At 68.8% G+C, this 56593-nt stretch carries 53 protein-coding genes and 3 pseudogenes (1 of these 56 cut by a window edge); 25 read left to right on the plus strand and 31 right to left on the minus strand.

Features of this window, described 5'->3' with window-relative positions; translation table 11 throughout:
• A protein-coding gene (locus CRP49_RS36925; protein WP_097257805.1) for a phosphotransferase family protein crosses the window boundary here: on the minus strand, positions 1 to 115 show its 5' end (the start). It extends 632 nt beyond the left edge of the window; the window shows 115 of its 747 coding nt (coding positions 1–115); its start codon is at positions 113 to 115; the stop codon falls past the left edge of the window.
• A gap of 809 nt (positions 116 to 924) precedes the next feature.
• Here CRP49_RS36925 and CRP49_RS36930 point away from each other — a divergent pair.
• The gene (locus CRP49_RS36930) at positions 925 to 1365 is read left to right on the plus strand and encodes a hypothetical protein (protein WP_097254047.1); all 441 of its coding nucleotides are present in this window, start codon (positions 925 to 927) and stop codon (positions 1363 to 1365) included.
• Here CRP49_RS36930 and CRP49_RS36935 read toward each other — a convergent pair.
• The 3 genes from CRP49_RS36935 to CRP49_RS48495 form a co-directional block, all read right to left on the minus strand.
• Positions 1362 to 1916 (minus strand): transposase, encoded by a 555-nt coding sequence (locus CRP49_RS36935; RefSeq protein ID WP_373560392.1) that lies wholly within the window; start codon positions 1914 to 1916, stop codon positions 1362 to 1364. The two genes, CRP49_RS36930 and CRP49_RS36935, sit on opposite strands and share 4 nt — an antisense overlap.
• Entirely contained in the window at positions 1913 to 2455 is a 543-nt protein-coding gene (locus CRP49_RS36940; protein WP_097254046.1) for a winged helix-turn-helix domain-containing protein, read from the minus strand. The genes CRP49_RS36935 and CRP49_RS36940 overlap by 4 nt, the downstream gene beginning before the upstream one ends.
• 322 nt (positions 2456 to 2777) lie before the next feature.
• Entirely contained in the window at positions 2778 to 2969 is a 192-nt protein-coding gene (locus tag CRP49_RS48495) for a hypothetical protein (RefSeq protein ID WP_257033887.1), read from the minus strand.
• On the opposite strand from CRP49_RS48495, the gene CRP49_RS36945 reads away from it, so the two are divergent.
• The 4 genes from CRP49_RS36945 (at position 2877) to CRP49_RS36960 (ending at position 8842) form a co-directional block, all read left to right on the plus strand.
• Positions 2877 to 3572 carry a cytidylyltransferase domain-containing protein gene (locus CRP49_RS36945; RefSeq protein ID WP_257033745.1) on the plus strand — a complete coding sequence of 232 codons (696 nt, stop codon included), beginning with the start codon at positions 2877 to 2879 and terminating at the stop codon, positions 3570 to 3572. The two genes, CRP49_RS48495 and CRP49_RS36945, sit on opposite strands and share 93 nt — an antisense overlap.
• A 221-nt stretch (positions 3573 to 3793) precedes the next feature.
• Positions 3794 to 5626, plus strand: coding sequence for an ABC transporter ATP-binding protein (locus tag CRP49_RS36950; protein ID WP_097257806.1), 1833 nt, complete (start codon positions 3794 to 3796; stop codon positions 5624 to 5626).
• Between the two features lie 20 nt (positions 5627 to 5646).
• Positions 5647 to 7575 (plus strand): methyltransferase, FxLD system, encoded by a 1929-nt coding sequence (gene fxlM / locus CRP49_RS36955; RefSeq protein WP_179851957.1) that lies wholly within the window; start codon positions 5647 to 5649, stop codon positions 7573 to 7575.
• 97 nt (positions 7576 to 7672) lie between these two features.
• Positions 7673 to 8842, plus strand: coding sequence for a bifunctional class I SAM-dependent methyltransferase/NUDIX hydrolase (locus CRP49_RS36960; protein ID WP_257033862.1), 1170 nt, complete (start codon positions 7673 to 7675; stop codon positions 8840 to 8842).
• Here the strand turns inward: CRP49_RS36960 and CRP49_RS36965 are convergent.
• Positions 8800 to 9420 (minus strand): TetR/AcrR family transcriptional regulator, encoded by a 621-nt coding sequence (locus CRP49_RS36965; protein ID WP_097257809.1) that lies wholly within the window; start codon positions 9418 to 9420, stop codon positions 8800 to 8802. The two genes, CRP49_RS36960 and CRP49_RS36965, sit on opposite strands and share 43 nt — an antisense overlap.
• A 36-nt stretch (positions 9421 to 9456) precedes the next feature.
• On the opposite strand from CRP49_RS36965, the gene CRP49_RS36970 reads away from it, so the two are divergent.
• The 3 genes and pseudogenes from CRP49_RS36970 (at position 9457) to CRP49_RS36980 (ending at position 13032) form a co-directional block, all read left to right on the plus strand.
• Entirely contained in the window at positions 9457 to 10254 is a 798-nt protein-coding gene (locus CRP49_RS36970; RefSeq protein ID WP_097257810.1) for an alpha/beta fold hydrolase, read from the plus strand.
• Positions 10254 to 10451: pseudogene (locus tag CRP49_RS36975) on the plus strand (helix-turn-helix domain-containing protein); the annotation flags it as partial. The gene CRP49_RS36970 and the pseudogene CRP49_RS36975, both read left to right, overlap by 1 nt.
• A gap of 856 nt (positions 10452 to 11307) precedes the next feature.
• Complete coding sequence (locus CRP49_RS36980) at positions 11308 to 13032, plus strand: RICIN domain-containing protein (protein ID WP_257033746.1); 1725 nt, start codon at positions 11308 to 11310, stop codon at positions 13030 to 13032.
• 107 nt (positions 13033 to 13139) lie between these two features.
• Here the strand turns inward: CRP49_RS36980 and CRP49_RS36985 are convergent, their stop codons facing one another.
• The 4 genes and pseudogenes from CRP49_RS36985 to CRP49_RS37000 form a co-directional block, all read right to left on the minus strand.
• Positions 13140 to 15587, minus strand: a complete 2448-nt coding sequence (locus CRP49_RS36985) for a non-reducing end alpha-L-arabinofuranosidase family hydrolase (RefSeq protein WP_257033747.1) — start codon at positions 15585 to 15587, stop codon at positions 13140 to 13142.
• A 128-nt stretch (positions 15588 to 15715) separates the two neighbouring features.
• Positions 15716 to 16501, minus strand: coding sequence for a hypothetical protein (locus CRP49_RS36990; RefSeq protein WP_097257813.1), 786 nt, complete (start codon positions 16499 to 16501; stop codon positions 15716 to 15718).
• Positions 16498 to 17031 carry a SigE family RNA polymerase sigma factor gene (locus tag CRP49_RS36995; RefSeq protein ID WP_097257814.1) on the minus strand — a complete coding sequence of 178 codons (534 nt, stop codon included), beginning with the start codon at positions 17029 to 17031 and terminating at the stop codon, positions 16498 to 16500. The genes CRP49_RS36990 and CRP49_RS36995 overlap by 4 nt, the downstream gene beginning before the upstream one ends.
• Positions 17032 to 18072: 1041 nt before the next feature.
• A pseudogene (locus CRP49_RS37000) lies at positions 18073 to 18299 on the minus strand (hypothetical protein); the annotation flags it as partial.
• A 327-nt stretch (positions 18300 to 18626) separates the two neighbouring features.
• Here CRP49_RS37000 and CRP49_RS37005 point away from each other — a divergent pair.
• The gene (locus CRP49_RS37005; protein WP_097257815.1) at positions 18627 to 18848 is read left to right on the plus strand and encodes a nuclear transport factor 2 family protein; all 222 of its coding nucleotides are present in this window, start codon (positions 18627 to 18629) and stop codon (positions 18846 to 18848) included.
• A 183-nt stretch (positions 18849 to 19031) separates the two neighbouring features.
• Here CRP49_RS37005 and CRP49_RS37010 read toward each other — a convergent pair whose 3' ends face one another.
• Positions 19032 to 20456, minus strand: coding sequence for a family 43 glycosylhydrolase (locus tag CRP49_RS37010; protein ID WP_097257816.1), 1425 nt, complete (start codon positions 20454 to 20456; stop codon positions 19032 to 19034).
• A 645-nt stretch (positions 20457 to 21101) separates the two neighbouring features.
• Here CRP49_RS37010 and CRP49_RS37015 point away from each other — a divergent pair.
• The 3 genes from CRP49_RS37015 to CRP49_RS37025 all read left to right on the plus strand — a co-directional run bounded on the left by CRP49_RS37015 (position 21102) and on the right by CRP49_RS37025 (position 25835).
• Positions 21102 to 22529 (plus strand): glycoside hydrolase family 43 protein, encoded by a 1428-nt coding sequence (locus tag CRP49_RS37015; RefSeq protein WP_097257817.1) that lies wholly within the window; start codon positions 21102 to 21104, stop codon positions 22527 to 22529.
• A gap of 272 nt (positions 22530 to 22801) precedes the next feature.
• Entirely contained in the window at positions 22802 to 24370 is a 1569-nt protein-coding gene (locus CRP49_RS37020) for an alpha-L-arabinofuranosidase B (RefSeq protein ID WP_097257818.1), read from the plus strand.
• Positions 24371 to 24458: 88 nt separating this feature from the next.
• Positions 24459 to 25835, plus strand: a complete 1377-nt coding sequence (locus CRP49_RS37025) for a glycoside hydrolase family 43 protein (RefSeq protein WP_097257819.1) — start codon at positions 24459 to 24461, stop codon at positions 25833 to 25835.
• 218 nt (positions 25836 to 26053) lie between these two features.
• Here CRP49_RS37025 and CRP49_RS37030 read toward each other — a convergent pair whose 3' ends face one another.
• Positions 26054 to 26869, minus strand: a complete 816-nt coding sequence (locus tag CRP49_RS37030; RefSeq protein WP_179852073.1) for a class I SAM-dependent methyltransferase — start codon at positions 26867 to 26869, stop codon at positions 26054 to 26056.
• Positions 26870 to 27038: 169 nt separating this feature from the next.
• On the opposite strand from CRP49_RS37030, the gene CRP49_RS37035 reads away from it, so the two are divergent.
• The gene (locus CRP49_RS37035) at positions 27039 to 28154 is read left to right on the plus strand and encodes an IS630 family transposase (protein ID WP_179851959.1); all 1116 of its coding nucleotides are present in this window, start codon (positions 27039 to 27041) and stop codon (positions 28152 to 28154) included.
• Between the two features lie 93 nt (positions 28155 to 28247).
• Here the strand turns inward: CRP49_RS37035 and CRP49_RS37040 are convergent, their stop codons facing one another.
• From CRP49_RS37040 to CRP49_RS47205, 7 genes are all read right to left on the minus strand, one after another.
• Positions 28248 to 28823 carry a hypothetical protein gene (locus tag CRP49_RS37040; RefSeq protein ID WP_143670083.1) on the minus strand — a complete coding sequence of 192 codons (576 nt, stop codon included), beginning with the start codon at positions 28821 to 28823 and terminating at the stop codon, positions 28248 to 28250.
• A 373-nt stretch (positions 28824 to 29196) separates the two neighbouring features.
• Positions 29197 to 30105 carry an SDR family oxidoreductase gene (locus tag CRP49_RS37045; protein WP_097257823.1) on the minus strand — a complete coding sequence of 303 codons (909 nt, stop codon included), beginning with the start codon at positions 30103 to 30105 and terminating at the stop codon, positions 29197 to 29199.
• A 503-nt stretch (positions 30106 to 30608) separates the two neighbouring features.
• Positions 30609 to 31088: a MarR family winged helix-turn-helix transcriptional regulator gene (locus tag CRP49_RS37055; RefSeq protein ID WP_097257825.1), complete on the minus strand. Its 480-nt coding sequence runs from the start codon at positions 31086 to 31088 to the stop codon at positions 30609 to 30611.
• A gap of 11 nt (positions 31089 to 31099) precedes the next feature.
• The gene (locus CRP49_RS37060; RefSeq protein WP_097257826.1) at positions 31100 to 32161 is read right to left on the minus strand and encodes an alkene reductase; all 1062 of its coding nucleotides are present in this window, start codon (positions 32159 to 32161) and stop codon (positions 31100 to 31102) included.
• A gap of 74 nt (positions 32162 to 32235) precedes the next feature.
• The gene (locus CRP49_RS37065) at positions 32236 to 33141 is read right to left on the minus strand and encodes an NADP-dependent oxidoreductase (RefSeq protein ID WP_097257827.1); all 906 of its coding nucleotides are present in this window, start codon (positions 33139 to 33141) and stop codon (positions 32236 to 32238) included.
• Between the two features lie 221 nt (positions 33142 to 33362).
• On the minus strand, positions 33363 to 33899 hold the full coding sequence (locus CRP49_RS37070) for a DUF6262 family protein (protein WP_257033749.1): 537 nt from the start codon (positions 33897 to 33899) through the stop codon (positions 33363 to 33365).
• The gene (locus CRP49_RS47205) at positions 33896 to 34066 is read right to left on the minus strand and encodes a hypothetical protein (protein ID WP_179851960.1); all 171 of its coding nucleotides are present in this window, start codon (positions 34064 to 34066) and stop codon (positions 33896 to 33898) included. The genes CRP49_RS37070 and CRP49_RS47205 overlap by 4 nt, the downstream gene beginning before the upstream one ends.
• Positions 34067 to 34243: 177 nt before the next feature.
• Between CRP49_RS47205 and CRP49_RS48500 the strand changes: the two are divergent.
• Positions 34244 to 34666: pseudogene (locus CRP49_RS48500) on the plus strand (ABC transporter ATP-binding protein); the annotation flags it as partial.
• A 36-nt stretch (positions 34667 to 34702) separates the two neighbouring features.
• A complete protein-coding gene (locus tag CRP49_RS37080; protein WP_257033863.1) occupies positions 34703 to 35197 on the plus strand; it encodes a hypothetical protein in 495 nt (164 codons plus the stop codon).
• 91 nt (positions 35198 to 35288) lie between these two features.
• On the opposite strand, the gene CRP49_RS37085 is transcribed toward CRP49_RS37080, so the two are convergent.
• A complete protein-coding gene (locus CRP49_RS37085; protein ID WP_097257829.1) occupies positions 35289 to 35948 on the minus strand; it encodes a type III effector protein in 660 nt (219 codons plus the stop codon).
• A gap of 128 nt (positions 35949 to 36076) precedes the next feature.
• Here CRP49_RS37085 and CRP49_RS37090 point away from each other — a divergent pair, with 128 nt between their 5' ends.
• The 3 genes from CRP49_RS37090 (at position 36077) to CRP49_RS37100 (ending at position 37509) form a co-directional block, all read left to right on the plus strand.
• Positions 36077 to 36508, plus strand: coding sequence for an Hsp20/alpha crystallin family protein (locus CRP49_RS37090; RefSeq protein WP_097257830.1), 432 nt, complete (start codon positions 36077 to 36079; stop codon positions 36506 to 36508).
• A 102-nt stretch (positions 36509 to 36610) separates the two neighbouring features.
• A complete protein-coding gene (locus tag CRP49_RS37095; protein WP_097257831.1) occupies positions 36611 to 37006 on the plus strand; it encodes a DUF2267 domain-containing protein in 396 nt (131 codons plus the stop codon).
• Positions 37007 to 37128: 122 nt separating this feature from the next.
• Positions 37129 to 37509: a DUF2267 domain-containing protein gene (locus CRP49_RS37100; RefSeq protein ID WP_097257832.1), complete on the plus strand. Its 381-nt coding sequence runs from the start codon at positions 37129 to 37131 to the stop codon at positions 37507 to 37509.
• A 582-nt stretch (positions 37510 to 38091) separates the two neighbouring features.
• Here the strand turns inward: CRP49_RS37100 and CRP49_RS37110 are convergent.
• The 5 genes from CRP49_RS37110 to CRP49_RS37130 form a co-directional block, all read right to left on the minus strand.
• On the minus strand, positions 38092 to 38790 hold the full coding sequence (locus CRP49_RS37110) for a bifunctional 2-polyprenyl-6-hydroxyphenol methylase/3-demethylubiquinol 3-O-methyltransferase UbiG (RefSeq protein ID WP_097257834.1): 699 nt from the start codon (positions 38788 to 38790) through the stop codon (positions 38092 to 38094).
• A complete protein-coding gene (locus tag CRP49_RS37115; protein ID WP_097257835.1) occupies positions 38787 to 39290 on the minus strand; it encodes a hypothetical protein in 504 nt (167 codons plus the stop codon). The genes CRP49_RS37110 and CRP49_RS37115 overlap by 4 nt, the downstream gene beginning before the upstream one ends.
• 2 nt (positions 39291 to 39292) lie before the next feature.
• On the minus strand, positions 39293 to 40486 hold the full coding sequence (locus tag CRP49_RS37120; protein WP_097257836.1) for a molybdopterin-dependent oxidoreductase: 1194 nt from the start codon (positions 40484 to 40486) through the stop codon (positions 39293 to 39295).
• Positions 40487 to 40914: 428 nt separating this feature from the next.
• Positions 40915 to 42045 carry a sulfite oxidase gene (locus tag CRP49_RS37125; RefSeq protein ID WP_097257837.1) on the minus strand — a complete coding sequence of 377 codons (1131 nt, stop codon included), beginning with the start codon at positions 42043 to 42045 and terminating at the stop codon, positions 40915 to 40917.
• 251 nt (positions 42046 to 42296) lie between these two features.
• Positions 42297 to 43034, minus strand: coding sequence for a flavodoxin family protein (locus CRP49_RS37130; RefSeq protein WP_097257838.1), 738 nt, complete (start codon positions 43032 to 43034; stop codon positions 42297 to 42299).
• Positions 43035 to 43233: 199 nt separating this feature from the next.
• Between CRP49_RS37130 and CRP49_RS37135 the strand changes: the two genes are divergently transcribed.
• Positions 43234 to 44925: an acetolactate synthase large subunit gene (locus CRP49_RS37135; protein ID WP_097257839.1), complete on the plus strand. Its 1692-nt coding sequence runs from the start codon at positions 43234 to 43236 to the stop codon at positions 44923 to 44925.
• Between the two features lie 106 nt (positions 44926 to 45031).
• Here the strand turns inward: CRP49_RS37135 and CRP49_RS37140 are convergent, their stop codons facing one another.
• Genes CRP49_RS37140 through CRP49_RS37150 form a run of 3 tightly spaced genes read right to left on the minus strand, consistent with a single transcriptional unit; the run spans position 45032 to position 46778 of the window.
• Positions 45032 to 45487: a hypothetical protein gene (locus tag CRP49_RS37140; protein ID WP_097257840.1), complete on the minus strand. Its 456-nt coding sequence runs from the start codon at positions 45485 to 45487 to the stop codon at positions 45032 to 45034.
• The gene (locus CRP49_RS37145; RefSeq protein ID WP_097257841.1) at positions 45484 to 46485 is read right to left on the minus strand and encodes a metallophosphoesterase; all 1002 of its coding nucleotides are present in this window, start codon (positions 46483 to 46485) and stop codon (positions 45484 to 45486) included. The genes CRP49_RS37140 and CRP49_RS37145 overlap by 4 nt, the downstream gene beginning before the upstream one ends.
• On the minus strand, positions 46485 to 46778 hold the full coding sequence (locus CRP49_RS37150) for a plastocyanin/azurin family copper-binding protein (protein ID WP_097257842.1): 294 nt from the start codon (positions 46776 to 46778) through the stop codon (positions 46485 to 46487). Before CRP49_RS37150 ends, CRP49_RS37145 begins: the two co-directional genes overlap by 1 nt.
• Positions 46779 to 47814: 1036 nt before the next feature.
• Between CRP49_RS37150 and CRP49_RS37155 the strand changes: the two genes are divergently transcribed.
• The 4 genes from CRP49_RS37155 (at position 47815) to CRP49_RS37170 (ending at position 51404) form a co-directional block, all read left to right on the plus strand.
• Entirely contained in the window at positions 47815 to 48417 is a 603-nt protein-coding gene (locus CRP49_RS37155; RefSeq protein WP_097257843.1) for a sigma-70 family RNA polymerase sigma factor, read from the plus strand.
• A gap of 25 nt (positions 48418 to 48442) precedes the next feature.
• A complete protein-coding gene (locus CRP49_RS37160) occupies positions 48443 to 49231 on the plus strand; it encodes a zf-HC2 domain-containing protein (protein ID WP_097257844.1) in 789 nt (262 codons plus the stop codon).
• A gap of 1044 nt (positions 49232 to 50275) precedes the next feature.
• Positions 50276 to 50698 carry an ATP-binding protein gene (locus CRP49_RS37165; protein WP_373560417.1) on the plus strand — a complete coding sequence of 141 codons (423 nt, stop codon included), beginning with the start codon at positions 50276 to 50278 and terminating at the stop codon, positions 50696 to 50698.
• Positions 50699 to 50987: 289 nt separating this feature from the next.
• Positions 50988 to 51404, plus strand: coding sequence for a hypothetical protein (locus CRP49_RS37170; protein WP_097259221.1), 417 nt, complete (start codon positions 50988 to 50990; stop codon positions 51402 to 51404).
• Here CRP49_RS37170 and CRP49_RS49385 read toward each other — a convergent pair.
• From CRP49_RS49385 to CRP49_RS37190, 4 genes are all read right to left on the minus strand, one after another.
• Positions 51325 to 51660: a winged helix-turn-helix domain-containing protein gene (locus tag CRP49_RS49385; RefSeq protein ID WP_373560418.1), complete on the minus strand. Its 336-nt coding sequence runs from the start codon at positions 51658 to 51660 to the stop codon at positions 51325 to 51327. The two genes, CRP49_RS37170 and CRP49_RS49385, sit on opposite strands and share 80 nt — an antisense overlap.
• On the minus strand, positions 51570 to 52163 hold the full coding sequence (locus CRP49_RS49390; protein WP_373560419.1) for an NAD(P)-dependent oxidoreductase: 594 nt from the start codon (positions 52161 to 52163) through the stop codon (positions 51570 to 51572). Before CRP49_RS49390 ends, CRP49_RS49385 begins: the two co-directional genes overlap by 91 nt.
• A gap of 8 nt (positions 52164 to 52171) precedes the next feature.
• A complete protein-coding gene (locus CRP49_RS37185) occupies positions 52172 to 53281 on the minus strand; it encodes an alkene reductase (RefSeq protein WP_097257846.1) in 1110 nt (369 codons plus the stop codon).
• A gap of 210 nt (positions 53282 to 53491) precedes the next feature.
• Complete coding sequence (locus CRP49_RS37190; protein ID WP_097259222.1) at positions 53492 to 54028, minus strand: TetR/AcrR family transcriptional regulator; 537 nt, start codon at positions 54026 to 54028, stop codon at positions 53492 to 53494.
• 138 nt (positions 54029 to 54166) lie between these two features.
• Here CRP49_RS37190 and CRP49_RS37195 point away from each other — a divergent pair, with 138 nt between their 5' ends.
• Positions 54167 to 55372, plus strand: coding sequence for an MFS transporter (locus tag CRP49_RS37195; RefSeq protein ID WP_257033750.1), 1206 nt, complete (start codon positions 54167 to 54169; stop codon positions 55370 to 55372).
• Between the two features lie 90 nt (positions 55373 to 55462).
• On the plus strand, positions 55463 to 56341 hold the full coding sequence (locus tag CRP49_RS37200) for an aldo/keto reductase (RefSeq protein WP_097257848.1): 879 nt from the start codon (positions 55463 to 55465) through the stop codon (positions 56339 to 56341).
• Positions 56342 to 56593 lie beyond the last annotated feature (252 nt).

Raw genomic sequence — 56593 nt, forward strand, 5'->3', positions numbered from 1 at the left:
TCGCCTCGACCTCGACGTCGATGCGCGCCTGATCGGCGTCCACCTTCAAGAACACGTCACCGACACGCAGAGTCGCGCGCTCGGAATGGGCGACAACGACTTTGACCTCATCCATGGGCGACCAGTATCCCGGGGATGATCGCCGACGTCGCCAGGTTTATCGCGTGCGATTACGCGGCTGACCGCGTCCCGCTACGAGGAAAGCGGTGGGAGCGGAGGCTAGCGGGGGCGAGGCGCGGCTCGTCGCTTGGATCGGCATCGCTACCGGAGTCATTGCGATCCTCGCTTGGTTCGGGATCTCCAGTTGGCGCGATCTCACCAGCAAGGTGTCATCCGGCAGCCATACGGAACCCGACAACTCCCCGACCCCGACGCGCACCACCGTGTCCCTGTACGGCCTGCGTGATCCATGCGCGGCTGTGCCTGCAGCGATGATCACCCAGCTCGACTTGGGATCCGGTCGTGAGCAATCCAGCCCTTCTTCCAGAAGATGTGTCTGGCGTCGCTCGGATGGCGGCGTCTCGTTGATGGTCAATGTGCGCCTCGACACCCTCACCAAGGGCGCTAGAGATCTTTAATAGCTGGGGTTACGAAGCATCCCCTTGGACGGGCCGTGGGTGCCGCGCCAAACCATCGATCTGGCAAGGTCGATCGCCAAGTCGGCGGCAGGCTGCTGATCGCTGCGACCGTCGCCTACGACGTCTACGATGTGGCGGCCGCACCGAGCGGACCCAGACGGCCATCCACGACGGTGTCAGCCTGGCGGGCGGCCTCGCGGGCGCAGGTTACGGCGCCAGGTTCGGGGCGGACCTCGGGTCTGTCGGCGGCCCTGTCGGGCCCGTGGTCGACGGGAACTTGGGAGGTGGCGTGGTCGGCAGCGGCATCGGCGAGGGCATTGTGGACGGGATCGGGGATCTGTTGTAGATGAGGACTTGGCTGGAGGGGCTGTTCAGAAAGGGACGGCCACGCACCGCGGATGAGACCTCGCTGGAGAGCCGGGCGGTGTCCTCGCCCGAGGATGCGGCGGTGGGCCGGGCGGAGATCTCGCCCGAGGAGCGGGCGGTTCTGCTCGTCGGAATCCTCGACGACCCTGCGGCACGCGAGGATGAAAAGGACGACGCGGCGGGGTATCTGGAGGACTTCTCCGGCCCGCTTGTCGAGTCGGGTCTGATCCGGACCATTCGCGCCGAGGACTTCACCAGCGTGCTGGCCCAGATGTGCGCGGAGTCCCTCGGCGGAATCTGGGCCAGGACGGGCCGCGTGGACCCCGCCTTCATGGCGGAACTGCGGGGGCCGGCGAAGGACGAGGTCTTCGGCATCCTCGGCGTCCGTGCCCCGCACCTGCTGCCCCCTAACGCCCTCTAGAAGATCTTTAACGGCTGAGGTTGCGGAAGTTGGAAGTCAAGCCCGGTTTTGGCGATGAGGCCCTCGATGAGGCGGGGTCGGTACTGCATCCGTTTCAGCCGTGTCTTCACCAGCGCGGTGAGCTGGTCGAGGCTGTGTTTTGTGAGGTTGGCCAGCGATCTCTTCAGGTGCGACCACACGCCCTCTACGGGGTTGAGTTCGGGGGCGTACGGCGGCAGCTGGTAGACGGTCAGCCATAATCGGGCGGCGATCAGCTCGCGCATGGTGCGGCTGACGTGCGTGTTCAGATTGTCCCAGACAAGGACGACGGGGCCGCCGAGCTGCTGGTGCGCGGCATCCAGCAGGCGGGCGTAGTCGGTCTCGGTGAAGCCTTTGCGACGGCCCTTGGCGGGACCGCGGTCGAGGTGGATGCGGTAGATCAGCCGAGGCCGGTGGCCGGCTTTGGTGCAGATCAGCGCCGCCATGGAGACACGTTTGGTGCCGGCGGCGGTGACCCGCACCGTCGGGGTGTGGCCTCGACGGCCCCAGGTGCGGCCCTTGGGCGGCCTCAGGCCCTGGCCGGCTTCGTCCTCGAAGCAGACCCAGGCGCCCAAGTCCGCCGCCCTCTTTTTATGACGGGCCACTGCTCGTCCTTCCAGGCGGCGATCTTCGCCTCGTCCCGCTCGGTGGCCTTGCGGGAGGGGACCTGCACGCTCCAGCCGATGCGGTGCAGCAGCAGGTCCAGCCCCGCCAGGGTGTACTCGACACCGAACCGGCGGCGCACGACCTCGGCGATCCTCGCCAGCGTCCAGCACTGGTCACTCCAGCCGGAGGCGGCAGGACCGGCATCCAACACCGTCTCCAGAAGGAGCAGTTGTTCAGCATCGAGCTTGCAGCGGGCACCGCCGGGGCCCTTGGAGGCCAGGGCCCGCCGACCACCCGAAGCCAACGCCCGCCGCCAGCGGTTCGCCGACATCCGGGTCACCCTGAACCGCCGGGCCACCTCCCGGTCACTGGCCCCGGCCTCGATCAGGTCAGCGGCTGCGAGCCGGACTTGCTCACGCCGAGCCCGTTCCCCGGCCGTTAATCCACCGCCATCGGGATACCTCATCCTCCCGGCATAGCGCCGCCCACGACAGCCGTCACGACCAGACGTAACCCGCGCCGTTAAAGATCTCTAGCGACAGAGCGTTCAACGGCATCCCAGGGCATTTGAAACGGAAGTTCAGGATGGCCAGTGCGATGTGATACGGCCAACCTCGTACGGCGCTGTCGAGATGGACTACATCTCCCGCACGCCCGATTGCATCCGCGCTGAATCTCTGTCCAAGGCGGCCTACCCGAACCTGTCCCGCTAGCTCAGGCCGCCTCGGACAACCTCACCCACCTCGCCCCAGCTCCCGTCCCGTACGCCATCGACCCACACGGCTGGTTCACTCCGCCGCCTGGAGGCGAGGCGCCTCAACGGCGTGGTGGTCGCCACCGATGACGAGCGCATCGAGGAGGTGTGACACCGACTGGGCATCGAGTGCATGCGCACCGGAGAGCACCTCACCGGCCCGGACCGCGTCGCGGAGTGCGCGGAGCGCCTGCTGGCCGACGCGTACATCAACATCCAGGGCCACGAGCCGTTCATCTCCCCTACCGCGATCGACACCGTCTCCGAAGCCATGGAGCACCTGGCACCGGGAACGCCGGCGGTGGGCGCCGATCCCCTACCCGCGCGGAGGTCGGCCACGATACCTGCGCCAGCTCGGCCTCTACGGCTTCACCGGAACGGCCCTCAGCATGTTCCTGGCATCTACCCCAGGGGTCGAGAGGGCCTACCGAAGACGTGGAAATGCTGCGCTTCATCGAACACGGTCACGGCGTACGGATGCTCGGCGTCGTGGACGAAGGGTTGGAGGTCGACACCCCCGAGGACCTCGCGAGGGCCGGCACCTTGTTGCGGACTCACACCAAGAGTGCGATCTCCAACTCCTCCTGATGACCGCGGTCGACGGCTACTCCCTGCAGTCCGGCGCCCTGCTCGCACGCTTCCACTGGATCACGCCCCGGCCCCGGGCGCCGGAACAGCGGCACGCTCGGCGTTTCGGCCACCGCTGCTCCAGACCCCGGCCCTTGCACCGCAAGGGTCGATGCAACCCACAAGCTCCGACGCGCGCTCAATCCCAGGGCTACCAACACGACTGAAACACATGTGTTCGAAATTCCGGCTGACACGTTGAGCCACAGGAGCAGCCACACAATCGTCGAGGGGGACCACGTTGACTTCAGCCAAGCCACAAGCACATACGACGCCCCATAACGTGACACGGGGCGAGGAGTACTCGTACCACGACAAGTCCAGCTGCAGGGCCCCTGTGCGGATGAGCACGACCGCATTGGCGCGGCGGCTGCCCACGGCGGCTCTCCGGGCGCCGAGCTGGTCCGGGCCGGGAGGCGCCCTGTGAAGAGGTTCTTCGGACGCGTACAGATGGCCGAGCCGGAGGTCTCCGACGCCGAGCAGGAGCTTTTCGGCGGCCCTTTGCGCTACGACTTCGGCTGGTCGGAACACGAGCGAGCCCGACTCGACTTGACGATGATGTCGGCTCTGCGCTCCATGCCCAGGCTGGTCGGGGCGACCTTGCGGATGGCGTGGCAGGCGGACCGTCGCGCTCTGCTCACGGTCGCCATCAGCGAGATCGGGCAGGGTGTCGCCGCGGCCGTCGGGTTGCTCGCGGTGAACGCCGTCATGCACGCGCTGCTCGGCTCGGGCACACCCGGGCAGCGGTTGCACGCGGTGCTGCCGGGCTTGCTCGCCGCCGCCGGAGCTGCCGTGGTGAACTCGGGCCTGGCCGGATGGTCCACCTCGCGGGCGGGCCGGCTGGAGCCGGTGGTCGAGCGGATCGCCACGACCCAGTACCTGGCCGCCGCCGCGACAGTGGAGCTGGAGGCCATCGAGGACCCGGAGTTCCGGCGGCTGATCGACGTCGCCCAGTACGGCGCCGGATCCGCCCGCCGCATGATCGGCGCCTGCGTGGCCGCGCTGAACGGGACCATCTCCCTGATCTCCACGGCCGGCGTCCTCACCCTCCTCCACCCGGTCCTCCTGGCGATGCTGATCCTGATCGCGGCGCCGCGCGGCTGGGGCGCGATGCGGGTGGCGCAGGAACGGTACGTGTCAGTGATGAGCTGGATCGAGCACGTGCGGGCCAGCCGCCTCATCGGCAACCTGCTCACGGAGCGCACCGCCGCGCAGGAAGTGCGCATCCACGCCGTCGGGCCGTTCCTGCTCAGCCGCTACGAACGTATGGCCGAGAGCGCCGAGGCCGAGCAGGAGCGGCTGGCCTCCAGCAGAGCCGTCACCGAGTGGGTGGCCGCCGCGCTGTCCGGCCTCGCCATGGCGGCGACGTCCCGGTTCCTGGACGAGGCGGCACGACGCACCATTCCCAACGGGGGCGATTCCGTTCCGGCACAGGTGAAGCAGGTCGTCCTCGACCGGGTCAGCTACCGCTACCCGGACCGCGAAGCCCCCGCCCTGGATGGGGTGTCGCTCACGCTGCCCATGGGCTCGGTCACCGCCGTGGTCGGCGAGAACGGCTCCGGCAAGAGCACGCTGATGAAGGTGTTGTCGGGCCTGTTACTGCCGCAGAGCGGAACGGTGTTGTGGGGTGATGCCGACGTCGCTTCCCTGGACCGCTCCGAAGTCTTCGACCGCGTCGCACTTCTCACCCAGGACTTCCAACGCTGGCCCGTGACCGCAGCGTTGAACATCCGGATCGGCCGACCCACCCAGGAAGCCGGTCCCGAGGACCTTCAGCCGTCCGTCGACTACGCGGGTGCGGGACCGGTTGTCGCGAAACTTCCCGACGGCCTGCAGAGCCTGCTGGCCCGGATGTTCCGCGGTGCCAGCGAACTCTCCGGCGGCGAGTGGCAGAAGATCGGGCTCGCCCGTACCCACTGGCGCAGCTCCACCTCGGATGCCGACAGCGTACTCATCGTGGACGAGCCCACCTCCGCCCTCGACCCGGAAGCGGAGATCGCCGCTTTCAACCGCATCCGCCGGCTCGCCGCCCCGAACCGGGCCGTCGTCCTGGTCACCCACCGCATGTCCGGCGTCCGCCACGCCGACCGCATCTACGTCCTGCACCACGGACGGCTCATCGAGCACGGCAGCCACAACGAACTCATGACCGCCCAAGGGCGCTACGCCTCGATGTTCGACGCGCAAGCCGCCCAGTACGCCCCCACAGGCACCATCCCCCGCCCCGGCTCCCCCACCGTCGCAGATCCCGCATGACCTCGCCCGAAAGGCCCAGCGTGACGACTCCTCCCACCGCGACCCAAGAACACGATCCCAGCGCACTGCGGAACCGGCTCGTCGACCAGCTCCTCGCGGCCGGCCACATCCGCACCGCTGCCGTCGAGGCCACCCTGCGCAGGGTGCCCCGTCACGTCTTCGCCCCCGAAGTGCCCGTGCGGACCGCGTACGCCGATGACATCATCCCCACCCGGCACACGCCCGACGGCCGCATCAGCAGCTCCGTCAGCGCACCGTGGCTCCTGGCCGCCATGCTCGAAGCCGCCCGCCTCCGGCCCGGACACCGCGTCCTGGAGATCGGCTCGGGCGGCTACAACGCCGCCTTGATCGCCGAACTGGTCGGCCCGACCGGACAGGTCACCACCGTCGACATCGACCCAGACGTCACCGACCGCGCCACCCGCCTCCTCGCCGCAGCCGGATACGACCACGTCCGTGTCCTCACCGCGGACGCCGAACATCTGCCCGCCGATGTTGTCCCAGAAGGCGGCTTGGACGCGGCGATCGTCACGGTCGACACCTGGGATCTGCCGTGGATCACCATGGTCGCGGAGGGCGGACGCCTCGTCGCCCCGCTGCGCCTCCACCAATACGTGTGGTCCATCGGTTTCACCAAACGCGACGGTGCGCTCATCAGTGACGAGCCGCTCACCGTGTGCGGCTTCGTGCCCATGCAGGGCGCCGGCGCATGGGACCCGAACCTGCGCACCATCCCAGGCCGCGGCATCCGCCTTGCTTTCGAGGACGGAACCCCAATGCCCGTCGACCAGCTCGCCCCGGCCTTCGACAAGGCGCCCTCCACGGTCCGCACGAACGTCACCGTCGGGGGTGAGGAACCCTTCGACTCCCTCACCCTGTATCTGGCCGGCGCGCTCCCCGGCTTCTGCCGCCTGTCAGTCGACCAGGATGGCCACAACGGCGTCATCAGCCCCCCACCGCCGCACTGGCCAGGCGCGGCCATCGTGCGCGGGACGTCACTCGCCCGCTTGGCACACGAGCGGATCGGAGACGGCGATCACGGCAAAGGTGAACACGAGTTCGTCATCCACGGCTACGGACCGGCCGGTCACCTGGCGGCCACGGAAATGGCCGAGCACGTCCAGCACTGGCAGCACAACCACCGCGCCGCGCCCTGCCCCCGCATCACCGTGCAACCCAAGGACGCCACCGGACCGACAAGCGCCGACACCGACGGCCTGCACGTGTTCCACAAGAAGTACACGCGGATCAAGATCGACTGGCCCGTCGTACCCGGCACCGCAGCACCTGCTCTGGTACTGCCTCGTCTCTCAGCCTCCGCCAATGCCCGCCAGGACCAAGATCCCGGCTGTCCCGCCCGCTCGCAAAGTAGCCGAGTGGCGACCACCCCAGCCCCCGCCGACTACTGGGAGCAGCTCTGGGCCGGCGGACGCCGGTACCGGGAGGTCACCAGCACCGAGGCCACGCTGCTGGCCGACCATGTAGGACCGGGCCGCGGGCGCCCGGCTCTCGACATCGGCACCGGCGAGGGCTCCCTCGCCCGCCACCTCCACCAGCTCGGTTACCGCACCACCGGCATCGACTTCGCGCCCAGCGCCATCGCCGCAGCCCGCAACACCCAGCAGGGCGAGGGGCCGGCCTGGCACCTGATGGACTTCACGTCCGATGGCCTCAGCGCCCTGCCGGACCCCGCGTATGCGGTCGTTGCCTGCCGCCTGGTCTATCGGTGGATGGACGACAAGGTGGCCTTCCTCGACCGCGTCCGGCAGGTTCTGGCGCCCGGCGGGACCTTCTGGGTCGTCACCGAACTCGCCGACCGTCGCGAGGAGAACGATCCGTACAGGCACCTCGGGATCACACCCGCCGAGGCCGAGACACTCACCGCGGGCTGGTCCGTCGTACGCACCGCCGATCTCGACGTGCTGCGCTGCTATGCACTCCGCCCCTGAACGCAGCATGGAGGTCGACGTGTTGGACGTCGAACATCAGACCCGCCTCGCCTGGGACACCTACGGAAAACACCACCTGGGGCGCGGTACGCCCCTGATGGAAGTGGACGAGATCATCTGGGGCCCTGCCGCGAACGGGCCGGGGAACGCCATCCTCGGGGAAATCAGAGGCCTGCGCGTCCTGGACATCGGCTGCGGCCCTGGTCGGCACGCCGCACACCTCGTCCGCACCTACGGTGCGCAGGTGGACGGCGTCGATGCTTCCCTCAGTCAGATCGAGAGAGCGCGCGCCCGCTACCCCGATGTGCCGGGCCTGCGGCTGGTCCACGCCGACGCCGTCGAGCACCTGGGCACGGCAGCACCGTACGACGTGATCTACTCCCTCAGCACCTTCCACTTCCTCGACCCGCACCGACTTTTGCCCACCCTGGCGACCGCACTCAAACCGGGCGGACGGCTGTGCTTCACCGTGCTGCACACCAACTCCGCCGGCGACGGCCCCACCTCGACCGTCACCCCACGCCCGGAGACCCTGCGCCTGGCCGGTGGCGACGATCTCACTGTGCACATGTGGGTACTCACACCCGAGTTGTGGGAAGACCTGCTTGTGCAATACGGGCTCCGCGTTCAGGGCATCACCGTCCTCGACGCACCGGAGAAGAACAACCACGCCTCCTACCGGCTCTTCCAGGTCCACCGACCGGCCCGGATCACCGCCCGTCCCCGCACCCCGAAACCACCCTTCGCCCACGCGGCCGTCGGCGTCGGCGCCGTGCTACTCGGACCCCAGGGCATCCTCCTGGGCCGGCACCGGCTGGGCACACGAGAGCTGCCCGGCGGGACCGTGGGGCCGGGCGAGTCACTGCAGGGGGCAGCCGTGCGCGAACTCGCCGAGGAGACCGGCCTGTACGCCGAACCCGACGACGTCCGTCTGCTGGGCATGCACCTCGACCAGGTGGGCGACGTCGTCCGCATCACCTTCGGCGCACTCGTCACCCGCTGGCGCGGAGAGCCGGCCGACCAGCCCGGCGAGAGCGTCGGCGACTGGCGCTGGTGGCCGCTGGACGCCCTGCCCCCGGACCTGTTCGAGTGCAGCGCCCAGATCCTCACCGCCTGGCGCCCCGGCCTGCCGATCAACTACGCCCCCGCCCACTTCACCCCCATCACCGACCCGCTCACGCCCCCTCCGAGCGACCCAAGCCCTGAACGGCTAGGTGTTGCGGGTCAGGACGTTGGTGACGTGAGTTGTTGGCAGATCAGCTGGTGAGCAAGTTGTGCCGTCGCCAGCAGGTCCTCGCGAGCCGTGTCGACGTTGGACCGCACTGACAATCCGTGCCAGACGGATTGGATGAGCCCGGTCAGGACCGCTGCGTTGGTGCCCGCGGCTAGTTCCCCGTCCTGGATCGCTCGTTCGATGCGCACGAGGAGGGCCTGCTCGTTCGAGCTGTGCAGTTCGGCGACGTAGGCGCTGGTATCGAGCGTGCTCGTGCTGTCGGTCATCACGGCGCTGCTGATGAGACATCCAGGGTGCGTGTCGCTTGGCTGGGTGAACTCGTGGACCGAGTCGGTGAGGATGCGTTCGATGACCGTCTGGATGTCCTTCTCGGCGACAGCCTGCTGGTAGATCTCGCGGTAACGCTCGGCGTAGGTCCGCACCGCTTCCTCGAACAGTCCGGCCTTGCTGCCGAAGGCGGCGTAGAGGCTAGAGGTGGAAAGCCCGAGGGCCGCGGTCAAGGTGCGGGTCGAGGTGCCGGAGTAGCCGCGTCGCCAGAAGAGGCGAGCGGCGTCAAGGACCGCACGGTCGCGGTCGAAGGCTCGTGGTCGTCCACGGTTGCGTTCGGTCACGCTTGCATTGTAGATCGTTCGCTCCATAATAGATTTATGGAGCGAACGATTCAGAAGAAGCTGTCGGTCGGCGGGGACAGCTGGGTCACGGTCGATGTGTACGGCGAGCCGGATGCCCCGAGCCTCGTCGTCGTCCCGGGCGTGATGAGCGATGCGCATACGTGGCGCCGTGTTGCGGGCGCCATCGACGCCTGGCCCTCAGTAGTAGTCGTAAACCGCCGGGGACGTACTTCCTCAGGGCCGTTGACCAACTCGTACTCACTGCGGACAGAGGTTGAGGACCTCGGCGTGGTCCTTGACGAGTTCGACAGCACTAGGGCACTCTTCGGCTGGAGCTACGGCGGCTTGATCACCTTGCTGACCGCCAACGATCGCCCGATTCCCCAGGTGATCTCCTACGAGCCGGTGATGCGGCCATTCGGACGTCATGCACTGCCGGACCTGAAGGTCGCAGCGGAGACGGCGGACTGGGATCGCTGCGTCGAGATCGTCAATCGGCAGATCTCCGGCTTCTCCGCTGCGCATGTCGAGGATCTTCGGGCCGATCATTACGGTTGGGCGATCTTGCGTCGCTTGAGCGGACCGCTGTACGCCGAACTCGGCGCGCTCAACGCGACGCTGCCTCCGGATGTGATGGCGCGACAGGCAGATCAAGTCGACCTGATCATCGGCCAGCGCAACCGCGGAACAGCCCCCTACGGAACGTCGTTCGACAACGTGCGGCAGCACGTCGCTCACGCCGGAGTCCACGAACTCCCCGGCCAGGGCCACCTGGCCCACATGCAGGCGCCGGCAGAACTTGGCCACCTGCTCAACACCCTCGCCGCCATCTGATGGTCACCCATGCCAACGCACCTCTCTCCATTGAGGGCCGCAGGCGACTCGTCGAGCGATGCGTGTCACGTCCGATCGCCCACGTTGCTGCGGAGATGGGCATCTCCAGGGCATGCGCGTCCAAGTGGGTCAACCGGTACCGTCGTCATGGTGAGCTCGGCCTGCACGACCGGTCCTCCACACCCCACCGCCAACCTGTGCGGGCATCCTTCTTCACTGGACGGAAAGTGCGCGCTGTGACGCCAGCTACGGAGTTGCCCCGGCCAGGTCGGTCGCCCCGTGGCGGCCAGCAAGGGCGCTCGGCCCATGTGCCCTGCATAAGGCCAGCAACGGCGCTCCAATGTGCCCTGCCGCACAACCGTGGACTTCCGACGGTGCGGCGTGGCGGCGCGGCCTCGCGGGCCGGAAGCCTACTCCCGTGCCTTGGGGCACCTATCTAAAGTAGCGAGCCGTGCCACTCCCGTGCCAGAACGGAGGTGATCACGTGTCGGGTGTGCCGGGCACGGGACGGGGAGTCTCTACCCTCGCAAGCCGCCCGCGACGCCTACAGCCCGGGACGCACTGCATGCGGCGCTGACCGACTGCCTCATGGCCGACGGCGAGAGCCTGCCGACCACGGACCGCTCCCCGCCTGGGACACCTACGGCATCGACGACACCTCGATGACCACGCCGATCGCCTGGTCGATCACGGTGTACAAGCTGACGGTCTCCTGGAGCCGACGACCAACCGTTGCAGCTCGCTGTTCTTTCGTGGACGGGCGGGGACGGCGTCGCTTTTCCTCCACGCCGTTGAGCTTCAGGGTGACCGTCCGCCCCGCAGAAAAAAGTTCTGTGGATCTTCGCGGCAACCTTTTCGGCCTCTCTGACCACTCAGTGTTGTCCGGCCAAGCGGGCCGGTCAGATGCAACAGTTGAAAGAGAGCACAGGCATGTCCCTGGAACGAGAGCGCAGACATGTCCCCGGTCCACCCTCGTCATCGGTGGCGTCCCGCGGCGGCCACCGTGCCGACGGCGGTGCGCGCGGTGGCCGTCCGAAGCATCGTGGTCGTCGGTTGCTCGCGCGTCGGGGCCTCTGGGCGGGTCTCGCCATGGTGGTCGTGGCCGGCTCGGCTGTCGTGGTCAGCCAGGCTTCGGCGGAGCAGAAAACCCTGGACCTGAAGAAGTGGTACGTGCTGGTCAACCGCAACAGCGGCAAGGTGCTGGACGACCGGGGCTCCGCCAGGAACGACGGCGCGGCGGTGGTGCAGTGGGCGCGCCACGGCGGGGGCAACCAGCAGTGGCGGTTCATCGACGCGGGTGACGGGTACTACCGGCTGAAGAACCGGACCTCCGGCAAGGTGCTGGACGACCTCGGCTGGTCGAAGACCGCCGGCTCCGCCATCGTGCAGTGGAAAGACCTGAACGGCACCAACCAGCAGTTCAAACTGGCCAAGTCGTCGAACGGCTACGTGCGTTTGGTCAATCGCTTCAGTGGTATGGCTGTCGGTGTCCGCAACGCCGCCAAGGCCGACGGGGGCGGCGTCGTCCAGAACCGCGACCGGGGCGGCGCCGATCAGCAGTGGCAACTCGTCCCGGCCGGGAGTGTCGGCAGCTCCGGTACGCCCACCGCGCCGGGCAGCGGCGTTCCCGCAAGCCCGACTCCGAGCGACACGCGACCGTCGCCTTCGCCTTCGTCGCCCGCGGGCGGTGGCGGCAGCTCGACGAAGCCGTTCATGGGCAGTGACAAGGTGATCATCGGCGGCTCGATGTCCGACGCCTCGGCGACCGCCGCGCCGTTCGACGCACGCTACGCCTATGTGCACAGCCAGCCCGCCCCCTCGTCGGACTACTACTCGGCAGCGCGCTGCCAGGACGCGTGGTCGGGTTGGTGGGGCTGCTGGAACGGCAGCACCACGGCGCCCGGCACTTACGTGACCTGGCGGGACGACGTGGCGGCCCACGCGACGTACAAGGGCAGCCCGCGTCCGCAGAAGATGCTCTGGACCTGGTACTCGTTGCGCGACCTCGGGGATGCGGCAGGCCAGGGCGACGGTCCGGGCGAGGTCAAGGCCATCAACCGGCTCGACCTGCTCACCCGGTACCTGAACGACTACCGTTTCTTCCTCCGGAAGATCGGCACGTCGCACGACGCGATCGACCTCGAGCCCGACTTCTGGGGCTACGTCCGGTCGCTCGGCGATCCGCACCAGGTTCCCGCACAGGTCTCGGGCGCGAATCCGAAGGATTGCGGATCGCAGGAGAACAGTGCCACCGGACTCGCCCAGTGCCTGATCTCGATGGCGCACAAGTACGCGCCGAACACCGCCGTGGGCCTCCACCTCACCTGCTGGGACTGGCAGAACAACACCCAGGGATGTGTCAAGGACTACGCGAGCCTCGGGGCGAAGAACGCCGACTTCCTGGTCGCCGATGTGTCGGACCGCGACGCGGGCTGGTACGCACAGCCGGCCCACGGCGGCCGTGACACTTTCTGGACCGACCAGAAGGCTGCCGCCGCGCTGCAGTTCTACAAGACGATGGCCGAGTCCGTCGGCAAGCCGGTGGTCCTGTGGCAGATCCCCGTGGGCAACATGGCGCAGAACAACACCCGCAACCACTACAAGGACGACAAGGTGGACTGGTTCTTCGCCCACATGGATCAGGTGGCGAACGCCCACATCGCCGGCCTGTTCTTCGGTCCGGGGCAGGACGAACAGACCACGGTCGAGTCCGACGGCGGAAACCTGATCAACAAGACGATCGCCTATCACAACTCGGGCGGTACAGCGCTCAAGTAGCGGTGCAGCACTCAAGTAGGTGAAAGCTGACGAAAGGCGCCCCCATCTCTTCGATGGGGGCGCCTTTCGTCAGCTTCGTCGGGCTGGGGACTTCTCCGGGAGGCGGGTCAGCGCTTCAGGGTGAGGATGCCGGGCCGGTACGGCAGGTTGTCGTAGGAGGTGTTCGGCGGGGTGTTGGGCGCCTTGCCTTGGTAGAGGAACTGCAGGTTGCAGGGGTCGATGGTCATGGTCTGGTCGGGGTTGTTGCGGACCAGGTCGCCGTGGCTGATGTCGTTGGTCCAGGTGGCGCCGCTGTTGGCCTTGCCGGCGAAGGGGTTGGACTCGGTGGCGGCCTGCGGGGTCCACGGACCGTTCAGGCTGGAGGCGGTGAAGGAGCGGAAGTAGCGCTGCTCGCTCGCCCCCCGAGCCTCGACGATCATGAGGTACTGGTTTTGGCCCTGGACCTTGTAGACCTGCGGCGCCTCGAACAGGTTCTTCTCCGTGTCGCTCATGACCGTCGTGTACGACGAGCCGAAGCTGCCGGGGAAGTTCCCGATCGGCATGGTCGCCTTGTAGATCTTGCCGTTGTCACCGGCGAAGAACAGGTGGATGTTCTTGTCGTCGGCGATCAGGGTCTGGTCGATCGGGCCGGTGGAGGAGTCGGTGCGGGGGATGCTGCCGGTGAACAGCGGCTGCGGCGCGGACCAGCCGTTGGGGTCGGTGGGGTCGCTGGAGGTGCGGTAGGTGAAGGGCCACGGACCCCACTGGTACGCCAGCACCCAGATCTTCTTGGGCGCGAAGTAGAACAGCGTGGGCGCCACCGCCTTCTCGCTCATACCGGTCTGGCGGGCCGCCGCCATGTCCGACCAGTTCGTGAAGGGGCTGAACGCCATCGAGCCGTAGGCCGATCCCGAGTAGTCCGACCCGTAGACCAGGTGCTTGCCGTTGTAGGTCACGGTGGTGAAGTCCTTCAGCGAGGCCCACCCGTTCGCCGGCTGCGCCAGCGCGCCCGTCGAGGTCCACCGGTACGTCGACGGAAGCGCACACGTGTCGCTCTTCGGCGCCGCGGTCGGCTGGAAGGTCCAGCGTTGGTTGGCGCCGCCGCCGTTGGTGTCCCAGATCTGGACGGGAGTGCCGTTGGCGGTCCGACCGCCGGGGATCTCCAGCGCCCGGCCGCTGGCGACGTTGGTGAGCGTGTAGGAGCCGTCGCTGTTGTGGCGGGCCTTCCAGTGCTGGTGGGCGCCGCCGTTGGCGTCCCAGACCGTCATCCTCGTCCCGTTGGCCGTCCGGTTGGCCGGCTCGTCCATCACCCGGCCGCTGGCGACGTTGGTCAGCGTGTAGGAGCCGTCGCTGTTCCGGTTGGCCCGCCACTGCTGGTTGGAGGCGCCGCTGGCGTCCCACACCTGGAGCGGGGTGCCGTTGTCGTTCTGTCCCGCGGGCTCGTCGAGAACGCGTCCGGCGGCCGCGTTGGAGAGCGTGTAGACGGTGCCGGAGCTGATGCCCCCGGCCTGCGTGCCGCCGCTGCCGGTGCTGCCCAGGGCGGTGAGCACGGCGCTGTAGGCGGGCTTCTTGTTGCCGCCCGCGTCGAACAGCAGCGCGTTCTCACCGGTGCGCCAGGAGTCGCTGTCGCGGATGCCCCACACCGTGATGCCCGTGCAGCGAGCGACGTTCATGCACGCCTGGACGGCGTTGGTGTAGGCGGTGGCGGACGCCTGGGCGATGTCGAGCTCGGTGATCTGCACGTCCACGCCGAGCGCGGCGAAATTGGACAGGGTGGTCTGGAAGCTCGCCGGCGGGCCGCTGGATGCGAAATGGCTCTGGAAACCGACGCAGTCGATGGGCACACCGCGGGACTTGAAGTCCTTGACCATCTTGTAGACGCCCTGGGTCTTGGCGTCGGACCAGTTCTCGATGTTGTAGTCGTTGTAGCAGAGCTTGGCGGAGGGGTCGGCGTTCCGGGCGGTGCGGAAGGCCTCCTCGATGAAGCCGTCGCCCAGCACGTCCTGGAACACGGAGCTGCGGTGCCGGCCGCTGCCGCCGTCGGCGAACGCCTCGTTGACCACGTCCCAGGCGTAGATCTTGCCCTTGTAGTGGGTCATCTCGGTTGTGATGTGGTTCTTCATCACCGTGCGCAGGGTGTTGGCGTCGGTGATGGACTTGACCCAGCCGGGCAGTTGGGAGTGCCACACCAGGGTGTGGCCGCGCAGGCGCTGGCCGTGCGCGGAGGCGTGGCTGACGATCGAGTCGGCGGCGGCGAAGGTGAACGACCCGCGGGAGGGCTCGATGGCGTCCCACTTCATCTCGTTCTCCGGGGTGATCATCTTGAATTCCCGGTCGAGAACGGCGGAGTACGTGGAGTCGCCGAGCTTGCCCCCGGCCACTGCCGTGCCGAAGTAACGGCCGCTGCCGGCCGCCGCGTCGGCGGCCGTGGCCGGTGCGGCGGCCTCCGGCGTGCGTGCGGCCAGGGCGACCAGTGGTACGGCGGCGCCCGCAGCGGCGAGGACCACGGAGGCGGCGATCACGCGGCGGGTCGCCGGACGGCGACGATGAGAACGGTTCTTATCTGACAACGACATGTCCTTCTGCACAGCGGGACTTGATCCGGTCCCGGTCACCCGCCAGTTGCCGCCACGCACACAAAGGTTGCCGCGATCGAGGCAAGCATTCTCACGGCCGGCGCCGTCGCCCTGCCGCACAGCGGCGTTCACCGCGTCGGGACGAACCCTCCCCGGACCGACGCGGAGCCGCCTGAACCCTGTGCGTCGACGCGGTAGCCGTCGGCCGCGGCACTGCGCACGCCGGGGCCGTTGTTGAACTGCGCGGCGAACTCATGGTTCCCGGCCGGCACGGTCAGGCCCGGCTTGAGGACCCAGCGGTAGACCAGCGCGCCGCCGGCCTCCTGGACGGTGACGGTGAAGTCACCATTCGGCAGGGTCTGCCAGGTGCCGGTGTTCTTCGCCCTGCCGGTCTGCACGATCCGGATCTCGACCGTGAGCGAGGTGAGCAGCTGGGTCGTCTTGAGGACGAGGTTGCTCTGCGTCCAGTAGACGGTGCTCTTCGGATCCAGCGAGCCGGCCGACCACAGCGGCCCGTTCTGGTTCTCGCCGGCGGTCGGCGAGGGACTGGTGGCCGGCGGAGTCGGGCGCGAGCTGCCCGGGGTGGTGACCGGGGGCGGCGCGACAGGGGTGGGGCGGGCCGATGTCGGGTGCGGGGAGCTGACGGTCGGGGACGGGGTGGCAGGCGTGGTCACGGTGGGCGACGGCGCCGGGGTCGCGACGATGGCGGCGACGGCGAGGCCGCCGGTCGTCAGGATGCCGCTGGCGGCGAGCCCGGCGAGGGCGACCCTGGTCCCGGACCGGGCGAACGGTCGCGCGCGGTGACGGACGGCGGGGCCGGCCATGCCGCGTTCCACCCGGGCCAGCATCCGCGCGCGGTCGGGCCGGTGGGCCTCGGCGGCCTCGCGCAGCCGACGGTCGATTTCCTCGTTCACCGGTTCCTCCTCCTCCCTGGCACCAGGTCCCCGGCCGCGTGTGCGCCCAGTAGCTTTCCCAGCTCGGCCATTCCCTTCGAGGTCTGGCTCTTCACCGTTCCGACCGATATGCCCAGCGCTGTCGCCGTCTCCTTCTCCGACAGGTCGAGGGCGTGCCGGAGCACCACGCAGGCGCGCTTGCGGAATGGCAGTCGGGCGAGCGCCGCGCGGACGTCCAGCACGGCCGCCATGTCGGGCCCCTCCACCTTCTCGGGGCTGCGGGACCAGAACAGTGTGATCCGGCGTCGCTCCCGCACCGTGCTGCGGATGCGCCCCCGCGCCAGGTTGGCCACCACACCGCGGGCGTAGGCGAGCGGGTGGTCGGCCTGCCGCAACCGGTCCCAGCGCTGCCACAGGGCGACCAGGGCATCCGCCGCGAGGTCGTCCGCCGCATCGGTCTCGCCGGTCAGTAGGTGTGCCAGACGGGCGAGCTCGGCATAGTGGCGTTCGAAGAATTCGTGGAACTCCACGGACGCGTCATCGAGGACCATCCCCCGGTCGCCCTCTCCTTGCCATGATGTGCGCGTTAGTTGCGCGTTCAACAACGGGGAGCGCAGCCTAACAGTGCCCAGCCCGGGATGCGAACGGCGGTCGTGCATGGTTGCGGGGCGGTGCAGGCCGGCCGGCGGGCTGGTCAAGGCCGGGCGAACCGGACGCCGGTCGGCTGCGCGACGTCCGGCTGCACGGCGGCGACGAGCAGCGCCAAGGGAATGCCCGTGACCATTCCGCGCCTGCGCCACGGTTGCGGCGCGGCGTGCTTCGTTGCCCTCATGCCCGTCCATCCGGTAGTTCGAGTCGGCCTTCCGGCTCCTAGTTGCCGCAGAGGACGAGAAGGTTGCCGCCGCGTACTCCTCCAACGGCCTCGGCGCCGGCGGACACGGACGTCGCTCGGTCATCCTCGCCCCCGAAACTCGACACCCCACCGCAGTACGATCGACCCACTCAGCCGTCAACCCCACCTACCGACGAGTTCAACGAACTACCGGTAGGTATCACGCTCTATGGGTTTGATTCGTACCGGAATGCTGATCGGTGGCCACGGAACATCACACAGTTTGCTCGCGGCGGGTCACGTACGTCGCACATCTGCAAGTCGTCGTTTCCGTCCAGATTCTGATCGAAAGACTGCACTATCCAGGGAAATGCCGGGTAATCAGTCTGATCGGAGGTCTGCTGCGGGTTCCGGCTGCAGGGAGCTTTGGATCTAGTGTCGAACTCCGGGCATCTCTTGCCTATTTCAGTGCTGTGTCCGTCAAGTCCCCCTGTATTAGGTGCACATGCGGACAGCGCCGTAACACCTGACCATCGACCGCGCCGAACAACCTGCGCCTATCGACGCCCTCGACAACTGCCCCGACCAGCCCGTCGCCCTCACTCTCAGCCGCTGAAACGGGTCCGGCCCGCCGCTACGGGGGGAAGCGGCGGGCCAGATGACCGCTACGATCGCACATCCGCTGTCCCGGCATGCCGTCTCCTGCTGAAGTCGCCCCCGAGCTGGGGTAATTGCCTGACCGGTGACTCGCGTGGGCGTCTCAGGCGGGGCCGAGCCTGCTGAGGGCGGTGGTCCAGCCGGTGACGATGGCCTTCTGTGTGGCGGAGAGCGTGACCGTGCCCTTGCAGACCACGGTGTGCAGCTTCGCCCCCACCGGATCCTTCGCGTTGTTGACCCGGAACCCTTCCGGTGGCCGGGGCCGGCGGGCTCCACCCACAGGTTGCAGTAGTCGTTGGGGTCCCCGCCCAGCTGCAGGCTGATGAGATGACATCCGGGGTTGCTGATGAGTGCCGCTGGTGTCGCTGGCGGGTGGCGGAGTACCGGCTTTGGGCCCGCTGAGTGGCCACTAGCTGGGATTATTCGCTCATGACGGTGACGCTGCTGACGATCGGCTCTGCCCGATTGCGGACAGGCTCCTACGGTTGCGGGCATGGCAGTTCGGCAGCGGGTCACGGCGAACTGATCGCCCTGCGACGGCACTTGCAGGGATGAGGCGGCCGCCCTGCGGGCCATCTCAACCGTCAGCAGCCTCTCGGAATGACGACGCTACAAGTTCTTGCCGCTCGCCTGGACCGAGTCTAGGCCGAACTCGCACTGCACCGGCTGGCTCACGACTACTGCGTGGGTGCCGACCACCGCGACCCAGTCCGCTGGGAGGCAATTTGGACAGCGGACGCCGTGTGGGAGACCAGCTCGGACCAGATATTCACGGGGATCGAAGCCATCCGCGCCGCGGGGGTCGAGCAGCAGTGGCAGGCATTCCCGATCATGCAGCATGCCACCGCCAACCACACGGTGGAAACACCTTCGTCCTGACCGGTTCTGAAGGCTTTTCCGTCCGGGGCGTGGAGACTCTTCGCGTGCGGCGGGCCGGAAAGGAGGAGCCGAGATCGCCGCATCCATTGCGACGCCAGCGCGTGGCAGATGTGCCGCTTCGTTCGCGCAGCTCCGGTCCGTGGGGTCGGAGCTGCCCGAGGGGTTACGGAACGCCGGTCCGGGTCACTGGGTGTAGAACGTGGCGTCGGCCCGGTCGGTCGTCGTGCTCACAGCCTGGACGTACAGCAGGTAGTTGTAGTGGCGGATGTAGCGGCCCGGGAAGTTGTACGACTCGTAGGAGACTCCGGCGGAGTCCGCGAGGCCGGCCCGGGCCGTGAAGGAGGCGTCACCGGCGAACAGCGACGTCCCGTCGTTCTTCTCCACCCACACCTCGTTGTTCTTGTGGCGCAGGAAGTAGCCGGGGAAGTTCGCCGACTCCAGGGAGACGGTGCCGGTGTCGGCCAGACCGGTGACGACCCGGAACTGCGAGTCGGCCAGCGGCGAGACGTTCGCCTCGATCTTGGCGCGGTAGTCCCAGTGCCGGATGAACCGGTCGGGGAAGTTGCACGAGGAGAGCCGGATCGGGGTGAGCCCGTCGGCGACCGGGATGCCGAAGTCGGGCGTGCCGTCGGCCTTCCAGTAGATCTTCTGGACGCGGGTGCGGCGGTTGGGGTCGTTGAGGGGGGAGCCGCTGATGTCCTTGTAGCTGCGGTCGTGGTAGACGAGGATGTCCGACTTGCCGTCCTCGGAGACCGTGAACTGGTTGTGCCCGGGGCCGTACTGGCTGGTGGCGGCGAAGCTGGCGAAGACCGGGTTCGCGGTCTTGGCCCACGACGAGGCGCTGAGCAGGTCGGCCGAGGCGGACGCGGTCAGCATGCCCATGCAGTAGACGTCACTGGTGGCGCTGGCGGAGAAGGTCATGAAGACCTTGCCGCCCCGCTGGATCACTGCCGGGCCCTCGTTGACCGTCACTCCTCCGGCGGTCTCCCACGCGGCGGTCGGCCGGCTGATCATGACCGGGGTGCCGGTGATGGTCCACGGGCTGGACATCTGCGCGATGTAGAGGTTGGTGCCGGAGCCGACGGCCGGGTCGTTCTGCGCCCAGGCGAGGTAGCGGGTGTCGTTGACGGCGAAGGTCGTCGCGTCCAGGGAGAAGGTGTCCAGCGGCAGGGCGATACGGCCCTTCTCCGTCCAGGCCCCGGTGATCGGGTTCGCGTCGGTGCACTCCAGGACATAGGGCCGGATGTGCCAGACGTTGTTGGCGTCACCGGCGGCGAAGTAGATGTACCACTTGCCGTCGATGAAGTGGATCTCCGGAGCCCAGATGTAGCCGCCCATCACACCGGTGGCGTGCTTGGTCCAGATGGTCGTCTCGGCGGCCGAGGTCAGCCCCTGGATGGTGGTGGCGCGGCGGAGCACGATGCGGTCGTACGCCGGCACGGTGGCGGTGAAGTAGTAGAAGCCGTCGGTGTGCTTGAAGATGTGCGGGTCGGCCCGCTGCTCGGCGATGGTGTTCGTGTACGTCACACCTGGTGAGGCGGGCACGGCGGCGTGGGCGGTACCGGCCGAGACGCCGGTGACGGTGGCGGCGGCCGAGCCGGCGATCATGCCGAGGACCGTTCGACGGGTGAGCGCAGGTGTCACGGAGGACTCCCTCTGATGCCGGTGGTGCGGAGCTACCGCCTGTTCCCCATGGCCGGTATTTCGAACACCGTTCGTAATTTCAGCCAGAAGATAGGTACTGCGCCCACCTCAGTCAACGCTTCCGACCAAAGAAAGCATCGTGGCGCCACCCGAACCACTTGAGGAACCACGCATTGCCGGATGTATTGACGCTCTCTGTTTCCCCTCCTATTGTCTGCTCGATCTTACGAACACCGTTCGATATATCGCACAACTCACCTGGTCGGACAGTGAGTTGATGCCACACGCCGTCTGACCACACCCCGCTCACGTGCTCTGCCCGCCAACCATCCGTCCGGCCCGCACCCCGGCCCCCGCCCCCGCCCCGAACAACAACCGTCACTTCGCCGCACAAGCCGTCACACCACCGGCGCACCGGCTCGCATGCCCGACCCGGGACACCACGGCGACCCGCACTGCACACGGGAGACCCACCGTGGTCCGGAGCCGCTCCCTTCCGGATCGTGCGGTGGCCGGGCCTTGTCCCGCCCGCACCGAGACCGGGCTTCCCCGCCACCTCGCTCTCCCCCTTCGTCCGACGGTGGCGCCTGCACGACGACAGGAGATCCCATGACCGCTCTTCGCTGCCGGCTGTCGGTGATGTTGCTCGCCGTATGCCTTCTCTTCACAGGCCAGGCTCTGACCACACCCCAGCGGGCGGCCGCCGCCGACCCCGGCTACCTGATGGTGCACTTCACCGGCGATTCCGCGACCGGCCAGATGCTGTACCTCGCGCACAGCACGGACGGCCTGCACTGGAACGACCTCAACGGCGGAGCGCCGGTCCTGAACTCCATGATCGGCACGAAGGGGGTGCGCGACCCCGCACTGGTGCGCTCTCCCGACGGGAGCAAGTACTGGATCATCGCGACCGACCTGTGCGTCCGCTGCGGCTCGACGTACACCAACGGCAGCCCCAACTTCGTGGTGTGGGAGTCGACCGACCTGGTCACCTGGTCGAAGCCGTGGCTGCTCGGCGCCGCCGGACTGATCCCCGGCGGAAAGAACGCATGGGCGCCGGAGGCGATCTTCAACCCCGAGACCAACGACTACGTCCTGTACTGGGCGACGAACGCCACGGTGAACGGCATCTTCAAGTACCGCATCTACGCCGCCCGCACCAAGGACTTCCGCACCATCACCACCCCGCAGATCTGGATCGACCCGCCCGGCAGCACTCCGGTCGTCGACACCCAGATGACGGAGGTGCCCGCCGGCACCGGCCCCTACCGCTACCTGCGGGTCTCCGGCGACGGCCAGAACAACGTCGAGGGCAGCAACTCGATCCTGGGGACGTGGACCAACCTCGGCAACCTCTCCAGCATCGGTCTCACCGGCAATGTGGTCGAAGGCCCGGTCTGGATGAAGTTCAGGGACCGCAACGAGTGGGCCCTCTACATCGACTACAACAACCCGCAGGGCGTCCGCGAATACAGGCCGATCCTGACGACCAACCCGTTCGACGTCAGCACCTACCGGCTTCAGGATGCGGCCAGCTACGACATGGGCGGCACCCCGAAGCGCCACGGCGCGATCATGACCCTCACGGCCGCCGAGGAGAGCCGCGTGCTCGCCCGCTGGCCCAACACCCCGGCCCAGCGGCTGCAGTCGTACAACTTCCAGGACCGGTATGTGCGCCAGATCAACTTCGACGTGCGCATCGACCCCGACGTCATCCCCGTCGAGGACTCCCAGTTCCGGCTGCGGCCCGGCCTGGCGGGCACCGACACCGTCTCCTTCGAGTCGGTGAACCACCCCGGCTACTTCCTGCGCCACGCCAACTACGACTTCCAGCTCGCCCTCTACGACGGCAGCAGCCAGTTCGCCGCGGATGCCACCTTCCGCAAGGTCGCCGGGCTCGCCGACTCCACCTGGTCGTCGTTCCAGTCGTACAACTTCCCCGACCGCTACATCCGCCACTACGCGTACTACCTGAAGCTCGACCCGATCACCACCGCCACGGGGCGCGGCGACGCCACCTTCCGTGTGACGAGCTGACCCGACGCCGACAGGGATGCCGGCGCCTCCAGGGAGAGCGCCGGCATCTCCTGGCATCTGTCCCCGACGCCAACTGCCCGGCCACGTGAATCCGCCCCTGCCCGTCGACCGCCTTTCGGCGCTGACGAGCAGCCCGGCCCCGAATCCGGTGCCGAAAACGGCCGAAGCCGCACCGGCACGGAGGCGTCGGCGCGACCCGCACCGTCCGCACGGCCGGGCACCGGGGGCTCGCCGACGCTCACCCTCACACCCATCCTGAGAAGGAGCCCTTCATGTTCAAGCCACCGTGGATACACAGCGTCAGACGCGCGCTGCTGGCGGCCGGTGCCACCGCCGCGCTCGCCGCCGGTCTGCTCACCGCCACGGCCGCCCCCTCGCAGGCCGCCACGCAGGGGCCGTGCGACATCTACGCCGCGGGCGGCACCCCCTGCGTCGCCGCGCACAGCACCACCCGCGCCCTGTACGGCGCGTACAACGGCCCGCTGTACCAGGTCAGGCGCGCCTCCGACAACGCGACCAAGGACATCGGCCTGCTGGCTGCCGGAGGTGTCGCCGACGCCGCGCAGCAGGACTCCTTCTGCGCGAACACCAGCTGCGTCATCACCGTCATCTACGACCAGTCCGGCAAGGGCAACAAGCTCACCCAGGCGCTCAAGGGCCACTGGCCCGGTCCGGCCGAGAACGGGAACGACAACCTGGCCAACGCCTTCGAGGCTCCGGTCACCGTCGGCGGACACAAGGCGTACGGAGTCTACGTCGCCCCCGGCACCGGCTACCGCAACAACAACACCAACGGCATCGCCACCGGCGATCAGCCCGAGGGCATGTACGCCATCTTCGACGGCACGCACTTCAACGGCGGCTGCTGCTTCGACTACGGCAACGCCGAGACGACCGGCAACGACGACGGCAACGGCACCATGGAGGCCCTCTACTTCGGCAACAGCAAGGGCTGGGGCTGGGGCAGCGGCAACGGCCCCTGGGTCATGGCCGACCTGGAGAACGGCCTGTTCTCCGGGGTCAACCGCGGCTTCAACGCCAATGACCCGACCGTCAACAACCGGTTCCTGACCGCCATGCTCAAGGGCGGCCCGAACCAGTGGGCCATCCGCGGCGGCGACGCCCAGTCGGGCGGCCTGTCCACCTTCTACGACGGCGTACGCCCCAACGCCACCGGCTACAACCCGATGAAGAAGCAGGGCGCGATCATCCTCGGCATCGGCGGCGACAACAGCAACACCGGCCAAGGCACCTTCTACGAAGGCGTGATGACCCAGGGCTATCCCTCGGACGCCACCGAGAACGCCGTCCAGGCCAACATCACCGCCGTCGGCTACAACAGCGGCTCGACCAGCACCGGAACCCTCACCCCCGGCTCGCGGGTCTCCCTGCAGGCCACCACCTCGCCCTGCTGCACCTCGCACTACCTGCGCCACAACGACGCCGACACCAAGGTCGTCATCTCCTCCATCAACTCCGCCAGCTCGGCCACCGACAAGGCCGACGCCACCTGGATCGTCCGCGCCGGACTGGCCAACACCTCCTGCTTCTCCTTCGAATCCGCCAACAACCCCGGCCAGTTCCTACGCCACTCCAACTACGAGCTCTACCTGAATACCGACAACGGCGGCAGCTCGTTCGCGAAGGACGCCACCTTCTGCCCCACCGCGGGCAACAGCGGGGTCGGCACCTCCTTCCAGTCCGTCAACTACCCCACCAAGTACATCCGCCACTACAACTACACGGCGTACATCGCCAGCAACGGCGGCACCAACACCTGGGACTCCACGCGGTCGTGGGCCCAGGACACCAGCTGGCTCACCGCGTCTCCCTGGAGCTGACGAGGGACCGAACCCGTGGGCGCCTCCGGGCCGGGGCGCTCACGGGTTCGGGAGCCCCCACTCTTTCCCTACGCCCTGGAGGCACCAGATGAGCGCAACCCCCCTCCCGTCGCGCCGGCTGTTCCTCGGCATGGCCGCGGCCGTGCCACTGTCCATGACCGGCGCGCTGACGCTCGGCAGCCGGTCCGCGAGCGCCGCGACGGGCTCCCCGTTCGTCATGGGCTACTTCACCCAGTCGCCGAGAAACCTCGGTACGGACTACGGCCTGCACCTCGCGGTCAGCACCGACGCGCTGCAGTGGATGCCGCTGAACCAGAACAACCCCGTGGTGACCCCGACCGGGGGCGACGGTGGTCTGCGCGACCCGTTCATCCTGCCCAAGCAGGACGGCACCTACGTCGTCATGGCGACCAACCTGAAGGGAACCGACTGGACGAAGCAGAGCCAGGTCATCCACGTCTGGGACTCCACCGACCTGCGCTCCTTCGACAACTACCGCCTGCTGAAACTGCACTCGATGGCCACCCACAGCTGGGCGCCCGAAGCCTTCTGGGACGCCTCCCGTGGCCAGTACGCCATCATCTACTCGGCCGTCAACAGCAGCGGACACAACGTGATCATGGTGAACTACACCACGGACTTCACGACGGTGACATCACCGCAGGTCTTCTTCGACCCGGGCTACGACGTGATCGACGGCTCCCTGGCCATGAACGTGAACGGCGTCAACTACCTGTACTTCAAGGGCCACAACAGCCTCGTGGGGGCGAGGTCCACCTCCCTCGCCCCCGGCAGCTTCACCGTCTTCACCTCCGGCCTGGCGCCGCAAGGAGGCATCGAGGCCCCGATCCTCGCCCAGGCTTCCGGCACCTGGTACCTGTGGGGCGACGCCAACGCGGTGTTCTACGCCTGGCAGACCAGCGACCTCTCCACCGGCACCTGGACCGCCACCGACCGGCGCGTCTACACCCAGCCGCTGAACTCCAAACACGCCACCATCCAGCCGATCCCCCAGACCGTGTACGACAACATGGTCGCCAAGTGGGGCAAGCCCGCCTGGAACCGGCTGAAGTCCTACAACTTCCCGGACAGATACTGGCGGCACGCCGACTACACCGGCCGCATCGACCCGTACCCCTTCGACCCCTACACCGACTCGCAATGGAAGCTGGTGCCGGGCCTCGCCGACCCCTCCGGCGTCTCCTTCCAGTCCGTCAACAATCCGACCCGCTACCTGCGGCACGCCTACTACCAGCTGCGGCTTGACGTCAACGACGGCACAACGAAGTTCGTCCAGGACGCCACCTTCCACAAGACCGCCGGGCTCGCCGATCCGTCCTGGTCGTCATTCCGCTCGTACAACTACCCGGACCGCTACATCCGGCACTACGACTACGTGCTGCGTATCGACCCGATCTCCACCGCCGTCGGCAGAGCCGACGCCACGTTCTCCGTCTGGTACTGAGACGACATGCCACGGGGCCCCGTGCAGAGGAGGGCGCCGTCGGTTGACCGCGGCCCGGACACGCGCCCTGGGAGAACCCGACATCGTGGGCCCAGGACACCAGCGGCTCGCCGCCTCCCCTGGAGCTGACGGGCAACCGGCCCCGGACCGGTGCCGAAGAGAGCCGAATCCAGCACGAGCTCCACTCATCAGGATCATCCGGGGAACCGGGAGGCGCTCTACCGGCGGACCGCCGAGATCAGTCCGCCGGGCCGCTCCTCGCGCTGCGGCGGGGTGCTGATCGGGCGGCCGTAGGCGGCAGCGCGCTCGCGCAGGGTGTGGCTGTCGGCCTCCCAGCCGTGCCCGGCCAGCCAGCCCACCGGGTCGTCGGGCATCTCCGAAACCCACATGGACGCCGCCGATCCCGGCACGGCGTCCGCGCCGAAGCGCTCGATCACGCCGCGCGAGCCCAACGTCAGCCCCATCCAACTGCCTGCCGCCGACTGCGCGCTGATCCGGGCCAGCAGCAGCTCCACCGCGTCCTCGGGCAGATAGATCAGCAGTCCTTCGGCGATCCACACGGTCGGCGCCGTCGGGTCGTGCCCTGCGGCGGCCAGCGCGCCTGGCCAGTCCTCACGCAGATCCACCGCGACGGTGATCCGCTCGCAGCGTGCGACGGCCCGCTCCTGGCGCAGCACCGAAGCCTTGAAGTCCAGTGGCGCGGCGGTGTCGACCTCGAACAGCCGGGTGCCCTCGGGCCAGTCCATCCGGAAGGCCCGGCTGTCCATGCCGGCGCCGAGCAGCACGACCTGCCGGACCCCGGACGCGGAGGCCTGCTGCAACAGGTCGTCGAGGAACTTCGTCCTGATGACGATGGAAAACGCCACGCCCAGCCGGCGGCGTCGCGCGGCCTCGTCACCGGGCAGCGGCGGCGAGGAGGGCCACAGGCCGCCGGCGGCAGCGAAGGCCTGAGCCAGCGGGTCGCGGAACAGCGCGTTCTCCCGCTCGGTCTCCAGCGCCCGCACCCGGGCCACCCCCACCGCCGTGGCCCACACTCCCGACGGCTGCACCCGCTCCTGCTCATCAGTCACCGCGCCAGCCTAGATGATCGATTCCAAGGGGCCTGATGAGTGGAGCTAGTGCTGTGACCGACAAGGTTCGCCGGGTTGGCGGTTGGGGCGGTTGGATGGGCGGTGACGTCCGTTCCGATCACTGGGGGGTGTGGTGGCCGAGCCTGTGCGGGTGCGCAGACTGACCGACCAGGACGGGCAGAAGCTGCAGCAGATCGTGCGGCGAGGCAGTACCAGCTCGGTGCGTTATCGCCGGGCGATGATGCTGTTGGCGTCCGCCGGCGGAAACCGTGTTCCGGTGATCGCCCAGCTGGTCCAGGCCGACGAGGACACGGTGCGGGATGTGATCCACCGGTTTAACGAGATCGGCCTGGCCTGCCTGCACCCTCGGTGGGCGGGAGGCCGTCCCCGCCTGCTCGCACCTGATGACGAGGACTTCGTCATCCAGACGGCCACCACCCGCCTAAGCCAGCTCGGCCAACCCTTCACCCGCTGGTCGATCCGCAAACTCGCCGCCTACCTGCGCCGCCTCCACGGACGCGTCATCCGGATCGGCCGTGAAGCCTTACGGTGCCTGCTCCTGCGCCGTGGCATCACCTTCCAGCGCACCAAGACATGGAAGGAGTCGCCCGACCCCGAACGCGACTCCAAGCTGGACCGCATCGAGGAGGTGCTGGAACGCTTCCCGGACCGGGTCTTCGCCTTCGACGAGTTCGGCCCACTGGGGATCCGCCCCACCGCAGGCTCCTGCTGGGCCCAACGGGGCAAGCCCAACCGGCTCCCAGCGACCTACCGCCGTACCCACGGCGTCACCTACTTCCACGGCTGCTACTCCGTGGGCGACGACCGCCTGTGGGGCGTCAACCGCCGCCGCAAGGGCACCGCCAACAGCCTGGCCGCGCTGAAGTCGATCCGCGCCGCCCGGCCCGACGGCGCCCCGATCTACATCATTCTGGACAACCTTTCCGCCCACACTGGCGCGGACGTCCGTAGCTGGGCGAAGAAGAACAAGGTCGAGCTGTGCTTCACTCCGACCTACGCTTCCTGGGCCAACCCGATCGAGGCCCATTTCGGCCCACTGCGGCAGTTCACCCTGGCGAACTCCAACCATCGCAGCCATCCCGCGCAGACCCGGGCCCTGCACCGCTACCTGTGCTGGCGCAACGTCAACGCCCGCCATGTACTCGCCGCCCAGCGCAAGGAACGCGCCCGCGTCCGCAGCGAGAAGGGCATCCGCTGGGGCGGACGCCCCCTTGCACCCACAGCCTGACCGACCCGGCGAACGAATCCGTGTCACAGCACTAGGCGTGCCAACGACGCTCGTGCGAACACGAATGGAGACTTGTGATGCGATGGTGATCGCTCACATGCCTTGGAGGGCTTTACGAAGCCGTTCCTCCAGGGCGTCCCGCGCAGACGTCCATTTCTGCACGGCTTGATGGACTTCATCGAAAGGCGGCAAAGGCCCCGTCCGTTCCCAGGAGCTCTCGTATGAGCCGATGTCGCTGCCGTGCGCGGAAAGCTCCCGTTCTCGCTGCTCGTCCCACCTGCGCCGCTCTTCAGCTTCGCGATGGTCGATCCATGTCAGCCCTTCGAGGAACTGCTGCGCCAGTCGACGCTCTTCGTCCTCCAGCACCTCTCCATGCTGGATCAGGAAGGTGTTGATCTTCGGCACCTCAGCGCGCAGATCCTGTCCCCCTGCATTCCACCGTGACTGGATTTCAAGCTCGCGGAGCTTGTCGAGCAGTTCCTGTAGGGCTTCCAGCCGCTGTTGGCTATACGGTCCGCGGGCGATACGACGTCGCTCCGCCTGCTCCAGTTCCTGGCGCGCCGTCTCGTTCTCGCCTTGGCGCCGCTCGCTGCGTCTCCACTGGAGGTAACCCACGATGGCGACGAACACCGTAGCGCCCACGGGAAGCGCGGCAGTCAGTAACTCCACGGAGGCATTGTGCCGAGAGCCGTGTCCCACTGGCCAGCGCCCGGAATCGACTCGCGTCTGTCGCAAGGCCCCGCGTCGCAGACCTCGACCGGCGTGTCATCAAGCCCGGCGAAGGTTTCTGGTCACAGCACTAGGGGAGCGACTGTGGCGCGAGGCTAGCCGATAGGGCTCCATGCAGCTCAACGCCGGTTCCGTTGACGCTAACACGTGCAACAGGTGTCGTGGTATAGCCAGTTCAGGTGAAGCCGGGCTGCAGCCGGGCCGGGCAGGTTCCAATCGGGGGGCGGTGAGAACGTGTGGTGATCTGTCACAGCGGTTTTCCACCCATCGGTTGGCCCCCGCCCGGGGGGGGCGGGACCGGGATGCGGGCCCGTCACCGGTGCTGCGCCGTGCCCAGCTCGTCGGTGTATCGGGCGAGGGCGTCCTCGGCTGTGGGGACGGGGCCGAACAGTTGCTCCTGGCGGTGAGGGTCGGCGACGTAGCGGCCGCTGTCGAACCAGCCGAACATCGCGGCCATGTCCTTGACCAGGGGCATGAAGCGGCCGGCGACGGCTCCTGCGGCGCGGGCGACGGCGGAAGGGACGGCCCACACCTTGATCTTCTTTCCGGCTCGGTTGCCCATCAGGTCGGCCATCTCGCGCATGCTGACCGGACGGTCCCAGCCGATGTCGATGCGCTCACCGTTGTCGGCCTCGGCGTCGACGGCGGCCGCCAGGTACGACGCGAGATCGGAGGTGTGGACGAAGGTCAGCGGGACGGTGATCTTGCCGATCCATGTCAGGCGGCCCTTGTCGATCGGGTCGCCCGCCATGGTCGCGATCTGGTCGAGGAAGGCTCCCGGGCGCAGTGCGACGAACGGGACGCCGAGCTGCTCGAGCTTGTCCTCGGCGATCTTCTTGTGCCAGAAGTGCGGGACGTGGGGCGTCTGGTCGCTGGTGAGGATGCTGGTCAGGACGAACCGCCGGATGCCGGTGCGGTGGGCGGCCTCGGCGAGGTTGGCGTTGCCGACAGTGTCGATGTCGTGCGCGTTCTTGCCGCCGCGGGTGTAGCCGGCAGCGGTGGTGATGACGGCATCGGCGCCGTTCATGGCGGCGACGAGCGAGTCGAGGTCGAGCATGTCGCCGCGGGCGATCTCGACGCCCCGCTTTTCGAGCCTGCTCGCGTCGGTGGTCGGCCGGACTAGGGCGCGGACGTTCTTACCGCGCTCCAGCAGTTCGTCGACGACCTTGCCGCCGAGGGAGCCGGTCGCGCCGACGACGAGGACGGGGAGCCTGGTGGTCACGGAGGTCTCACTTTCCATCAGGTCAGGAATGGGAGGATTACTGTAGGTAGCCGCCGATGTGGGCGCCGTCGGCCCGGGTTACTCAAGGGGCGGGCTGTGATGGGCGGATTCGCGGCGCGGGTCGTCGCCGACCTGCAGGAGCTTGTGGAGATCGACGGTGACGCGGACGCGGGTGATGCGGCCGGCCTCGATGTGTGGCCGGCCGACGACGGGAAGGGCTCGACATCCCGTGGGAGAGGTGTTGCTGCCTGCACCGGGACGGCTCGCGCTTGCCCCTGATGCTGAGGCCCCGCTCATCCCCGTTCTCCCTGACATACGGGGGTGAGCGGGGTACCACCGCATCCGCCGGCTCGGCTCACCGGGCTTCTTCCGACAGTTGGGGAGGCTGGCTCCGTTCAGCACGGGTCTTCATGAGTCGAGTGCGCTGCAGCACGTCCACTTCGCAGGAACGCCGGAAACGAAGCGCACTCCATGGCCGGAAATGGGGTGCGGGCCGAGAGGAGCTACTCGGAATCTTCCCGCGCACCAGCGCGGCTGTTGATCGCGTCGGCGATGGCGTAGGCGGTGCGGACGAAGGACTCTGCCTGCTGCGCCGACAGGTTCCGCGCGGAGGTCTCCTCCAGGGCCTGCCACATGGCCGCGATGGGTTCGCGCATGGCACGGCCCTTGTCGGTGAGGTGGACGACCATGACGCGCCGGTCGTGTTCGGCCGGCTCGCGCACGAGCAGGCCCGCGTCCTGCATGCGGCGTAGGGACTTGGAGACGGTGGAGTGGTCCAGGCCGACGCTCTCGAGTAGTTCGGACTGGGTCTGGCCGTCCCGGTCGAGGAGTTGCATCAGCAGCAGTTCCTGTCCGGGATGCAGATCCATCTCGCGGAGCATGGCGGCGGCGCGGGCGCGGTGAGCGCGGGCGAGCTGGAAGATCGCGTAGCTCATCGGCCCCTCGGTGGCCGTGGAGGGGGTGCGGTGGGTGGAGGCGGGCATGGTGCGGTTCCTCAGACGGTGTGGGTGGGGTAGTCGGTGTAGCCGGCCACTCCGCCGCCGTAGAAAGTCGCCGGGTCGGGGGTGTTCAGCGGCGCGTCAGAGCGTAGCCGCTCGACCAGGTCCGGGTTGGCGAGCGCGAGGGCGCCGACGGAGACGAGGTCGGCCGTGCCGTTGTCGATGTCCTTGGCGCGGGTGGGCAGGTCGGTGCCGGCCCGGTTGAGGATCAGCGTGGTCGGCCACAGCGTGCGCAGGGTGCCCAGCAACTCTTCGTCGCCCGCGTGGAGGATGTGGAGGTAGGCGAAGTTGAGCGGGCTGAGGGCGCGCAGGAGCGCCGGATACAGCTCGGCGGTGTCGGACTCGGCGATGTCGTTGTAGGGGTTGCCGGGGGAGATGCGCAGGCCGGTGCGGTCGGCGCCGATCTCCTCGGCCACGGCGGTGGCGACCTCGACGGCGAAGCGGATGCGGTTGTCGATGGAGCCGCCGTACTGGTCGGTGCGCTGGTTGGTGTTGTCGGCGAGGAACTGGTGCACGAGGTAGCCGTTGGCGCCGTGGATCTCCACGCCGTCGGCGCCTGCCGCGACGGCGGCCGCCGCGGCGCGGCGGAAGTCGTCGACGGTCGCCACAACCTCCTGCGTCGACAGCGCACGGGGCGTCGGCATCTCCTGGGGCCCGGACGCGGTGAACATCGCGCCCTGCGGCTGGACCGCCGAAGGGGCGACCGGCTGACGGCCGTGCGGGGTGTTGTCGGGGTGGGAGATCCGTCCGGTGTGCATCAGCTGGATGACGATCCGGCCGTCGGCCGCGTGCACGGCGTCGGTGACCTTGCGCCACCCGGCGATCTGCTCGTCATTGTGGATGCCGGGGGTGAGGAGGTAGCCCTGGCCGTCGGCGTTGGGCTGGGTCCCCTCGGTGATGATGAGCGCGTGCGAGGCCCGCTGGGCGTAGTACTCGGCGTTCAGCTCGGTAGGTACGCCTTCGGGGGTGGAGCGGTCACGGGTCATGGGGGCCATGACCAGGCGGTGCGGGAGGGAGATGTCGCCGACGGTGGTCGGTGTCCACAGGGCGTTCAGCATGAGTGGTCCTTCGGTGCGGTGATGGTCAGGTGATGAGCAGAACAAGGCAGAACAAGAGGGAAAGGCGGGCGTGATCAGTCGAGGGTGAGGACGAGCTTGCCCCGGCCATGCCCGGCGTCGCTGATCTGCTGGGCCGTGGCGGCCCGGTCGAGGGGGTAGGCGGTGACGGTGGTGACGAGCTTGCCGGTCGCGGCGTCCTGTGCCAGCGCGGCCAGGCGGGCGGCCGAGCGTTCCTGGCCACCGCTGGAGAAGGTGATGCCGAGCTGGTGTGCGCGGAAGTCGGCGATGGTGACGATGCGCTCGGTGCCGCCGCGCAGGGCGATGGAGTCCTCCAGGGCTCCCTTCCCAGCCAGGTCGAACACCGCGTCCACGCCGTCGGGGGCGAGCGCCCGGACCCGCTCGACCAGGCCCTCGCCGTAGAGGGTCGCGGTGGCGCCGAGCGAGCTGAGGTAGTCCTGGTTGGCGGGGCCGGCGGTGGCGATGACACGCGCTCCGCGGGCCGTGGCGAGCTGGACCGCCAGGGTGCCGACCGCTCCGGCCGCGCCGTGCATCAGTACGGTCTCCCCGGCGGTGACGCCCAGCAGGTCCAGGACCCGCTCGGCCGTCTCGCCCGCCACCGGCAGCGCGACCGCGTGTTGCCAGTCGAGGCCGGCGGGCTTGGGGGCCACGGTGGTGGCCAGCGCGTACTGGGCGTACGAGCCGGTGTCCGACCAGCCCAGCACCTCGTCACCCACCTGCACGTCCTGCACTCCCTCACCCAGGGCGTCCACCACGCCGGCGAGCTCGGCACCGGGGACGGAGGGGAGCGGCGTGGGGAACGCGGCCTGCATCGCTCCGGAGCGGATCTTGCCGTCCAGCGCGTTCAGCCCGGCCGCCTTGACGCGGACACGGACCTGGCCGGGGCCGGGCTGCGGGACCTCGATGTCCGCCTCGTGCAGCACGTCGGTGCCGCCGAAACGATCGAACAGGATGGCCTTCATGACGACTCCTCTCGTGTCACCACCCATTTAGGTGGCTGGACACATAACTACCGTACAGCAAACATGTGGCTAGCCAAGTATCGGCCGCTGGGGCTGCGCGAGATCAGTGACGGTCGCGTTGGTCTCCTCGGGATGGCCGTCGAAGCGGGAGGCGCCCCGCCAGAGCGCGCCTTGCGCGGCCAAGGGCTACCTCCACCGGAAGCCGGACGGCCGGCCAGACCCTAGCGGTGCGCGGTTCCCTTCTGGTTCATGGCCCGGGTCAGCTCGCGGTTGGCTGCCCGAGCAGCCTCCAGCTCCGCGTCCCTCTCCTCCAGCCGCGCCAATAGCTCGGTGTTCGCCTGTTCCAGGCGGGAGACCTGGCGCTGAAGCTCTTCCTGGTCGGCGGGGGCACCGAGGCCCGACTCCCGCCACGCCTGCTCGCCCATCAGCTCGGCCAGCCGGCGCTCCAGGCGCTGGGTCTGGCTGACGAGCCGGGTGTTGCGGGCGTGGGCGTTGGCGAGGTCGGCCTGGAGCGAGGCGAGGCTGACCGGGGGCCCGGCCCCGGGCTCCGAGGCAGAGGGTTGCCGTTCGGCGGCGTGGATGAGGGCGAGCAGGTCGCGGTGGCGGTAGAGGAAGGTGCGGTCGACGCCGGCCTGCCGGGCGATGCCGCTCACGCTGATCGCCGTACCGTTCCCGGTGGCCTGCCTGATGGCGGTTTTCACGCGCTGGCGGCGGCGTTCACCGTCGGCGCGGCGGCCGTCGGCCATGGCCCTGCTCATGCGGACCTCCTGGCGTGCACGTCGGGCAGGGGCTGGCCGATGCGGGGCATGCCCAGCATGACGCTCCGGCTGCGGCGTACGACGGCGACGGCCTCGCCGATCTGGGCCTGTTCCTCGGCCGTGAGGTCACCGAGATCGGCCTTGACCCGGTCGATCAGGCGACGCACCCGACGGATCTCCTCCTGGGAGGGCATGGCCTCGCTGCGCGCCTAGTGCTGTGACCACATAGGTTCGCCGGTTTGGTGATCGTGACGGTCGGATGTGCGGTGACGTTCGATCCGACCGCTGGAGGTGCAGTGGCCGAGCCTGTCCGTGTGCGCAGACTGACCGACCAGGAGGGGCAGAAACTTCCCGACGGCCTGCACAGCCTGCTGGCCCGGATGTTCCGCGGTGCCAGCGAACTCTCCGGCGGCGAATGGCAGAAGATCGGGCTCGCCCGTACCCACTGGCGCAGCTCCACCTCGGATGCCGACAGCGTACTCATCGTGGACGAGCCCACCTCCGCCCTCGACCCGGAAGCGGAGATCGCCGCTTTCAACCGCATCCGCCGGCTCGCCGCACCGAACCGGGCCGTCGTCCTGGTCACCCACCGCATGTCCGGCGTCCGCCACGCCGACCGCATCTACGTCCTGCACCACGGACAGCTCGTCGAGCACGGCAGCCACGAGGAACTCATGGCCGCCCAAGGGCGCTACGCCTCGATGTTCGACGCGCAAGCCGCCCAGTACGCCCCCGCAGGCACCATCCCCGCCCCGGCTCCCCCACCGTCGCAGATCCCGCATGACCCGCTCGAAAGGCCCAGCGTGACGACTCCTCCCACCGCGACCCAAGAACACGATCCCAGCGCACTGCGGAACCGGCTCGTCGACCAGCTCCTCGCAGCCGGCCACATCCGCACCGCCGCTGTCGAGACCGCCCTGCGCAGAGTGCCCCGTCACGTCTTCGCCCCCGAAGTGCCCATGCGGACCGCGTACGCCGATGACATCATCCCCACCCGGCACACGCCCGACGGCCGCATCAGCAACTCCGTCAGCGCACCGTGGCTCCTGGCCGTCATGCTCGAAGCCGCCCGCATCCGGCCCGGACACCGCGTCCTGGAGATCGGCTCGGGCGGCTACAACGCCGCCCTGATCGCCGAACTGGTCGGCCCGACCGGCCATGTCACAACCGTCGACATCGACCCAGACATCACCGACCGCGCCACCCGCCTCCTCGCCGCACCCGGATACGACCGTGTCCGTGCCCTCACCGCGGACGCCGACGTCGCCCACGGCTACGTGATGCCGCAGGCCGCCTGATCACATGATCGGTCCCGCATCCCGGTTCAGGTCGCCGGATCGTCGCCGGGGTGGGGCCGTTACGTGCGGCGATCACGCTGCTTCGAACCGGCTACCGCCTCGAACACTGAGGGGCTGCCGGGTTCGTGGCGGAGTTCGTAAGGGCATCGAGCCGGGCGGCGAGGTCGGGGGTGAGGTGGGGGCGGGTGTCGTTGAGGGGGCGGATGAGCTCGGCGGGGTCGTCCTGGGCGAGGGCGGCGTGGAGCCGACTGAGCGGTTGGCGGGCCGCGGTGGGCAGGTCGGTGAGGGCGGTGATCTGGCCGGCGATGCGGCGCAGGTCGGCGGCGTTGCGGCGGGCCCAGGCGGCGGTGGTGCGTTCGGCGGCGCGGCGTTCGCGGGTGGCCTGGACGCGTTGCTCGCCGGTGGTTCCGGCCGGGCCGGGACGGCCGCGCAGGTAGCGGCGTTCGGCGGCCTGGCGGCTGGCGACGCCGAGGGGGTGGGCGAGGTCCGCCCAGCTGGCGCCCGCGTCCCGGGCGGTTTCGATCAGGCCGGTTTCCCATTCGGCGAGCTGCTCGCGTACCTGCCGAAGCAGCAGAAGCGAGGCCAGGGCCTGCTCCGGGCCGACATCGTGAGTCTCGGCAGTGACGGGGACCTCGTGCCGGGCTGCATGCAGGGCGTCGTCTATGGCGCGAAGGGCTGCCGCGGCGGCGAGGAACGACGCCGGGCTGTGTGCGTCGGCGTTGGACGATGCCGGCTGGTCGGCCGGGGTCATGGGCACCTCCCCCAGGTCGTCATCCTTTGGACGACATCATGTTTGTCATCCATTGGATGACATGTTACAACGGTTTCAGTGAGGCGCATTGGCAGCAACTGCCCGAACCTTCCTGGAGGTGTTTTCCGATGTTGATGCGCACTGACCCCTTCCGTGAGCTGGACCGACTGGCCCAGCAGCTGATGGGCCCGGGCACCTGGTCCAGGCCGTCCCCGATGCCGATGGACGCCTACCGCGAGGGCGACCAGTACGTGGTGGTTTTCGACATCCCTGGCGTCAGCGCGGACGCGATCGACGTCGACGTCGAACGCAACATGCTGACGGTCAAGGCCGAGCGCCGGCCCGTGACAAAGGCCGACGACGTGCAGATGGAACTGTCGGAACGGCCGCTGGGCGTCTTCTCCCGCCAGATCGTGCTCGCCGACACGCTGGACACCGAGCACATCCAGGCCGACTACGACGCAGGCGTGCTCACCCTGCGCATCCCGATCGCCGAGCGCGCCAAGCCCCGCAAGATCTCCATCGGCGTCGGATCCGGCCGCAAGGAGATCTCCGGCTGAACCGGACCCCATGAGGGTTGAACAGCGGCGGAGGACGGGTATCCGATCTCCCCCTCGCCCGTCCTCCGCGCCCCGTGGACCTGAGGAAGGGTGGCGGCCGACATGACGGTGCGACGGGAAGTTTTCCTCGACCATGTGAAGGAACGCGGCGAGTACGGCACCCTGCAGGAGGCCGAACGTGCGGCCCGTGTGGTGCTCGCCCTGCTGGGCGCACACCTGGTCGGCGAGGTACGTGCCCAGCTGGCGGCGCGTCTGCCGGAAGGCTTCGCCCTGATCCTTCTCAACCCGCTGCAGAGCGCCGAGCCGCTGCCCCCGGAGCGGTTCGTGCGCGCGACGGCGGCCTGGATCGAAGGGGCCACCGAACAGACCGCGGCCTGGGACGTCAGCGCCGTCCTGTCCACGGTCGCCGACGCCGCCGGCGACGACCTCCTCAAGGAGATCCTGCTCCAGCTTCCCGCGGGCTACGACCTCCTCTTCGGCCGCCCCCAGCCCACCTGACCACCCACCCCCGGTGGCCGCACACCGGCCACCACGACCCTGGTGACAGAAAGGCAACCACCGCAGTGACGTCCGAGCAGAGCGCGCCGCTCCAGCAGCCCTACGGAAGGGCGTACGAGCACATGCTGGAGAAGGTCCGCTACGAAGGCGCCTACCCCACCCGTGAGAAGGCCGAGGAAGCCGTCCGCCTCGTCCTTTCGGGACTGGGACGCCAGCTGACCGGCGACGAACGCGTCGAACTGGCCGCCCGCCTCCCCGTCGAAGCCGCGCGCATCCTCACCGCCCAGATCCCCGACACCCAGCCGCTGGGTGGCTGGGCCTTCGTCAAGGACCTCGCCGCCCGCACCGGCGCCTCCCTGGGCACCACCCGCTGGGACACCGGATCCGTCTTCTCCGCCGTCGCGGCCTACGCCGGCCCCGACCTCATCACCCGCATCCTGCGCCAGCTCCCCTCCGGCTACGCGCTGCTGTTCGGCCGCGCCGAACTCACCCAAGCCGCATAGGCAGGCCGCGCCTTTCCGGCGCCACACCATGCCGGTGACCGTGACGCGTACACGCGCAGCAAAGACTGCACAGCGAGTCACGGTCACCGGCATCATGCTGACGCGGCCAGGGCCGCCACATGGGATCGCAAACAGGCACTCAACAGCGACGGAACGCTCCCCATCGTGCAGGTCCGCGAGCCGAGAGATCACCGCAGCCGCAGCATCGTCGGTGCCCACCTCGTCCTCATCCGCAACAGAGCCGTCCCGCTCGGCCAGCGCCATCCCGACAGCGCCTACGCACCCTCCGCCTGGCACCTGCCGGCCGGGCACCGCGAGCAGGGCGAGCCTCTCCCGCGGCACGACCTACACGGCTCAGGGCTGGGGCTGACCCGGATGCAGCTCTGGGCCAGCGGACGCCGGTACCGTCCGGGGACGTGAGGGTGAGGGCCGGGAAGGGTCCTTGAGGCGTGGGGACGAAGCCCGTATGAGCCGCCCGGTAGGCCAGCTGTCGACCAGATCATCGAGGAAGTTCTGGCGGTGGACTGTCCCGCTGTCCCGCTGTCCCGCTGTCCCGCTGTCCCGCTGTCCCGCTGTCGACCGTCACGGTGATTCCGTGTCAGAACAGTCCGAGGATGATTCCTGGTGCGCGAGGGTGGCAAAGCATCGGTGCCCGCTCGTCCACTGGTCGGTGACGCTGAGTGCAAGGTCCTCGGCGACCCTGTGGAGCGCTCGTCGTCCGAGCCGTGCCCAGGGAAAGAGCGGACCGCGCTGGCCGTGGAGGTCCTCGAACCGGGCGGTGCACACTTCTTCGACGTCGTGGGGGTCGACTTCGACGACGAGGCGCCCGGTGGGGGCGATGAGCCCGCCGCAGCGGCGCAGCAGGCTGTGCGGGTCGCCTCCGATGCCGATGTTTCCGTCGATGAGCAGAAGGGTCTGCCAGCCTCTCTCGGCGGGCAGCCGGTCGAAGACCGATCGGCAGAGTGCGAGCCCGCCCAGGGCGGTGGTCAGCGCGACCGCGCGAGGTGCGATGTCGACCCCGAGGGCGAAGACTCCCCGGCTCAGGAGTGCCCTGCACATGCGGCCCGGGCCGCAGCCGACATCGAGGACAGGGCCGGCACAACGTTCCAGCACGGTCTTGTCGGCCACCGTGGGCTGATCGTGCCACCGGTGCACCGGCATCCGGATGCGGCGCCCGTCGACCAGCCGTAAATACACCGGTCCACTGCCGAATCGCAGGGCCAGCGCGTAGGGATCCTCGTCGGCGTCGTACAGCTCGTCCTCGTCCTCGTCGGTTGTCACGGTGCGGCGCCACGGCCTGAGGCGGGCCGGCTCTCGTCGCCGCGGCCGGCCCGCCGCACGCGGCGCAGTCTCATCGCGAAGGCCACCGCGGCGGCCGCGAAGAGCACGCCGGTGATCGCCAGCCACCGGCCGAGGTAGACGTCATCGGACAGCCCGGTGTCACCGGGGTACGGGACCGCGAGGCGAAAGACGAGGGGGAACCAGACCAGCAGGAGCAGACCTGACAGGAAGGCGGGGACGCGCAGGTAGTTGATCCACTGCACCGTCGGTTCAGCGGCAGCGCGGTGCCGAAGTACGGAGAGGGCCGACATGTCGGCCAGCGAGTACAGGGGCAGCAGGATCAGGTCGTGGAGGATCGCCGCGCCGACGAGCCAGATCGCCACCTCCCAGGGCTGGACGGCAAACAGGCGCACCATGGCGTAGCCCGTGAGGGCGAACGAGGCGGTCAGGACGAGCAGGTGCAAGGGGCCGGAGCCGTACCAGCGAGCGAATCGTGCCATGGTCACGCCCTGAAGGTGAGCCGGTGAACCCACTTGGTGTTGTTCACACCGGGGTTGGCCGGGACGATGACGCGGGCCGGATAACCGTGGTCGAGCGAGAGGTCCGCGCCGTTGACGCGGAGGGCGAGCAGCGCTCGGGGGTCGTGGATCTGGTTGCCCCGCAGTACCACCCGGGTGAAGGGGCCCGGGGGTTGGATGGACTTGACCAGGACGCTTCCTGCGTCGGGCAGTCCAGCGAGCGCGGCGAGGTCGGCCAGCCGTAGGCCGCTCCAGTGCTGGTCGTCGGTGGACCAGCCCTCCACGCAGGCGATCGGCAGTGCGGCGGCGTGCTGGGGCATCGCCAGGAGCTGGTCTCGGGTGAAGACCCGTGGCGCTCCGCGTCCGTGCACCTCCAGCCGCCAGGTGGGGCCGACGAGCGCGGGGGTGACGCCCACTTTCGCCGCCGTCTTGTTGATCTGGAAGCTGTTCGGGCCGCTGCCCGGATCACGGTTGTGCGGCGCTAGAAGCGCGGTGGCGCGCATCCAGCCGCCGACGCTCTGTCCGGCTGTCACGACAAGGAGGAGCAGAGATCCCGCTCCCACCATGCCGACCGCGCCGCGGCGGGTCATCGTCGGCGGGGCGGGCGCGGCCGCCACCAGGCCGTCGGGGTCGGGGGGTTCGGGGACGGTGTGGGCGAGGTCGGTGCGCAGCTCGGCGCCAAGGCTGCGCGAGCGCAGGGCTCGTGTCATCCGGCCGAGTCTGAGGCAGACATGAACGGCGAAGGCGGCGATGAACACCCAGGCGCCGTAGAAGTGCAGGCGGTAGAACGAGCCCGGGAAGACGTAGTAGAGCTGGATGTTGAAGATCCCGGTGACGAATTCGAAGATGACGCCGCCGACCAGCATCAGCAAGGACAGCCGCTCCAGTGCGTGAGCGACGGAGCGCACCGGCAGCCATTCGAACAGCTTCGGGATCACGGACCACAACTTGGCCAGCAGCACCGGTACCAGGACCACGCCGAGCGTCACGTGCACGCCCTGGAGCAGCCGATACAGCCAGTACGGGTGTGTGGGCCAGCTGAAGAGATAGAAGCCCAGTACGCCCTTGTCGGGAGTCTCGTCGTTGATGGGGCTCAGCCCAGGGTTGTAGGAGGCGTAGGAGAGCAGTCCGGTGATGAACAGCAGCGGGATGCCGATCAGGAGGACCAGGCCGAACACCGACGTCAGCCAGGGCCCTCGGATCGGACTGCGCCAGAATCCGGGGCGGAACGGTCCCGGGGGCGGCGGCAGCTGCCCGATGCGTCGCGTTGTCGCCCAAGTACGAGCTGTGGCCGCCGAGACGGCAGCCGCCCCAGCGATGCGCACGCGCTTCAGTCGCTGCAGCACCGGCTTCTCGTCCGGTCTCCGGCGTCGCGACCCACCGGACGAGGCCGAACCCGACGGCCCTCCGCCACTTGCCATCGGCCGTCTCCTCCGGTCTTCGAGCCATGCCTCGCAAAAGAACGCCCCATGCCTCGGCCAATGCCGGGATGCAGGACACTTACAAGCTGACACAGGTCAGGTGCGCTGTCCGGGGCTGAGGCGCAAGCGGGTGTCTGCCGCAAGCCGAACGGTCGAACCACTGCGACTCGCCGGTATGTGAGTCGTCATGCGGTATTGGCGGTGTCTGGGCAGAACACCGGAACGCGCTGGACGACGTTGTTGGCGAAGCCGCCTTGGTTCCAGGGCTGTTCCAGTGGCTGGGTGTTCGCCGCCTCGTCCGTGGCGCGAACGCTGAGGACGTGGTCGCCGGGGACGGCGGACCACATGAAGGACCACCGGCGCCAGGCCCAGCGGTGGCCGTGATCCGGTTCGAGCTCGGCCGGGTGCCAGGTCGCACCACCATCTGTACTGACCTGCACCGATGTCACCGGGGCGCATCCCGACCACGCCCGTCCTTCGAGGAGGACCGGGCCTGGCGCGACCACCCGCGTGCGGGACATGAAGTCGGGGAAGCCGGGCGGTATCACGAGGGCCCGGGGAGCGATGCGGGTGACCGGCTCTCCCGTCTCCTCGAGCTCCTGCCTGATCCGGTAGGTGACGGCTTGCTGGAAACCGGTGAAGGGGGTGTTGATGACGGTGATGCCGCGCAGCCACTTCACCTGGGCCATCCCGTACCAGCCGGGCACCACCAGGCGCAGCGGCCTGCCGTGCTGGGGCGGCAGGGGGGCACCGTCCATGGCGTAGGCCACGAGCACCTCGGGCTCCTCGCACGTTGCGATGTCGATGGGAAGACTGCGCTCGTAGTCCTGCTCCACACCGCGCTCCACACCATGATCGGCGCCGGTGAACACCACGTCGACCGCGTCGGACGCGACACCGGCCTCGGCGAGGAGCAGACGCAGGGGCACCCCCGTCCACTCCGCCGTGCCCACCGCTTCGACCAGCCACGGCTGGCTCACCGGCCTCGGCGACAGCAGAGCCCTGCCGTTGCCGGCGCACTCCAGGGTCACGCGTGTCGTGACCGGTGGACAAGTGCGCAGCTCCGCGGTCGAGAGGCTCAGCACGCGCCGCACCCGTCCGCTCACTGTGAGCCGCCACGCGGCTTCGTCCGGCACAGGGGGGATGTCGTAGTGCGTCAGGACGTAGTGAAGGCCCGGTGGGGTCACGTCGTAGCGCATGGCTTCCAACGGCAGACCATGATTCCGGGCGGCCAGCGCCAGCTCGTCCTGTCCCAGTCCCTCGCCCGTCGCGGCCAGGCGGGCGGGGGTGCTCACGTCGGTGAGTCGACGCCCCATGCTCTGATTATTCGCTCGCGCCACCGTTCGTGCAGCACAGCGCGCGGCCGCCGGCGCCGCTGAGACAAAGTTTCTGCCACAACGTCCCAAGCTCGATCTGCGCCTGGGTGAGCCCGGTCTCCTCGGCCGGCCAGCTCCGGCAGGAACTCTGGTGGCACCGTCCGCAGTCCGCCCAGGCTGCGGTTGCGGTGACTGGCGCAGGGACGGGCCCCTGCTTCCAACCGACGCGGCTGCCCCGGCCGCTGGTGCCCCTACCGGTGTTCGGGGTTCTCGTAGTCGCGGCGGCAGCCGGCGTCCCAGGCGGTGCGCTGGTTGCCGTAGGCGGGGATGCCACCGAGATCCTTCAACGCTCGGGCCAGGTGCAGCAGGTTCCAGGTCATGAAGGTGGTGTTGCGGTTGGTGAAGTCGTTCTCCGGACCGCCCGAGCCGGGATCGAGGTACGAGGGGCCGGGACCCGCCTCGCCGATCCAACCGGCGTCCGCCTGCGGAGGGATGGTGTAGCCCAGGTGCTGCAGGCTGTAGAGCACGTTCATGGCGCAGTGCTTGACGCCGTCCTCGTTACCGGTGATCAGGCAGCCGCCGACGCGGCCGTAATAGGCGTACTGACCGGCTTCGTTGAGCAGGCTGGAGCAGGCGTAGAGGCGTTCGATCACCCGCTTCGTCACGGAGCTGTTGTCGCCCAGCCAGATGGGGCCGGCCAGGACGAGGATGTCGGCCGCCATGACCCGCTGGTACAGGTCGGGCCAGGCGTCCGTCGCCCAGCCGTGCTCTCTCATGTCGGGCCACACACCGGTGGCGATGTCGTGGTCCACCGCCCGTACGACATCGACCCGCACTCCCTGCGCGTCCATGATGGCCGTGCTCCGGTCGATCAGCCCCTGGGTGTTGCTGATCCCCGGCGAGCGCTTGAGGGTGCAGTTGATCACCAGGGCCCGCAGGTCGTCGTAGCTGGCCGGGGGCGCGTCGGTGGCGGGCGACGAAGAGGTCACACGGTCCTCCAGGAGCTCTGCGCGGCACGATGCGCGAGGGCGCGTCGGCATCCGGCTCCAGCCTGCGGGACGACCACGGCAGCCGCCACCACAGTGCCGCCGAACGGCCTCGGCACGCTTGAGGCATCGGTATCCGCACGGCCGCCTCGGTCGGCGGCTGTGAGTGGCCGGGGTCGGTGGGCGTGCCTACGTTCGTCTCATGGGCACCGAAAGCGCGAGCGAGGCGCGGGACACGGCAGCAGTGGAGGACGTCGCACACCTGTTGGTGCGTTGTCTGCGGGCCGAGGGGGTGGAGTACGTCTTCGGGATTCCGGGCGAGGAGAACATCCGGTTCGTCGACGCGCTGAACGACTCCGGGATCCGGTACGTCCTGGTGCGTCACGAGCAGGCCGCCTCGTTCATGGCGGAGATCTACGGGCGGCTGACCGGCCGTGCCGGGGTCTGCTCGGCGACGCTGGGACCTGGTGCGATCAATCTGCTGCTCGGCACCGCGGACGCGATGACCAACAGCGCACCCATGGTGGCCCTGGCCGCGCAGGGATCGCTGCGCCGTATCCACAAGGAGTCGCACCAGGTCATCGACCTGGTGTCGATGTTCGCTCCCGTCACCCAGTGGTCGGCCCGCATCGAGTGCCCCGACGCCGTGCCGGAGATGACACGCAAGGCGTTCAAGACCGCGCAGAGCGAGCGGCCCGGAGCCGTGTTCCTGGCGGTGCCGGAAGACATCGAAGCGGAGCGTCCCGCCGAGCCGCTGGCACCCCTGCAGATCGACGCGGTGCACACCGACGCACCGTCGCCCTCCCAGATCGCACGTGCAGTGGAGGTGCTCACCGCCGCCCGGCACCCGGTCGTGCTGGCCGGCCACGGGGCTGCCAGAGCCGGAGCCACAGCCGCCCTCGTGCGGTTCGCCGAGCGGCTGAACATCCCGGTCGCGACCACCTTTCACGGCAAGGGTGTCTTCCCCGACGACCACCCCAACGCTCTCGGCGCGGTCGGATTCATGCGGCACGACTACAGCAACTTCGGCTTCGACACCGCCGACGTGCTGATCTGCGTGGGCTACGAGATCCAGGAGTTCGACCCGGTCAAGATCAACCCGAACGGCGACAAGCGGATCGTGCACGTGCACCGTTTCCCCGCCGAGGTGGACGCCCACTATCCGGTCGCGGTGGGCGTCGAGGGCGACCCCTCACAAGCGCTGGACGCACTCGCGGCAGCACTGCCTGATCGACTCACCTACGACTTCGGGAGCAACGAGAAGATCCGGACGCTGCTCGACGAAGAGCTCCAGTACGGGCGCGACAACGAGGCGTTCCCGCTGGTGCCGCAGCGCGTCGTGGCCGACGTGCGTACCGCGCTGGACCGCCGCGACATCGTGCTCGCCGACACCGGCGCCGGGAAAATGTGGATGTCCCGCCTCTACCCGACCTATGAGCCGGACACGTGCCTGGTCTCCAACGGCTTGTCGACCATGGGGTTCGCCCTGCCGGGCGCGATCGCCGCGAAGCTGGCACGGCCGGACCGGCGCGTGCTGGCGATGATGGGCGACGGCTCGTTCCTGATGAACTCCCAGGAACTGGAGACCGCCGTCCGCGAACACATCCCGCTGGTCGTCCTGGTCCTGGTCGACGAGGAATACGGCCTGATCACCTGGAAGATGGAACTCGAGATCGGCCGCCACAGCCATACCCGCTTCACCAACCCGGACCTGGTCGCCTACGCCGAGAGCTTCGGCGCCCGCGGCTACGCGATCGAAGCCGCCGACCAACTCCTGCCCGTACTGCGCCGCGCCCTCGACGACGACACGGTCTCCGTGATCGCCTGTCCCGTCGACTACTCCGAGAACCTGCGTCTGACCGACCGACTCGGCAGTCTCCACGGCCCGTTCTGAGCCGACAGACCAGGACTCGACGCAGTGCGGGCGGGACCACCAGGTATGCGGCGCCTGGCGGCGGCAGCCGGACCGTCGCCTCCGGCTTCGGCGCCCTATTGGTGGTTCAGTTGGGTGGCGTACGGGTGATGGCCCGGTCCCAGACGGACATACCGACGGGCGGTCGGACGGCGCGGTGTTGTCTGGGCACAGTCAACTGCCAGATGGCGACGAGCAGCAGCGTGCCGGTTTCGGCGAGGAGGCTGAGGACGGCTTGTGGCGCCGGCTGCAGACCGCGCTCGGTGAATCCGAACACGCCTATGGTGCGCGAAGCGGTGAAGCCACCGAGGGCGCCGAGCGCGACGCCTGCCTCGGCGATCCTCAGCATCAGGGGTGGTGTCCCGATCAGCAGCAGGGCAGCGAGGGCGAAGGATGCGCTGGCCTGGAGCAGGAACAGGGGGCCGATGATGTGGATGAAGCGGTACCCGTCGGTGTAGAGCTGGGCGTGGATGTATCCGCTGGCGGCGAGGGTTACGGCGGTCGCCGCTCGCAGGGTGGGGACGAGGAATCTTTGGGTGTTCATGCCAGCCTCTGGTCCTTGATGGCCAGTTCGCGGTCGCCTTGGCGGTAGCCGACGCTGCGGATGCCGAGTGCGTCTCTGAGCTGCCGGGCAGGGACGACCTGGGGGGTGGGGGCGGGGGCGCGGCCCGGCTTGGGCAGGGGGTAGGCGGTGGTGGTGGCGGAGTGGAAGGTGATGTTGCCCTCTGTCTTGGTGAACAGCTGGTGGACGTGCCCGTTGAGACAGGTGACGGAGGAGAAGCGGCGCAGGAGGGCGATGACCTTGAGGGCGTCGTCGGTGCTCCAGCCCCACTGCGGGTACATGGCGAACAGCGGGATGTGGCTGAAGACCACGACGGGGGTGTCCGATGACAGTCCCGCCAGGTCCTTGCGTACGAAGTCGATCTGCGCGTTGCCGAGGTGACCGAGCTTCTCCAGGCTCAGGGTGTTGACCAGGGCGATGAAGTGCACGCCGTGGGTGTCGAAGCTGTACCAACCATCGCCGAGCGTGCCCATGCCGAAGGTCCGCCGGTAGGCGCGGCCTGCATCACCGATGGAGTCGTGCTCGCCCGGCACGGTGAAGACACGGTCTGTCTTCATTCCGGCCATCATCTGCTTGACCTGGTCGAACTGCCCGGCCGTGGACAGATGGGTCAGGTCGCCGCTGTGCATGACGAAGTCCGGTCTGAATCCGAGTGAGTTGACCTGGTTGATCGCTTCGGAGAATGAGCCCACCACGTCCGTGTTCGCAGGGCCCTGGAACCCGATATGGCTGTCGGAGACCTGCACGAATCGCAGCGTGCCGCTTCCCGCTGCGGTGGCCCCGGCGACGGCCCCGGCGTTGGTGTCCCGGGAGTCCGCGATGTGGCTGATCACCTCTCCACTGGCCACGGTCAGCACCACCGCGCCGCCGAACCACCCTGCGTGCCGGATGAGTTGACGCCGAGACATGCCGTGTTCGGTTTCAGGCCGACCGGCGTCGTCGGCCGGTGCTCCGTCGTGACTGTCGTAGTAGTCGGTCATCAGGTCACCTCCACGGTGGCGGTCATGAACGGATGGATGGTGCAGAGGTAGGCGTAGGTGCCGGGCTTGGTGAACGTGTAGCTGTAGGTGGCGTCGGTGGCCAGGGCGGCCGAATGCAAGGGGCCGCCCGATCCGGCGCTGGTGACGGTGTGGGCGTCGGTGTCCTGATTCGTCCACGTCACCGTCGTGCCCGCTTTGACCTTCAGCGTGGCCGGGGAGAACGCGAAGTTCTTGATCGCCACGGCATTCCCGGTCACCGGCGCGGCCGCCGCGCCCGTGCTCGAGGGACTCATGGGCATGCTCATGCTGGGCATCGGGGAGGCGGCGCCGGGAGCGGAGCCCACCGTTTTCTCCGACCCCGTGGCACCGGGCATTCCTGCCGTCTGGTGCTGACCCGGACCGGGCGTGATGGCGCCGGCCCCGCTGGACGAGGAGTGCGACGACTGGGCGCATGAGCTGAGGAGCCCCAGCGCACCGGCAGTGGCAATGGTGGCGACGGCCAGCCCGGCCGCAGCGCGTGATCGCCGACCTGGTGGGCGAAGGGTCAAGTACATGGTGTCCGTTCCTCACTGATCAGGCGGAGACGGGGACTGCGCCGGCTCGGGCGCACGCAACCGCAGGGATGTGTCTGGTGGATGCCGTGTTCATGGGCACGCGTCCCTCACGGACCCAGCGAACGAGCGTGGGTACTGCCCCGTGCCGGCCGCCCGCCTCGACGTGCCCGGGCTGCGCATTCGCCCTGCCACGCCACGAAGATGCAGGCGGCATACGGCGGTTCGCCCGAGCGGGGAGCCGCGTGCGACTCGGGGCAGGTCGGCGTCACCCATACGGGTGCGACGCACGCTGGTCCGGATGGAGTTCTGCCCCGGTGGTCGCGCAGCCCCCGATCACTGTGTGTAGAGCCGTCGCCGTGGTGTGTGCTGGGCACGGGCCGGGGCTGCATGGTGGCACCGGTTTCGATGCACGGAGGCGGGGTGAGCGTGGCCGGTGGCGAGAGCGTGTGCGTCGCGTGGTGCATTTCGGTCACCTCTGTTTCATCCTTTGCCGCATGGGGAAGCGATGAGAAGTTGCGTGCAAGTCGGTACTTGTTCGTCTCCACGGACGGTGAGGGTCCTGCGGTTCGGTGGATTCGCACCTTTTGTGAGACCTCTTGGGATCGCCGCAGATCGACCGACCCCGGGCCCCACGCGACCCCGGGCCCCACGCACGCTTGATCCTGCAGGGCCGTAACGTCCGGCAAGGACGTGCCACTCGCGGCGCTCACAGAGCGTGACCGTCACCGAGCTTCTCGTACAGGACAAAGCGGTGCATGTACGCGATGATCGGCTTATGCCCTGGAGTTCCCGAAAACGTGGTCCAAGGACCGATCCGGATCGCTCCGCGCACCGTGTCTCTGGTAGAGGGACCCTTTCGACCGCAGATGAGGAACTGCTGCGCACTCTGTACGCGGAGCACGCAGGAGCGCTGTTCCACTACGTGCTGCGACTGACCTCAGGAGACTGGCAATGGGCAGAGGACGTGGTGCAGGAGACACTGCTGCGAGCGTGGCAGCATCCCGACGCGTTCGACCCCGCACGCGGTCCGGCCCGGGCATGGCTGTGTACGGTCGCCCGGCACCTGGTCATCGACGCCCACCGGGCCCGGCAGTCCAGGCCGGCCGAGGTCGGTGGCGATGTGCTGGAGCGAGCCGCCGAGCAGAAACCGGGCGAGGACGAGATCGAGCAGGCGCTGCAGAGCTGGGCGGTTGCCGAAGCCGTCCGTTCACTGTCCCCGGACCACCGCGCCGTCCTGCTGGAGACCTACTACCGGGGCCGGACCATGGCGGAGGCCGCACAGGTGCTGGGCATCCCGCTGGGCACCGTGAAGTCGCGAACGTACTACGCCCTGCACGCCCTGAGGCTGGCGCTGCGGGAACGGGGAATCGAGCCATGACCGAGGCGGGCAGGAGGCGGCGACCATGAGTGCGGAGCACGACGCCCTCCGGCTGACGCTGGGAGGATACGTCCTGGGCACGCTGTCCTCGGCGGAAATGGAACAGGTGCGCGTCCACCTCGCGGCATGCGCCGAATGCCGGGCCGAACACGCCCAGCTGGCGGGATTGCCCGCGCTGCTGGCGACGGTGACCGAAGCCGAAGCCTCGGGCCAGACGGTGCCGACGGCCGACGGAGAACTGACCGACCGGCTGGTGGCACGGGCAGCCGAAAGCGCGCAGGGCTCCCTGCCCGAACGGCCCGCCACGCCCGCGGTGTCGCAGACCCCAGAGGGGGGTGTGCTGGAGAGGCTGCTCCAGCAGGCCGCGGCCAGGCGCCGCAAGTCTTGGCGTCTGCAACTGGCCGGCGCTGCAGCCTCGCTGACGCTCATCGCGGCAGCGGCCGGCGGCACATGGCTGGCGACCATCGGATCCGTGGGCAGTCAGGCGAGACCGCCCGGACCGACCGCGCCGACTGCCTGGCGCACCTTCTCCGGAAGCGATCCCACCACCGGCGTCTCCGCCTCGGTGAAGGTCTCACCCTCCGCCTGGGGCAGTCTCCTGCAGATCTCCGCCAAGGGGGCACCCGCCGGAATCACCTGTCGGCTGCAGGCGGTCGGGCCCGGCGGGGCCAGGACGGACAGCGCTACCTGGCGGGCGGGCGAGTACACTCCCGGCACCACGATCCCAGGAGCGGTCGCCCTGTCCCCCGGGGCCATCGAGCACTTTGAGATCCTCGCAGGCAACGGTCAGAAGCTGGTCACCATCCGAGCGTGAGGCCAGGCCATGGCGGTCATGTCACTGGACGGCCCGGCCGCCCCGTGGCATGACGAGAGCAGTCGGGTGTGAGCGCATGGTGGCGCGCACAGGACGTCCAGCCTATGGCCATCGAAGAGGTTTCTGCTCGTGACATCGGCTGCACAGGCACGCTCGTGATCACCGTGGTCCCTCGATGCCACCACACCGCACGGCTCCGGGACCGGCGAGACCGTCCGACAAGGGCTCCCGGCCGATGAGCGCGGCGGCCCCGGAGGCCGACACCGGCACCTCTATGGCCGAGGGGCTGATCGGCACCAAGCGCGCGGGGACGGCTGGTGGTCGAAGCGGCCGCCGTCGGCCGGGAAAGATCACCCCCGGGCCAGGCTGGTCAAGGTGAATGCCTTCCGGGTGCACGACCAGGGGGGTAGAGGGGCGGGTTCAAGCAGCCATCCGATCGATGTGGCCGCTGTGGTGCCACACATCGCGGGGCCGGGCAGCTGCTGCGGCTGCTTCGCCTGCACGACCTGTCATCGGGGGACCCTGTCGGCATCGGGGCAGTTCTGCAGCTGCGTCGTGGAGCTCCGGTCCGCTTCCATCACGCGATTTCCGCAGCGGCAGGCCGGCCACCCCGCGCCGGGCCCCTCGGGTGCCGCCCGTGTACACGGGCGGGCACGGCCGGGCGGGGGTCGGCGGCATACACCTCAACCCGGCGAACCGGCCCAGTCCGCGGCTGACTTCATGCGTGAGTGGGCCGACGGGGCGTGCACAACTCTTCCTTTCCTCCGAAGTCCGTACAGCCCGGCGAAGAGGATCCAGGACGTCTGCCGTGCGGCAGCGAGCCATGGGCAGAGGCGACTGAGCCCAGACAGGCGCCGACATCGACATGACTCACAAGAATCCGAACAAAAGAGGCGAATCGCTCGAACCGTCCGGCATGCGTCGTCCGTGGAACTGAATGACCGCGCCCATGCAGGATCCGGCCTACCGGCCGCCCCCGAAATTGTTTGCGGTCACCCCGTTCCGGTCCCCGCACATCCACAGAAGAGCCAGAAGACCATGTTTGTGACTGATTCCGCCAGCCCGACTTCACTGCTCGGCCGGCCCTGCCGCCGCCAGGCACTGCTCACCCTGCCGGCGCAGGAGGCGCACGTCTCCGCCGCCCGTCACTTCGCGGCCGATTTGCTGGAGACCTGGAGCGTGCCCACGAGCGAGCGGGACTCCGCCGTTCTCATCGTCGACGAACTCGCCGGCAACGCTGCCCAGTACGGCCATGAGCGCATGACCCTGCTGCTCGCCCTCGACCACGAAACTCTGCACATTGTGGTCACTGACTCCGGCGCGGCCGTGGAACGCCATCGCCCCGACATCGCCCCCGACGAACACGGCCGTGGCACCGGCATCGTCCAGTACCTCGCCCAGTCGACCGAGATCCAGCAGACACGCAGCGGCCGCGAGGTCCGCGCCTGCCTGAGGTGCTCGCCATGACCGGACCGGAGGCTCCGCACGAGCTGCGACCCCCTGCCGGGGCCGGCACTGCAGCACGGCGACGGGCTACCGGAGGCGGCCGCGGCGCCGGGGCACCCGACGCCCCCGCAGAGTGGGCCTTCACGACCCACAAGCCGTGCCCCGTCGACGGCTGCCCGGGCCCGACCCAGATGCCCATGCGGTCCACGGCGGCACACCCATCGGCCCTCGGTCACCGCGGCCCCCACCACGACGCGGTGCTGTGTCAACGCTGCGGAGCCGGCCCCTGCGTACCGGCGGAGGTGTGAGCGTGGACGTCACCCCGAACAGCGGCAAGGACATCGACGCCCCGCCCCCGCACGAGGCATATACGAATGCGCCGGATCTGCGCCGCGAGATGCACCAAGTGCTCGCCCTCGGAGCCGAACGCGACGGCCGCCAGGCCAGGCCCCTCACACCGCCCCCCAGCGATGCGACGGCCGCCGAACGCGCCTGGCTGCTACGCCGGGCCGCCCTCATGGACCGGATGGCCCTGGACGACCCCGGCCCCGGCCCCGTCGCGGCTGCCGCAGAAACCGCCGAACAACTCGTCCTCCACGACCGCCGCCATCCCCACCTGGCGGCCGGCCCGCACCGCCCCGACACCATCACGCTCGCCCCCAGCCGCCGCCTCTACGTCCGCCAGGAGTACGCCGCCTGGACGGCCGAGGGGCGCCCCGGAATCTGAACCGACCCGGAACCGGCGGGAAGAAGGTGCCGTGCCGCTTGAGCAGCTGCCATCTGCCCTCGACCGTGTACGAGACGTGGAACAGCCGACCGATCAGCGTCTTGATCCGGGCCAGCGTCCACCGTTGGGTCCGCCCAGCCGTGGGCGAGCGGCCCGCGCTCCAATTCACCTTCCAACCGGGCGACTTGGTCCTCGCTGAGCTTCGGCCGGCCCGGCGAGCCCTTCGACAGAACCGGCCTCGCCCCGCTGCCGCCATGCCCGGCGCCACCCGATCTCTGCCACACGGGTGCCCAGCCGTCCCAGGCCCAGGACTCCCAGAGTGGCGTCGTGCAGGCTCGTTCCCAGGCCCACCTGCCAGCCGCCGCGGCGTACCGACTCCACGTTCTGGGGGATCAGGCGGGCTGCTGAGAGGATCAGTCCCCATATCCGTTCGGCCGTAGGGTGGGAGAAGTACCCCGTGCCGCTGACGGTGATGTTCAGTCGCCGGGCGGCATCGACATCGATCGCGGCGTTGCCGGGGCCTGTGGTGACGAGCAGAGCGAGTCTGGGCAGCCGGCCCAGTGTCGAACTCGGAAACGGCGTCCGCTCGCGCATCGCCACGATGACGTCGTAGTCGGCCAGCGCCGCGATGACTTCCGCCTCGTCGCTCAACGGCGCGCTGTAGACATCCACTTGAGCGTGCAGGGAATCCCAGTCCACCAGGCTCAGGGCGACGTTCTGGTAGTCGTCGAGTACTGCGACCTTCATGGTTGCAGCCATCTCCGGGCTCACCTCTCAAGTCGCGGGTAGTCGGTGTAGCCGGCGGCGTCCGAGCCGTAGAAGAGGTCCTGCTTCGGTGCGTTGAGGGGCGCGTGGTCGGCGAACCGGGCGGGCAGATCCGGGTTGGCGATGAACGGCTGCCCGTAGGCGACCAGATCCGCAAGGTCGTCGGCCAGAATCGTGTTCCCCCGGTGCTGGTCGAATCCGACGTTCGCGATGACGGTGCCCCGGTAGACCTTACGGAAGTGCCGGAACATCTCATCGCCGGCCAGATCTTCCAGTGGTCCCCCGGTGGGGTCGCTCATCATCCCCATGAGCAACAGGTGTGACAGGTCGTAGTCGTTGAGCCGTTCGAGAACGTACTCGCTGTCGGCCAGGGTCTCGCTTCCGGAGACGAACGCCCCCGTCTCGGCCCAGGCCGGACCGGCCTTCACGCCGACGCGGCGCAGGTCGAGGTGCTGGCCGACGGCTTCGATGATTTCGAAGAGGAAGCGGGCACGGTTCTGGATCGAGCCGCCGTACCGGTCCGTGCGCACATTGGTGCGGGGGTTCAGGAACTGGCTGATCAGGTAGTTGAATCCCGCCTGGAGCTGGACCCCGTCGAACCCGGCACGCACGGCGTTGCGGGCAGCCGTCGCGAAGTCGGCGACCGTCTGCCGGATGTCGTCCTCCGACATCGCCAAGGGCTCCACGGTGGGCTTGCGGCCCGTCGATGTCGGCGCCAGCAGCCCCGGGTTGACGGCCGAGGGCGCGAGCGGCGGACGGCCGTCGAAGAAGTCCGGGTGGGAGGCGGACCCGGTGTGCCAGAGCTGGGCGAAGATGACGCCCCCCGCACGGTGGACCGCGTCCGTCACCTGCTTCCAGTGAGCGACCTGCTCGTCGGTGAACAGCCCCGGAACGTCGTGCCAGCCGATCGCGTCACGGCTGATCCACACGCCCTCGGAGATGATCAGGCCGGCCGATGCGCGCTGGGCGTAGTACTGGGCGTGAAGATCGCCGGGCAGCAGGTCGCGGTTGCGTGCGCGGGAGCGCGTCAACGGGGCCATGACCATCCGGTTCGCCAGTGGGAGGTCCCGCATCCGGTACGGCTGGAGCAGGGGCTGCGTCGAACTCGTCATGTGAGTCTCCTGATGAAGGGCGAAGCCCAGCAGGCCCCGGGAAGGGTGCCGGGTCACATTCCGGGGCGGCAGCAGCCGCCCTAACACACAGATCCACTAATGCACAGATCTGCGCCTTAGGGTGAGCGTAACAGGGATCCTTCTTAACGCAAACATCTGCGCATCAAGCGCGCGCGGCGGGCGAAGGGAGGGGGTACCGGAGGTCCGACCTCAGAGTTCGTCCACGTAGGCGTGCGTGTCGATCTCGGACAAGGTCCAGGGCAGGAAGATCACGCGGTAGATGATCGGGGCCACCACCCGGTCGATGACATCGTCACCGCTGAAGGCGCCGCCGGACCGGGCGGCAAAGGCCGCCGCCTCCGCCCGCCTGTCGCGCAGACAGTCGGACTCACTCTCCCCCGCCGCGGCGGCCCCTCCCCGGAGGATGGCCGCGTTCACCGGGACGCTGTAGTGGCTGATCAACTCCCGCGCCCACGCGACCAGGTCGGCCCGCACATCACCGGTGTCAGGAAGGCCGCGCCCAGGGTCCAACCGATAGGTCGCCAGGTCGTTGATCATGGTCCGGGCATCGCCCCACCGCCGGTAGATGCTGGAGTGATTCACCCCGGCACGCTCCGCGACCATCGGGATGGTGATGGCGTCGCTGCCCCGTTCGGCGATCAGCTCCTCGACGGCCTTCCTGATGGACGCGAGCACAGCGGCACTGCGGCCGCCGGTACGGCGCCGCGGGGTCGATTCTGCAGTCATGTACCCCACAGTAACGCACAGGGCTTGGCAATAACCCCCCTCGGGGTCTACGCTGCTCGTAACGCACAGATCCTGGCCTTAGGGGGCTTCGAGGTGTTCCGCGTCATCGAATCAACACGCGATCGCAGCCCGGTCCCTGTGATCACCGAGCCCGCCCGGGCCCGAGGGCTGCTTGCTCCTTCCACCGCGTTCGCCGGATCGGGTGCCGTGTTCGCGGCGCTCTATGTGGCCGCGGGCGCGCCCACGCCGCTGCTGGTCGTCTTCGAGCAGCAGTGGCGCTTCCCGGCCTGGGTGCTGACGGTAGCCTTCGCGTCCTACGCGCTGGGCCTGCTGGCAGCCCTGTTGGTCGCCGGTTCCCTGTCCGACCACGTCGGACGCCGACCCGTCCTGATCGGATCCCTCGCGGTGGAGCTCGGGGCGATGCTCATGTTCGTCTTCGCCTCCGACATCGGCTGGGTGATCGCGGCCCGCACCCTTCAGGGCATCGCCACCGGTACGGCCACCAGCGCCTTCTCGGCCTCGGTCGTGGAACACGCCCCGGAGCACCGCAAGAGACTGGGGACGATCATCACCAGCATCGCTCCGGCCGGAGGGCTGGGCCTGGGCGCCCTGCTGACCGGCGCAGCGGTCCAGTTCAGCGACCACGCGAGCGCCTTGGTGTTCACGGCCCTCGCGGTGATCATGGCCGTCGGCACGGGTGTCGTCGCGCTCTCAGCCGAGACGGTGTCTCCCCGCCCGGGAGCGGTGCGCTCCCTGAAACCACACGTTTCCCTCCCCAGGGCCGCGCGCCGTGAATTCGTGGCGAGCATCCCCGTGCACATGGCCGCCTGGATGCTGGCCGGACTGTTCATGGGGCTCGTCCCCACCATCATCCGCGACCTGCTGGGCCTGCACAGCGGTCTCCTGAACGGCGCCACGGCCTTCGTCCAGCCCGCGGCCGCCGCCGTGGCCGGCCTCTCTCTCGGCCGCCTCACACCGCGCCGCACCATCTTCGTCGGCGGTGCGGGCGTGCTGCTGGGCACCGCGGTCAACATGACCGGAGTCGCCACTGCGACACTCCCGCTGCTGTGGCTGGGGGGCCTCATCGGTGGTGTGGGCGTCGGCGCCTCCTTCTCCGGAGCCCTGCGCACCATCACCCCCCTCGCACAGCCGCACCAGAGGGCCGGGCTCTTCGCGGCCGTCTACCTGGTCGCCTACCTGAGCTTCGGAGTGCCGGCGATCATCGCAGGCCTCCTGATCGCCCCGCTCGGACTGCTGCACACCGTCCTCGGCTACGGCGTCGTCATCATCGCCGCCGCCGCTCTCGGACTGCTCGCGCAGTACCGCGTGCGAACCCGTCGCTGACCGACGCGCTCGCCGGCGATCGCCGATGAGCACCAGCGACCGTACGACCCCTACCTCCTCAGACACCAACCCGACAGCGAGAGGCACACCATGACACAGGAAAGCCGGCGTCCCGCCGACGCCTCCGGAGTCTTCCGGATCGGCGGTGACCTGCCTGTCAACCGGCTCGGATACGGAGCGATGCAGCTGACCGGACCAGGCGTCTGGGGACCGCCGAAGGATCCCGACGAAGCCGTGCGCGTACTGCGCCGAGCCGTCGAGCTGGGCGTGAACTTCATCGACACCGCGGACTCCTACGGCCCGTTCGTCAGCGAGCTGCTCATCCACCAGGCACTGCATCCCTACCCGGCGGGCCTGGTGATCGCCACCAAGGGCGGACTCTCCCGCTCGGGCCCGAACGACTGGCGGCCCCTGGGCCGACCCGAATACCTGCGCCAGCAGACCGAACTGAGCCTGCGCCACCTGGGCGTGGAGCGCATCGACCTGTACCAGCTGCACCGCATCGATCCCAAGGTGCCGCTGGCCGACCAGATCGGCGAGCTGCGCCTGCTCCAGCAGGAGGGCAAGATCCGCCACATCGGACTGTCCGAGGTGACGGTCCCCCAGATCCAGGAAGCCCGCACGATCGCGGACATCGTCTCCGTGCAGAACCTGTACAACCTCGCCAACCGCAGCGCCGAGGACGTACTGGACTACGCCGAACGGGAGAACCTGGGCTTCATCCCGTGGTACCCGATGGCCACCGGACAACTGGCGCGCGAAGGCGGCCCGCTGGACACGCTGGCGAGGACATACGGCGCGAGCCCATCCCAGCTAGCCCTGGCCTGGCTGCTGCGCCGCTCCCCCGCCATGCTGCCCATCCCCGGCACCTCCCGCGTGTCCCACGTCGAGGAGAACACCCAGGCCGCCCGGATCGCCCTTGGTGACGCCGAATACCAGGCGCTCAGCCAAGCCGCGCGTGAGTCGTGATCAACGGCGCAATCACGCAGTACGGCAACGCCGACGCGGTCGTGGCCCGAGTGACTGCTTACCGCACAACGTTCCCGGCCGCGCCCAGACAAACGCCCATGACAAGAACACCGGCAAGCTCGTCTGGCCCTGCAGCTCATCACCGCCGAGGGAGGCGAGAGCCCGCCGCTCCCCCAGTGGCGCCGCCTCGCCGACCTCACCGGCGTCACCGCGAAAAGCGCGTAGCCTCACACGTGACGACGCCCGAAGCAC

Source organism: Streptomyces sp. Ag109_G2-15 (assembly GCF_900215565.1).
Taxonomy (GTDB): domain Bacteria; phylum Actinomycetota; class Actinomycetes; order Streptomycetales; family Streptomycetaceae; genus Streptomyces; species Streptomyces diastatochromogenes.

Excerpts from the sequence above, each read along its gene's own strand:
- CRP49_RS37135 (WP_097257839.1), top strand. The coding sequence starts at position 43,234 with ATGGGCACCGAAAGCGCGAGCGAGGCGCGGGACACGGCAGCAGTGGAG.
- CRP49_RS36970 (WP_097257810.1), top strand. The coding sequence starts at position 9,457 with ATGGAGCGAACGATTCAGAAGAAGCTGTCGGTCGGCGGGGACAGCTGG.
- CRP49_RS37115 (WP_097257835.1), bottom strand. The coding sequence starts at position 39,290 with ATGGCACGATTCGCTCGCTGGTACGGCTCCGGCCCCTTGCACCTGCTC.
- CRP49_RS37185 (WP_097257846.1), bottom strand. The coding sequence starts at position 53,281 with ATGACGAGTTCGACGCAGCCCCTGCTCCAGCCGTACCGGATGCGGGAC.
- CRP49_RS37020 (WP_097257818.1), top strand. The coding sequence starts at position 22,802 with ATGTTCAAGCCACCGTGGATACACAGCGTCAGACGCGCGCTGCTGGCG.
- CRP49_RS36940 (WP_097254046.1), bottom strand. The coding sequence starts at position 2,455 with ATGAGGTATCCCGATGGCGGTGGATTAACGGCCGGGGAACGGGCTCGG.
- CRP49_RS37055 (WP_097257825.1), bottom strand. The coding sequence starts at position 31,088 with ATGCCCGCCTCCACCCACCGCACCCCCTCCACGGCCACCGAGGGGCCG.
- CRP49_RS36930 (WP_097254047.1), top strand. The coding sequence starts at position 925 with ATGAGGACTTGGCTGGAGGGGCTGTTCAGAAAGGGACGGCCACGCACC.
- CRP49_RS37125 (WP_097257837.1), bottom strand. The coding sequence starts at position 42,045 with ATGGGGCGTCGACTCACCGACGTGAGCACCCCCGCCCGCCTGGCCGCG.
- CRP49_RS37090 (WP_097257830.1), top strand. The coding sequence starts at position 36,077 with ATGTTGATGCGCACTGACCCCTTCCGTGAGCTGGACCGACTGGCCCAG.
- CRP49_RS37145 (WP_097257841.1), bottom strand. The coding sequence starts at position 46,485 with ATGACCGACTACTACGACAGTCACGACGGAGCACCGGCCGACGACGCC.
- CRP49_RS49390 (WP_373560419.1), bottom strand. The coding sequence starts at position 52,163 with ATGGCTGCAACCATGAAGGTCGCAGTACTCGACGACTACCAGAACGTC.
- CRP49_RS37190 (WP_097259222.1), bottom strand. The coding sequence starts at position 54,028 with ATGACTGCAGAATCGACCCCGCGGCGCCGTACCGGCGGCCGCAGTGCC.
- CRP49_RS37150 (WP_097257842.1), bottom strand. The coding sequence starts at position 46,778 with ATGAGTCCCTCGAGCACGGGCGCGGCGGCCGCGCCGGTGACCGGGAAT.
- CRP49_RS37140 (WP_097257840.1), bottom strand. The coding sequence starts at position 45,487 with ATGAACACCCAAAGATTCCTCGTCCCCACCCTGCGAGCGGCGACCGCC.
- CRP49_RS36985 (WP_257033747.1), bottom strand. The coding sequence starts at position 15,587 with ATGTCGTTGTCAGATAAGAACCGTTCTCATCGTCGCCGTCCGGCGACC.
- CRP49_RS37160 (WP_097257844.1), top strand. The coding sequence starts at position 48,443 with ATGAGTGCGGAGCACGACGCCCTCCGGCTGACGCTGGGAGGATACGTC.
- CRP49_RS37155 (WP_097257843.1), top strand. The coding sequence starts at position 47,815 with ATGCCCTGGAGTTCCCGAAAACGTGGTCCAAGGACCGATCCGGATCGC.
- CRP49_RS37200 (WP_097257848.1), top strand. The coding sequence starts at position 55,463 with ATGACACAGGAAAGCCGGCGTCCCGCCGACGCCTCCGGAGTCTTCCGG.
- CRP49_RS37095 (WP_097257831.1), top strand. The coding sequence starts at position 36,611 with ATGACGGTGCGACGGGAAGTTTTCCTCGACCATGTGAAGGAACGCGGC.
- CRP49_RS37065 (WP_097257827.1), bottom strand. The coding sequence starts at position 33,141 with ATGAAGGCCATCCTGTTCGATCGTTTCGGCGGCACCGACGTGCTGCAC.
- CRP49_RS37025 (WP_097257819.1), top strand. The coding sequence starts at position 24,459 with ATGAGCGCAACCCCCCTCCCGTCGCGCCGGCTGTTCCTCGGCATGGCC.
- CRP49_RS36960 (WP_257033862.1), top strand. The coding sequence starts at position 7,673 with ATGGAAGTGGACGAGATCATCTGGGGCCCTGCCGCGAACGGGCCGGGG.
- CRP49_RS37015 (WP_097257817.1), top strand. The coding sequence starts at position 21,102 with ATGACCGCTCTTCGCTGCCGGCTGTCGGTGATGTTGCTCGCCGTATGC.
- CRP49_RS37100 (WP_097257832.1), top strand. The coding sequence starts at position 37,129 with ATGCTGGAGAAGGTCCGCTACGAAGGCGCCTACCCCACCCGTGAGAAG.
- CRP49_RS37085 (WP_097257829.1), bottom strand. The coding sequence starts at position 35,948 with ATGACCCCGGCCGACCAGCCGGCATCGTCCAACGCCGACGCACACAGC.
- CRP49_RS37010 (WP_097257816.1), bottom strand. The coding sequence starts at position 20,456 with ATGATCGCCGGCTCGGCCGCCGCCACCGTCACCGGCGTCTCGGCCGGT.
- CRP49_RS49385 (WP_373560418.1), bottom strand. The coding sequence starts at position 51,660 with ATGGCGGCAGCGGGGCGAGGCCGGTTCTGTCGAAGGGCTCGCCGGGCC.
- CRP49_RS36995 (WP_097257814.1), bottom strand. The coding sequence starts at position 17,031 with ATGGTCCTCGATGACGCGTCCGTGGAGTTCCACGAATTCTTCGAACGC.
- CRP49_RS36945 (WP_257033745.1), top strand. The coding sequence starts at position 2,877 with ATGCGCACCGGAGAGCACCTCACCGGCCCGGACCGCGTCGCGGAGTGC.
- CRP49_RS37060 (WP_097257826.1), bottom strand. The coding sequence starts at position 32,161 with ATGCTGAACGCCCTGTGGACACCGACCACCGTCGGCGACATCTCCCTC.
- CRP49_RS37070 (WP_257033749.1), bottom strand. The coding sequence starts at position 33,899 with ATGAGCAGGGCCATGGCCGACGGCCGCCGCGCCGACGGTGAACGCCGC.